Origin of the sequence: Rhizobium sp. BK098, assembly GCF_014193155.1 — a bacterium.
In the GTDB taxonomy this organism is placed as follows: domain Bacteria; phylum Pseudomonadota; class Alphaproteobacteria; order Rhizobiales; family Rhizobiaceae; genus Rhizobium.
The window spans coordinates 738,854-795,335 of record NZ_JACHYY010000001.1; the positions used below are offsets into that span (position 1 = coordinate 738,854).

General features: G+C 59.4%; 54 protein-coding genes (2 of these 54 cut by a window edge). 27 read left to right on the forward strand and 27 right to left on the reverse strand.

Translation table 11 applies throughout. The annotated features are described in order from the left end of the window. The 4 genes from FHT73_RS03580 to FHT73_RS03595 form a co-directional block, all read right to left on the reverse strand. Positions 1-538, reverse strand: partial view of an EamA family transporter gene (locus FHT73_RS03580; protein WP_112334655.1) — the 5' portion only. It extends 365 nt beyond the left edge of the window; the window shows 538 of its 903 coding nt (coding positions 1-538); its start codon is at positions 536-538; the stop codon falls past the left edge of the window. A 98-nt stretch (positions 539-636) separates the two neighbouring features. Then, positions 637-1,338: a TIGR02281 family clan AA aspartic protease gene (locus FHT73_RS03585; RefSeq protein WP_112606248.1), complete on the reverse strand. Its 702-nt coding sequence runs from the start codon at positions 1,336-1,338 to the stop codon at positions 637-639. Further along, positions 1,335-1,556, reverse strand: a complete 222-nt coding sequence (locus FHT73_RS03590) for a DUF1289 domain-containing protein (protein ID WP_069613105.1) — start codon at positions 1,554-1,556, stop codon at positions 1,335-1,337. The genes FHT73_RS03585 and FHT73_RS03590 overlap by 4 nt, the downstream gene beginning before the upstream one ends. Before the next feature lie 19 nt (positions 1,557-1,575). Further along, positions 1,576-2,352 carry an adenosylcobinamide-GDP ribazoletransferase gene (locus FHT73_RS03595; protein ID WP_183709858.1) on the reverse strand — a complete coding sequence of 259 codons (777 nt, stop codon included), beginning with the start codon at positions 2,350-2,352 and terminating at the stop codon, positions 1,576-1,578. Between the two features lie 127 nt (positions 2,353-2,479). Between FHT73_RS03595 and cobT the strand changes: the two genes are divergently transcribed. Both cobT and FHT73_RS03605 read left to right on the forward strand, forming a co-directional pair. Further along, the gene (cobT, locus tag FHT73_RS03600) at positions 2,480-3,496 is read left to right on the forward strand and encodes a nicotinate-nucleotide--dimethylbenzimidazole phosphoribosyltransferase (protein WP_112606254.1); all 1,017 of its coding nucleotides are present in this window, start codon (positions 2,480-2,482) and stop codon (positions 3,494-3,496) included. A gap of 185 nt (positions 3,497-3,681) precedes the next feature. After that, the gene (locus tag FHT73_RS03605) at positions 3,682-4,074 is read left to right on the forward strand and encodes a diacylglycerol kinase (RefSeq protein WP_092716218.1); all 393 of its coding nucleotides are present in this window, start codon (positions 3,682-3,684) and stop codon (positions 4,072-4,074) included. Positions 4,075-4,197: 123 nt separating this feature from the next. On the opposite strand, the gene FHT73_RS03610 is transcribed toward FHT73_RS03605, so the two are convergent. After that, on the reverse strand, positions 4,198-5,727 hold the full coding sequence (locus FHT73_RS03610; RefSeq protein WP_183709860.1) for a HAMP domain-containing sensor histidine kinase: 1,530 nt from the start codon (positions 5,725-5,727) through the stop codon (positions 4,198-4,200). 126 nt (positions 5,728-5,853) lie between these two features. Between FHT73_RS03610 and FHT73_RS03615 the strand changes: the two genes are divergently transcribed. The 3 genes from FHT73_RS03615 (at position 5,854) to FHT73_RS03625 (ending at position 7,610) form a co-directional block, all read left to right on the forward strand. Continuing rightward, entirely contained in the window at positions 5,854-6,426 is a 573-nt protein-coding gene (locus FHT73_RS03615) for a thermonuclease family protein (RefSeq protein ID WP_210290243.1), read from the forward strand. Beyond that, entirely contained in the window at positions 6,423-7,055 is a 633-nt protein-coding gene (locus FHT73_RS03620) for a uracil-DNA glycosylase family protein (protein ID WP_183709864.1), read from the forward strand. The genes FHT73_RS03615 and FHT73_RS03620 overlap by 4 nt, the downstream gene beginning before the upstream one ends. Before the next feature lie 66 nt (positions 7,056-7,121). Further along, complete coding sequence (locus FHT73_RS03625) at positions 7,122-7,610, forward strand: Lrp/AsnC family transcriptional regulator (RefSeq protein WP_069613098.1); 489 nt, start codon at positions 7,122-7,124, stop codon at positions 7,608-7,610. A gap of 62 nt (positions 7,611-7,672) precedes the next feature. Here the strand turns inward: FHT73_RS03625 and FHT73_RS03630 are convergent, their stop codons facing one another. Then, positions 7,673-8,671: an NAD(P)-dependent oxidoreductase gene (locus FHT73_RS03630; RefSeq protein ID WP_281409857.1), complete on the reverse strand. Its 999-nt coding sequence runs from the start codon at positions 8,669-8,671 to the stop codon at positions 7,673-7,675. Between the two features lie 141 nt (positions 8,672-8,812). Here FHT73_RS03630 and FHT73_RS03635 point away from each other — a divergent pair, with 141 nt between their 5' ends. The 4 genes from FHT73_RS03635 (at position 8,813) to FHT73_RS03650 (ending at position 12,821) form a co-directional block, all read left to right on the forward strand. Continuing rightward, positions 8,813-9,781 (forward strand): aliphatic sulfonate ABC transporter substrate-binding protein, encoded by a 969-nt coding sequence (locus FHT73_RS03635; RefSeq protein WP_183709874.1) that lies wholly within the window; start codon positions 8,813-8,815, stop codon positions 9,779-9,781. Between the two features lie 193 nt (positions 9,782-9,974). After that, complete coding sequence (gene ssuD, locus FHT73_RS03640) at positions 9,975-11,150, forward strand: FMNH2-dependent alkanesulfonate monooxygenase (RefSeq protein WP_183709875.1); 1,176 nt, start codon at positions 9,975-9,977, stop codon at positions 11,148-11,150. Positions 11,151-11,173: 23 nt separating this feature from the next. Further along, the gene (ssuC, locus tag FHT73_RS03645; RefSeq protein WP_183709877.1) at positions 11,174-12,010 is read left to right on the forward strand and encodes an aliphatic sulfonate ABC transporter permease SsuC; all 837 of its coding nucleotides are present in this window, start codon (positions 11,174-11,176) and stop codon (positions 12,008-12,010) included. Between the two features lie 10 nt (positions 12,011-12,020). After that, positions 12,021-12,821, forward strand: a complete 801-nt coding sequence (locus tag FHT73_RS03650) for an ATP-binding cassette domain-containing protein (RefSeq protein ID WP_183709879.1) — start codon at positions 12,021-12,023, stop codon at positions 12,819-12,821. On the opposite strand, the gene FHT73_RS03655 is transcribed toward FHT73_RS03650, so the two are convergent. The 8 genes from FHT73_RS03655 to FHT73_RS03690 form a co-directional block, all read right to left on the reverse strand. Further along, a complete protein-coding gene (locus FHT73_RS03655) occupies positions 12,818-13,294 on the reverse strand; it encodes an SRPBCC family protein (RefSeq protein ID WP_183709881.1) in 477 nt (158 codons plus the stop codon). The two genes, FHT73_RS03650 and FHT73_RS03655, sit on opposite strands and share 4 nt — an antisense overlap. Then, the gene (locus FHT73_RS03660; protein WP_183709883.1) at positions 13,291-13,635 is read right to left on the reverse strand and encodes a metalloregulator ArsR/SmtB family transcription factor; all 345 of its coding nucleotides are present in this window, start codon (positions 13,633-13,635) and stop codon (positions 13,291-13,293) included. Before FHT73_RS03660 ends, FHT73_RS03655 begins: the two co-directional genes overlap by 4 nt. Beyond that, positions 13,628-14,320, reverse strand: a complete 693-nt coding sequence (locus FHT73_RS03665; protein ID WP_112606283.1) for a glutathione S-transferase family protein — start codon at positions 14,318-14,320, stop codon at positions 13,628-13,630. The genes FHT73_RS03660 and FHT73_RS03665 overlap by 8 nt, the downstream gene beginning before the upstream one ends. A gap of 129 nt (positions 14,321-14,449) precedes the next feature. Next, the gene (locus FHT73_RS03670; RefSeq protein ID WP_183709885.1) at positions 14,450-15,274 is read right to left on the reverse strand and encodes a methyltransferase domain-containing protein; all 825 of its coding nucleotides are present in this window, start codon (positions 15,272-15,274) and stop codon (positions 14,450-14,452) included. Between the two features lie 111 nt (positions 15,275-15,385). Then, the gene (locus tag FHT73_RS03675; protein WP_183709887.1) at positions 15,386-15,652 is read right to left on the reverse strand and encodes an aspartate-semialdehyde dehydrogenase; all 267 of its coding nucleotides are present in this window, start codon (positions 15,650-15,652) and stop codon (positions 15,386-15,388) included. A gap of 185 nt (positions 15,653-15,837) precedes the next feature. Further along, on the reverse strand, positions 15,838-16,668 hold the full coding sequence (locus tag FHT73_RS03680) for an ABC transporter permease (RefSeq protein WP_112334674.1): 831 nt from the start codon (positions 16,666-16,668) through the stop codon (positions 15,838-15,840). Then, positions 16,665-17,468, reverse strand: coding sequence for an ABC transporter permease (locus tag FHT73_RS03685; protein ID WP_095435085.1), 804 nt, complete (start codon positions 17,466-17,468; stop codon positions 16,665-16,667). Before FHT73_RS03685 ends, FHT73_RS03680 begins: the two co-directional genes overlap by 4 nt. Positions 17,469-17,586: 118 nt before the next feature. Then, complete coding sequence (locus tag FHT73_RS03690; RefSeq protein ID WP_015340138.1) at positions 17,587-18,369, reverse strand: lysine/arginine/ornithine ABC transporter substrate-binding protein; 783 nt, start codon at positions 18,367-18,369, stop codon at positions 17,587-17,589. A gap of 368 nt (positions 18,370-18,737) precedes the next feature. On the opposite strand from FHT73_RS03690, the gene FHT73_RS03695 reads away from it, so the two are divergent. Beyond that, on the forward strand, positions 18,738-21,254 hold the full coding sequence (locus FHT73_RS03695) for an OmpA family protein (RefSeq protein WP_183709889.1): 2,517 nt from the start codon (positions 18,738-18,740) through the stop codon (positions 21,252-21,254). Between the two features lie 53 nt (positions 21,255-21,307). Here FHT73_RS03695 and mobB read toward each other — a convergent pair whose 3' ends face one another. From mobB to FHT73_RS03710, 3 genes are read right to left on the reverse strand one after another with little or no spacing between them, the layout of a single operon-like run. After that, a complete protein-coding gene (mobB, locus tag FHT73_RS03700; RefSeq protein ID WP_183709891.1) occupies positions 21,308-21,838 on the reverse strand; it encodes a molybdopterin-guanine dinucleotide biosynthesis protein B in 531 nt (176 codons plus the stop codon). Beyond that, positions 21,835-22,485, reverse strand: coding sequence for a molybdenum cofactor guanylyltransferase MobA (gene mobA, locus FHT73_RS03705; RefSeq protein WP_183709893.1), 651 nt, complete (start codon positions 22,483-22,485; stop codon positions 21,835-21,837). The genes mobB and mobA overlap by 4 nt, the downstream gene beginning before the upstream one ends. A 10-nt stretch (positions 22,486-22,495) precedes the next feature. Then, on the reverse strand, positions 22,496-23,407 hold the full coding sequence (locus FHT73_RS03710; protein ID WP_183709895.1) for a DMT family transporter: 912 nt from the start codon (positions 23,405-23,407) through the stop codon (positions 22,496-22,498). A gap of 356 nt (positions 23,408-23,763) precedes the next feature. Here FHT73_RS03710 and FHT73_RS03715 point away from each other — a divergent pair, with 356 nt between their 5' ends. Next, positions 23,764-26,313: a methyl-accepting chemotaxis protein gene (locus tag FHT73_RS03715; protein WP_183709896.1), complete on the forward strand. Its 2,550-nt coding sequence runs from the start codon at positions 23,764-23,766 to the stop codon at positions 26,311-26,313. A 104-nt stretch (positions 26,314-26,417) separates the two neighbouring features. Here the strand turns inward: FHT73_RS03715 and FHT73_RS03720 are convergent, their stop codons facing one another. Next, positions 26,418-27,170 carry an MBL fold metallo-hydrolase gene (locus FHT73_RS03720; RefSeq protein WP_183709898.1) on the reverse strand — a complete coding sequence of 251 codons (753 nt, stop codon included), beginning with the start codon at positions 27,168-27,170 and terminating at the stop codon, positions 26,418-26,420. Between the two features lie 21 nt (positions 27,171-27,191). Beyond that, positions 27,192-28,241 (reverse strand): GTP 3',8-cyclase MoaA, encoded by a 1,050-nt coding sequence (gene moaA, locus FHT73_RS03725; RefSeq protein ID WP_183709900.1) that lies wholly within the window; start codon positions 28,239-28,241, stop codon positions 27,192-27,194. Between the two features lie 133 nt (positions 28,242-28,374). Here moaA and FHT73_RS03730 point away from each other — a divergent pair, with 133 nt between their 5' ends. After that, positions 28,375-28,749 (forward strand): DUF971 domain-containing protein, encoded by a 375-nt coding sequence (locus FHT73_RS03730; protein ID WP_112334830.1) that lies wholly within the window; start codon positions 28,375-28,377, stop codon positions 28,747-28,749. A 31-nt stretch (positions 28,750-28,780) separates the two neighbouring features. Next, a complete protein-coding gene (locus FHT73_RS03735; RefSeq protein WP_183709902.1) occupies positions 28,781-29,980 on the forward strand; it encodes a low temperature requirement protein A in 1,200 nt (399 codons plus the stop codon). On the opposite strand, the gene FHT73_RS03740 is transcribed toward FHT73_RS03735, so the two are convergent. After that, entirely contained in the window at positions 29,974-30,459 is a 486-nt protein-coding gene (locus tag FHT73_RS03740; RefSeq protein WP_112334683.1) for a MarR family transcriptional regulator, read from the reverse strand. The two genes, FHT73_RS03735 and FHT73_RS03740, sit on opposite strands and share 7 nt — an antisense overlap. 45 nt (positions 30,460-30,504) lie before the next feature. On the opposite strand from FHT73_RS03740, the gene FHT73_RS03745 reads away from it, so the two are divergent. Both FHT73_RS03745 and FHT73_RS03750 read left to right on the forward strand, forming a co-directional pair. After that, a complete protein-coding gene (locus tag FHT73_RS03745; RefSeq protein ID WP_183709904.1) occupies positions 30,505-31,470 on the forward strand; it encodes an alpha/beta fold hydrolase in 966 nt (321 codons plus the stop codon). A gap of 56 nt (positions 31,471-31,526) precedes the next feature. Next, positions 31,527-32,135, forward strand: coding sequence for a pyridoxamine 5'-phosphate oxidase family protein (locus FHT73_RS03750; RefSeq protein WP_112606310.1), 609 nt, complete (start codon positions 31,527-31,529; stop codon positions 32,133-32,135). Positions 32,136-32,189: 54 nt separating this feature from the next. Here FHT73_RS03750 and FHT73_RS03755 read toward each other — a convergent pair whose 3' ends face one another. From FHT73_RS03755 to fumC, 3 genes are all read right to left on the reverse strand, one after another. Continuing rightward, complete coding sequence (locus FHT73_RS03755) at positions 32,190-33,257, reverse strand: GGDEF domain-containing protein (RefSeq protein ID WP_183709906.1); 1,068 nt, start codon at positions 33,255-33,257, stop codon at positions 32,190-32,192. A 198-nt stretch (positions 33,258-33,455) separates the two neighbouring features. After that, on the reverse strand, positions 33,456-35,063 hold the full coding sequence (locus FHT73_RS03760) for a fumarate hydratase (protein ID WP_112334687.1): 1,608 nt from the start codon (positions 35,061-35,063) through the stop codon (positions 33,456-33,458). 279 nt (positions 35,064-35,342) lie between these two features. Beyond that, entirely contained in the window at positions 35,343-36,734 is a 1,392-nt protein-coding gene (fumC, locus tag FHT73_RS03765) for a class II fumarate hydratase (RefSeq protein WP_183709908.1), read from the reverse strand. Between the two features lie 402 nt (positions 36,735-37,136). On the opposite strand from fumC, the gene FHT73_RS03770 reads away from it, so the two are divergent. Then, on the forward strand, positions 37,137-39,035 hold the full coding sequence (locus tag FHT73_RS03770; RefSeq protein ID WP_112398365.1) for a L,D-transpeptidase family protein: 1,899 nt from the start codon (positions 37,137-37,139) through the stop codon (positions 39,033-39,035). Positions 39,036-39,107: 72 nt separating this feature from the next. Here FHT73_RS03770 and FHT73_RS03775 read toward each other — a convergent pair whose 3' ends face one another. Beyond that, positions 39,108-39,782, reverse strand: coding sequence for an HAD family hydrolase (locus FHT73_RS03775; protein ID WP_112334690.1), 675 nt, complete (start codon positions 39,780-39,782; stop codon positions 39,108-39,110). Positions 39,783-39,977: 195 nt separating this feature from the next. Between FHT73_RS03775 and rpiA the strand changes: the two genes are divergently transcribed. The 5 genes from rpiA (at position 39,978) to FHT73_RS03800 (ending at position 44,925) form a co-directional block, all read left to right on the forward strand. Then, complete coding sequence (rpiA, locus tag FHT73_RS03780) at positions 39,978-40,679, forward strand: ribose-5-phosphate isomerase RpiA (protein ID WP_183709910.1); 702 nt, start codon at positions 39,978-39,980, stop codon at positions 40,677-40,679. Positions 40,680-40,692: 13 nt separating this feature from the next. Next, on the forward strand, positions 40,693-41,247 hold the full coding sequence (locus tag FHT73_RS03785) for a DUF2059 domain-containing protein (protein ID WP_112334692.1): 555 nt from the start codon (positions 40,693-40,695) through the stop codon (positions 41,245-41,247). Between the two features lie 181 nt (positions 41,248-41,428). Next, positions 41,429-42,814 carry a glutathione-disulfide reductase gene (gor, locus tag FHT73_RS03790; RefSeq protein ID WP_183709912.1) on the forward strand — a complete coding sequence of 462 codons (1,386 nt, stop codon included), beginning with the start codon at positions 41,429-41,431 and terminating at the stop codon, positions 42,812-42,814. Between the two features lie 154 nt (positions 42,815-42,968). Next, on the forward strand, positions 42,969-44,342 hold the full coding sequence (locus FHT73_RS03795; RefSeq protein WP_112334694.1) for a 3-deoxy-7-phosphoheptulonate synthase class II: 1,374 nt from the start codon (positions 42,969-42,971) through the stop codon (positions 44,340-44,342). A 157-nt stretch (positions 44,343-44,499) separates the two neighbouring features. Next, a complete protein-coding gene (locus FHT73_RS03800) occupies positions 44,500-44,925 on the forward strand; it encodes a GFA family protein (protein WP_112334831.1) in 426 nt (141 codons plus the stop codon). A gap of 3 nt (positions 44,926-44,928) precedes the next feature. On the opposite strand, the gene FHT73_RS03805 is transcribed toward FHT73_RS03800, so the two are convergent. Further along, positions 44,929-45,465: a DUF1003 domain-containing protein gene (locus FHT73_RS03805; RefSeq protein ID WP_112606322.1), complete on the reverse strand. Its 537-nt coding sequence runs from the start codon at positions 45,463-45,465 to the stop codon at positions 44,929-44,931. Positions 45,466-45,884: 419 nt separating this feature from the next. On the opposite strand from FHT73_RS03805, the gene FHT73_RS03810 reads away from it, so the two are divergent. From FHT73_RS03810 to FHT73_RS03820, 3 genes are all read left to right on the forward strand, one after another. After that, a complete protein-coding gene (locus FHT73_RS03810; protein ID WP_112334832.1) occupies positions 45,885-47,564 on the forward strand; it encodes an NAD+ synthase in 1,680 nt (559 codons plus the stop codon). A gap of 31 nt (positions 47,565-47,595) precedes the next feature. Continuing rightward, positions 47,596-48,420, forward strand: coding sequence for a PD40 domain-containing protein (locus FHT73_RS03815; protein WP_183709914.1), 825 nt, complete (start codon positions 47,596-47,598; stop codon positions 48,418-48,420). A 164-nt stretch (positions 48,421-48,584) separates the two neighbouring features. After that, positions 48,585-50,330: an ankyrin repeat domain-containing protein gene (locus tag FHT73_RS03820; RefSeq protein ID WP_183709921.1), complete on the forward strand. Its 1,746-nt coding sequence runs from the start codon at positions 48,585-48,587 to the stop codon at positions 50,328-50,330. Positions 50,331-50,382: 52 nt separating this feature from the next. Here the strand turns inward: FHT73_RS03820 and FHT73_RS03825 are convergent, their stop codons facing one another. Both FHT73_RS03825 and FHT73_RS03830 read right to left on the reverse strand, forming a co-directional pair. Beyond that, entirely contained in the window at positions 50,383-51,132 is a 750-nt protein-coding gene (locus tag FHT73_RS03825; RefSeq protein WP_112606328.1) for a hypothetical protein, read from the reverse strand. A gap of 195 nt (positions 51,133-51,327) precedes the next feature. After that, on the reverse strand, positions 51,328-53,640 hold the full coding sequence (locus tag FHT73_RS03830) for an NADP-dependent malic enzyme (protein WP_112606330.1): 2,313 nt from the start codon (positions 53,638-53,640) through the stop codon (positions 51,328-51,330). A gap of 274 nt (positions 53,641-53,914) precedes the next feature. On the opposite strand from FHT73_RS03830, the gene FHT73_RS03835 reads away from it, so the two are divergent. From FHT73_RS03835 to FHT73_RS03845, 3 genes are all read left to right on the forward strand, one after another. Then, on the forward strand, positions 53,915-54,721 hold the full coding sequence (locus tag FHT73_RS03835; protein ID WP_112334700.1) for a UDP-2,3-diacylglucosamine diphosphatase: 807 nt from the start codon (positions 53,915-53,917) through the stop codon (positions 54,719-54,721). A gap of 155 nt (positions 54,722-54,876) precedes the next feature. Next, the gene (locus FHT73_RS03840) at positions 54,877-56,094 is read left to right on the forward strand and encodes an MFS transporter (protein ID WP_183709923.1); all 1,218 of its coding nucleotides are present in this window, start codon (positions 54,877-54,879) and stop codon (positions 56,092-56,094) included. 150 nt (positions 56,095-56,244) lie between these two features. Beyond that, positions 56,245-56,482, forward strand: the 5' end (the start) of a protein-coding gene (locus tag FHT73_RS03845; protein ID WP_112334702.1) for an ABC transporter permease. Its footprint extends 923 nt past the window's final position; only the first 238 of its 1,161 coding nucleotides appear in the window; it begins with the start codon at positions 56,245-56,247; its stop codon lies beyond the right edge, outside the window.

Consider the following 56,482-nt stretch of genomic DNA (forward strand, 5'->3'; position numbering starts at 1 on the left):
TGAAATTGCGGCCGAACAAGGCGGCACAGGCATAGCAGATCGATGCCGCGACAACGGAAAGCTGCGGCAGCAATTGGCGGCCCATGCCATGTAGCGCATCGAGGCCGATGATCAGGCAGATGCCCGCCATGCCGGCAATCACGCCAAATAGCTTGCGTCCCGTCAGCGACTCGGAGCGCAGCAGGAAAGCGGCGATCAGAAAAGCGAAAATCGGCGTCGTGGAATTCAATATGGTCGCCAGACCGGCATCGACGGTTTGTTCCGCCCAGGCGATCAACGTGAAGGGAATGGCGCTGTTGAGGCAGGACTGAATGAGGAAACGCTTCCATGTGGCAGCGTCTCTCGGCAAGCTCAGCCCGCGCCAGCGGATGATGGCGAGAAGGACAAGACCGGCGATCAGGGTTCGCGCGGCAATCAGCGTGATCGGCGGAATGGTTGCCACGCCGACGCGGATGAAGGTGTAGGAGGCGCCCCAGCAGATCGCGAGCGCAAGGAGAAGCAGCAGTTCAGTCGTCAGGTTCGGTCTTGCCGGCGTCATCGTTTTTCACTCTTATAAGGTTTGGACATGCAATCTTTTAGAGTGAAGAGGCCGGCGAATGCTTCGCTCCCAACCGAACTATCACACGCGGTGGTTCGTTAGTCTCGCAGCCGAAGCTCGTCCGTCTGCATCTGCATGGACCCCAGGGTTTCGAGAAAGCTCATGCCGAGCAGGCTCTGATCGAGCCTGCCTGCTTCTGCCACGCTCGCTTGGACATCCCTGCGCTTGATCGGGCCGATTGCCACCGAGCCGAGTTCTACGGGGGCCGCTCTGGCGCGGCCATTGGCGGTCAGTACCGTCTGCGAATAGGTGAGGTTTTCCGGAATGATACCAACGCGCTCGGCGTCTTCCTGCGACAGGGCGATGGTGCTGGCGCCGGTGTCGATCAGCATGTCGATCGGTTGGCCGTTGATCATGACCTTCGCTTCGAAATGCCCGTTCGAACGTTTGTGAAGAATGACCTCCTGACCGCCTTCGCTCGTCGTGACGACGACGGCATGGCCGGGCATCAGGCCGGCAAAGAGGCGGTTGCCGACCTGTTCGGCATCGCGGCGATAGATGTAGGTAGTCGCGAGCGCCATGATGATGACGAACCAGATGAGAAGATTACGGATCGATTGGCTGACCGTATGTCGGCTAGCCCAGACGGCGGCGCTCATCATCAGGGCGATCGGCACGAGATAGACGAAACGCGCGAAGTCGTCATTGCGCATGCCGAAGGTGGAGCCGGTATTATTGTTGAAGACGAGTAGTGCGAGGCCGATGCCGAGAATGGCGAGAACGATGTTCAGGCGGTTCATACGGCGCTGCGCTCCCGTGCCATCCTTTGGCGGCGGGTCTCCCGGCGTGGCTTACGCTCGACCTTGGTCAGGCGCTCCGGAAGCATTTCCATGATCTGACGGCGTTCGTCATCGCTATAGCTCATCCATGCGCCGATTTCAGCAGATGTGCGGCCGCAGCCGAAGCAATAGCCGGTGTTCTGATCGATGGAGCAGACGAGGATGCATGGTGTCAGCATGGGATCATATATCGATGCTTCAAACGCACATGGCAAGAGTACAGAGCGACGCGATCTCGCAAATCTGCTGGGTCGCGCCGATCGTATCGCCCGTATGGCCAGTCAATTTCTGACGGATATATCGCGTGGCCAGAAATGCCGCGACGCTTGTCGCAAGAAGGCAGCCAACCAGCGCCGGAACGCCCATGGCAGGACCGACGAGCAGTACTGCAAGGCCAAGTGTCGCAAGCAGCGCCAGTTGCATGGCGTCGCCATCCGGCTTGCCCGCCGATGCCGCGATCCCATCCGGTTTGGCTGACGGCAGGGCGTACCAATGCCAGACCATCGCACCGCGGCTCAAGGTGGCCGCGGCGAGGATTGCGACCGCGGCCACCTCAGGCGAGAGATGCCGGGCGATGGCGGCAAGTGCTGCCGCCCGCAATCCGAAGGACAGTATCAACGCTGCCGCCCCGTACGTCCCGATACGGCTATCCTTCATGATTTCGAGTGCGCGCTCGCGGTCCTTACCGCCACTTAATCCGTCTGCCGTGTCGCTGAGCGCGTCTTCATGGAGGGCGCCGGTCAGGAGCGTGTGCACGGCAAGCGCCAGCAATGCGGCCATCAACGGATCGGCGTTGAGGGCAAGCAGCACGCTGAAGGTCAGTGCAGAGGGCAGGGCGATCAGCAGGCCGGCGACAGGAAAAGCGCGTGAAACACGCGAGAGCTTGCCGTCATCGCCTTCGAAGAAGGACGACGGCACGGGAATGCGGCTCAAGAAAGCGACGGAGCGCGCGATGTCACGCAGATATTCCCGCATTTCTTCCTCTCCCCGCCATACGCGCGACAGCATCGGGCGCTTTTGGAGTTGTTCACGCCGATTCCCAGGACTAATAGAGTCGCACGCAAAGAACCCGATTTGAGACTAAAAGACAAGGAACGCATTCATGAGCGTCAGCGGCCTCCCATTCGACGATTTCCGCGCATTGCTGCGCGACCTTCCAGGCCCGGATGCCCGGGCGCTCGTGGCCGCGCGCGAACGTGATGCGCAGCTCACCAAGCCGCCGGGCGCGCTTGGAAGACTAGAGGAAATCGCTTTCTGGCTGGCGGCCTGGACCGGTCGTCCGCCGGCCGTGACCCGGCCTCTGGTGGCGATCTTTGCCGGAAATCATGGTGTCACTAAGCAGGGGATCACCCCGTTTCCGCCTTCGGTGACGCAGCAAATGGTGGAAAATTTCGCGGCCGGCGGCGCAGCCATCAACCAGATCTGCGTTGCCTATGACCTCGGCCTCAAGGTCTTCGATCTCGCGCTCGAGTTCCCGACCGGGGATATCACCGAAGAACCGGCATTGAGCGAACGCGACTGCGCGGCCACCATGGCCTTCGGCATGGAAGCGATTGCCGGCGGCACGGATCTGCTCTGCATTGGCGAGATGGGCATCGGCAATACCACGATCGCCGCGGCCATTCATTACGCGCTCTATGGCGGCAAGGCTGAAGACTGGGTCGGTCCCGGTACGGGCTCGGAAGGTGAGATGCTGAAGCGCAAGATCGGCGCCGTCGAGAAGGCGGTCGCGCTTCATCGCGATCATCTCGACGATCCGCTGGAAATCCTGCGCCGCCTTGGCGGCCGCGAGATCGCCGCCATGGCCGGCGCCATCCTCGCCGCACGCATGGAGCGTATCCCTGTTATCATCGACGGCTATGTCGCGACGGCCGCCGCCTCTATTCTCAAGGCTGCCAATCCCTCTGCCCTCGATCATTGCCTGATCGGGCATGTTTCGGCCGAGCCGGGTCATCTCCGTTCGATCGAAAAGCTCGGCAAGACGCCGCTTCTGGCGCTCGGCATGCGGCTTGGCGAAGGTACGGGGGCGGCATTGGCCGCCGGTATCGTCAAGGCTGCGGCAGCCTGCCATTCGGGCATGGCGACGTTCGAAAGCGCCGGGGTTACGAACAAGCACTGAAAAACGGAGCGGCGAAACGTTGAAATAAATGTTTCGCCGCTCAATTTCCTGTAGATGATCGGTTTTCCGTCATAAAACTGCAATGAATTTCGAGGCGGCGAGAGCTGTCGCCTTGCTTCGCCCACGGTGAGGCGGTATTCGCAAGGCATCCAGATTGCAACCGGGACAATACGGGCGGAGCGCGAATGGCGGAGTTTTCAAAATCAGCGGTCAATAAGGAGACCGGGATCCGGCACTTTTTCGCCGCTGCCGGCTATTCCTGGGGCGGATTTCAGCGGCTGTTGCAGGAATCTGCCTTTCGACAGGAGCTGCTTTTTGCCGGAGTGGGACTGATCCTGTTGATCGCTGTCGGCGCGACCATCGGTGAGATTGTCATCGCGATGGTCTTGTTCCTTGCCGTCTTCGCAGTCGAAGCCATGAATACGGCGGTGGAAGAGGTGATCGACCGGATCTCGCCGGAGATATCCAACGTCGGCAAACATGCCAAGGATCTCGGCTCGTTTGCCGTTCTGTGCATGCTGGTCGCGTCCGGCATCTACCTGCTTTACGTCATCGGCAGCCATCTGCTGTTTCGCTAGAGCAATTCCAGGGAAAGTGCGTAGCGGTTTTCCGTCCGGAATTGCGGGACAACAAAGAGATAGAGCGGCTCAGAGATTCCATGAAAAGCTGAAGCGCTCTAACGATCAGCGTCCATGCTTCGTTTACGCGAAGCTCTTCTTGCGCCGCTCGGCGAGTGGCGCGTCCTCGACCGCCGGCAGGCTTTGCAGCACGCGCTTGGGCGGTAGGATAGCGATGACTTCCGTGCCTTCCCGCAGCTTGGATTTCAGCATGAACTGACCGTCATGCTTGGCGAGAATGGCCTGTACGATCGGCAGCCCGAGGCCGGTGCCCTGTTCGGCGCTCTTGATGGCGATAGAGCCCTGGCCGAAGGCCGACAGCACAATCGGGATCTCCTCTTCGGGGATGCCCGGACCGTTGTCCTTGATCGCGACATATTCGCCGCCACCGGCGGTCCAGCCGACCTTGACGCTGATCTCGCCGCCCTGCGGCGTGAATTTCACCGCATTCGACAGGAGGTTGAGGATTACCTGGCGCATCGATTTCTCATCAGCCCAGACGGAAGGCAGCTGCGCTTCGAATTGCGATGAGATCGAAATGTTCTTGGCGCGGGCACGCAACTGCACCATGCCGATGCAATCCTCGGCAATATCGAGGAGAGAAATCGCTTCTTCGTTCAGCTCGTATTTGCCGGCCTCGATACGAGAAAGATCGAGGATTTCGTTGATCAGGTTGAGCAGGTGCTGGCCGGATCGATGGATATCACTTGTGTATTCGCGATAGGTCGGATTGTTGAGCGGCCCCATGACCTCCGCCGACATGACTTCGGAAAAGCCAAGGATCGCATTCAGCGGCGTTCTAAGCTCGTGCGACATGGAAGCAAGAAAGCGCGATTTGGCGAGGTTTGCTTCTTCGGCACGCCTACGGGCCTCGTCAGACATCGATTTCGCGACTTCCAGTTCCGCGATCAGATCGTCCTTCTCCGATTGGAAAGAGAGAATCTTCAGGTTCGACTGATACATGCGGTTGGTGATGAAGCTGAAGAATATCACGGCAACCGAAATGGCTGCGGTGAGGGCGATATCGGAAGGCCTTCGCGTCAGGATGGCTGCCACGGTCAGCGCTACGGTCGCCGGTGCGAAGGAAAACGGAACAGCTCGTGGCAGCATGAAGCTGGACATGGCCGTAATGCAGATTGCCGCTAGCAGGGTCGTGCCCTTGTAAAAGGCGAAACTGTCGCCGCCGCAGGTCGCGCAATTTTGCATCGCAAAAAGCGCCCAACAGAAGCCGACGAGCAATTGCCCCAGCAAAAGCAGCTGCCGCCACTTTCTGGCGCTTTCGGCTGACATTTCCTGCTTCTTGGCGCGCCGTCCGATCAGCATGTTGATGGCATGCGCCGTGAGGATCGGAATGGTCCAGAAGAGAATGCCGGCATCACGCGTCAGGTAGACGCCGAGAACAGCGACCACGATGACGAAGATCGGCACGACGGCGGCACTCTGCCGCAAGGTGTCGATATGCATCATCATCAGTTCGCGGTCGAAGTTGCGGCTATGGCCGCTTTGCAGGCGCTCGCGCGTTTGCCGCACGGCCTTCGACACAGCCCGGTTACGGTGACTGCGCGATCGGTCGACAATGTTTTTATCTGTCGATGTGCTGACGCCGTTGCTCATGGTTACATTGAAACTTAGCCTGCCTGAGGCTACATCCTAGCGTTTAAATCTTAAGAAGATGCTGCGCCGAAATGATTTGTTTGCCATCTTCGCCAAGGATTTGTTCTTAAAGGAGGCAACAACGTGATGCGGTCGGGCCGCCTGTTTCGTGACGGCGTGGTCACTTTCGCGCTGCTTGCCATTCTTGCATTATTCGCGTTGAAGATGAACAATCGACCGGAAATCGTTCAAAACGGCAGCTTTTATGTCATTGATGGCGACACGCTTTCCGCCAGTGGCGAGCGCTTGAGACTGAAAGGGATCGATGCGCCCGAATATCGGCAGCGCTGCCAACGCAATGGCGCGGATTGGGCCTGCGGCGAAGAAGCACGCAAGGCGCTTGCCACAATGATTAAGACCGGAGCGCCCGAATGTCGGGGGCGGGAGAGGGATCGCTATGGTCGCCTGTTGGTGACATGTGTCGCCGGCGATGCCGATATCAACGCCGCGATGGTGCGCAGTGGCATGGCGGTTTCTTATGGCGGCTATGCAAGCGAGGAGCGGAGCGCACGGCAGGCGAAGGCTGGGCTTTGGGCCAGTGATTTCGAGAGGCCGAGCGACTATCGGCGCGAGGAGCTTATGGCCCATGACAACGACAATGATCCGATTGCCGGATGGCTCGGCTATTTGCGCCAGCTTGCCGGTTGGAGCGCCCCATGAAGCACGAGGGCGAATTGCAAATCCTGCGTTCGGCGATTGCGGCCTGCCGTCTCTGTCGGGACGCACCGGCAAAGGGCGAGGCAGATCGCCTGCCGCATGAGCCGCGTCCGGTTGCGACACTATCATCGACTGCACGGATACTCATCGCAGGGCAGGCGCCAGGATTGCGCGTTCACGAGAGCGGCCTGCCGTTCAACGATGCCTCTGGTGACCGTTTGCGTCAGTGGCTCGCTGTGGATCGCGAGAGTTTCTACAATACGGATCATTTCGCCATAATGGGCATGGGCTTCTGCTTTCCGGGCTATGACAAGGCGGGAAGCGATCTGCCGCCGCGCAAGGAGTGCGCACCACTATGGCGGCAGCGGGCGATGGATGCGATGCCGCAGATCGAATTGATCCTGACGATCGGTCAATATGCACAGGCTTGGCATCTTGGAGCGGAGCGCATGGGTTCGATGACCGAGACGGTCGCTGAGTGGCGGCGTTATCTTCTAACCAACCGGTCGCCGTCCGTCCTGCCATTACCGCATCCGAGCTGGCGCAACAGCGGCTGGCTGAAACGTAACCCGTGGTTCGAGGCCGAGTTGCTTCCCGTATTACAACAACGTGTGAAAAGCCTGCTTCCTTGAGAAAAAGTTTCTTTTCTATCGCTTAAAATGAGCTATAGAGAGAATATAATTCGAAGGGATGCTTTAATGGACCGTCTTGACCGCAAAATCCTGCGTCTGCTGCAGGAGGATTCCACTCTGGCCGTAGCCGATCTTGCCAAGAAGGTCGGTCTCTCGACGACGCCCTGCTGGCGCCGTATTCAGAAGATGGAAGAGGATGGCGTCATTCGCCGCCGCGTGGCCTTGCTCGATCCGGAAAAGGTCAATACGAAGGTCACGGTTTTCGTGTCCATCCGCACCAATAGTCACTCCATCGAATGGCTGAAGCGTTTTTCAGAAGTGATCGCCGATTTCCCGGAAGTGGTCGAATTCTATCGCATGAGCGGTGATGTGGACTATCTGCTGCGTGTCGTCGTCCCGGATATCGCCGCCTATGATGCCTTCTACAAGCGCATGATCGCCAAGATCGAAATCCGGGATGTCTCTTCGGCTTTTGCGATGGAGCAGATCAAGTATTCGACGGAGCTGCCGCTCGATTACATGCTGTTGGAAAATGCCAAGTCCAACGAGGACTGACATAGACTGAGCGCCGCTCTGATGAGGCGCTCAGCAGAAGCTGTTGATTTCCCGGCAGCCTTTTACTTCTTGTCCAGGCGCGCGAGCAGCGAGGAGGTATCCCAGCGATTGCCTCCCATCGCCTGGACGTCGCCGTAGAACTGGTCGACGAGGGCCGTGAGCGGCAGCTTGGCCTTATTGCGGCGGGCCTCCTCGAGCACGATGCCGAGATCCTTGCGCATCCAGTCGACCGCAAAGCCGAAATCATACTTGCCTGAATTCATGGTCTTGTGGCGGTTTTCCATTTGCCAGGAACCGGCGGCGCCCTTGGAAATGACCTCCACGACCTTTTCGATATCGAGGCCGGCCTGCTTGCCGAAGTGAATGCCTTCGGCCAGGCCCTGGACGATGCCGGCGATGCAGATCTGGTTGATCATCTTGGTCAGCTGTCCCGCGCCGACAGACCCCATCAGCCCGACCATGCGGGCATAGGCGTCGATGACGGGACGAGCCTTCTCGAAGGCGGCTTCGTCACCGCCGCACATGACGGTCAGCACCCCGTTTTCCGCGCCTGCCTGTCCGCCGGAAACAGGTGCGTCGATGAAGTCGACGCCTTTTTCCTTGGCGGCTGCGTAGAGTTCGTGGGCGACTTCGGCACTTGCGGTGGTGTTGTCGATAAGAATCGAACCGGCCTTCATGCTTGAGAGGACGCCGTTCTCGCCCGCCGTCACCGAGCGCAGGTCGTCGTCATTGCCGACGCAGGTGAAGACGAAATCGGCGCCTGCAGCCGCTTCGGCCGGGGTAGGGGCGAACTTGCCATCATACTGTTTGGCCCATGCTTCAGCTTTGGTAACGGTGCGGTTATAGACGGTGACATCATGCCCGCCCTTGACCTTCAAATGCCCGGCCATGGGGTAACCCATGACGCCCATGCCGATGAATGAGACCTTTGCCATTTCATAACTCCATGACCGAATTTGTTCCGCAGGCTTAGCCGAAAGGGCACGGAGACGAAAGACCGATTTGTCGGGCAACTTGTCACCATGGCACGCGACGTGAAATCTTATTTCAAATTTCTGCATTTATTGGAATGAAATTTCGTCATCGTCGTGAATCTTCATAATATTCTTTGTCGATATAATCTATGGATTTGCGATCTTTAAGCCATCGACAACGAGCCGGTGGCCGCGGAAGCGCCGAGGCCTCATGAAAAGGGATCTTCGATGATTTCGCGCAGACAGACATTCGGCCTTCTCGGTGCGGCGGCGGTTGCCTTCGCTTTGCCTTCCGTTCGACAGTCACGTGCGGCTGCGGCGACGACGCTTCGGATCGGCTGGCAGAAGAACAGCGTATTGGCATTGGCAAAGCGTCAAGGGGCATTGGAAAAGCGGCTTTCCGATCGCGGCATATCCGTCGAATGGTCGGAATTCACATCCGGCCCGCCGCTGCTGGAAGCCCTTGGCGCGGGTGCTCTCGATTTCGGTGCGACGGGCGATGTGCCGCCGCTGTTTGCGCAGGCTGCCAACGGCAATCTGCTGTACGTCGGCATTTACACCGGCAGCCCCGAAAGCTCCGCCATTCTCGTGCGCAAGGATTCGCCGATCCAAACGCTTGCCGATCTCAAGGGAAAGAAGGTTGCCTTCAAGCGCGGCTCCAGCGCCCACAACGTCGCCGTCAAGGCGCTTCGCAAAGGCGGGCTAACGATCAGCGATATCCAGCCGCTCGATCTCACGCCGCCGGATGCAGCCGCTGCGTTCAAGACCGGTGCGATCGATGCCTGGTCGATCTGGGATCCCTATCTCGCCATTGCAGAGGCCGATCCGGATACCCGCATCCTTGCGACTGCGCGGGGCATCGTCGATTCCTTCAGCTATTTCCTGGCCAACGGCGATTTCACCAAGGATAATCCGCAGGTGATTATCGACGTCATCGACGAACTGGCCAAGGTGGGGGCGGCGGCGCAATCGGATTTGGACGGCACCGTTAAGGCCATGTCCGAAATCACCGGCGTGCCGGCCGAGGTGACGCGGGTGGTGCTGACGCGCCCTGGTGCAAATCTTGGTGGCGTCTCGACCATTACAGATGCGGCGATCACCTATCAGCAGGGGCTGGCTGACGAGTTCTATAATCTTGGCATCGTTCCGAAGAAGCTCAACGTCACGGACATCGTCTGGCGACCAAAGGCGAGCTGAGGCTGACAAGACCCACGGATATCGTCTGCGCCCCTAACACTACGGGCGCGGACTTTATGGGCAAAATATTTCGTCAAACGCCGACAATTAAAAAATCCATATTGTCGATGTAATCGATAGTCTATGCCATTATCCGGATCGAACATCGGGAGGTGGCTCCCGACCACGCGCATCCAGAAAGCAGGAAAGCTTCATGACCGCGACCGCAAAACCCATCGATTTTCTCTGGTTCATCCCGACCTCCGGTGACGGCACCTATCTGGGTACGGCCGATCTCAACCGCGGCCCGGAGATCGGCTATCTCCAGCAGATCGCGCAGGCAGTCGATCGGCTGGGTTATACGGGCGTGCTTTTGCCGACCGGCGTTTCCTGTGAAGAGTCCTTCGTGACGGCTGCAGCGCTCTCGGCGCATACGCAGAAGCTGAAGTTTCTGGTCGCTATCCGCCCGGGTACGGCCTCGCCCGCCTATTACGCCCGTCTCGCCTCGACGCTTGATCGCGTTTCGAACGGCCGCGTGTTGCTCAACATCGTCGTTGGCGGCAGCCCGGCAGAGCTCGCCGGTGACGGCATTCATCTGGAACACGATGAGCGCTACGCCCATGCCGATGAATTCTTCCATGTCTGGGAGGAGCTGTTGGAGACGGGATCGTCCACCTTCGAAGGCAAATATATCAAGGCGACGAATGCGCGGCTCGGATTGCCGCCGGTGCAGGCACCGCGCCCGCCGCTCTACTTCGGCGGATCGTCCGATGCCGGCATCGAGTTCTCTGTTGGCCGTGTTGACAAGTATCTGACCTGGGGCGAGCCGCCGGCGCAGGTCGGCGAGAAAATTGCAAAGGTGCGGGCAGCCGCTGCCAAGCGTGGACGCGAGGTCAGCTTCGGCATTCGCCTTCACTTCATCGTTCGCGAGACGGACGAAGAGGCATGGGCTGCGGCCGACAAGCTGATTTCGAAGCTCGACGACGAGACAATCCGCGAAGCGCAGGAGCAATTCGTCAACCAGTCCGACTCCGTCGGCCAGAAGCGCATGGCGGCGCTGCATGGCGGTCGCCGCGACAAGCTCGAAGTGTCGCCGAATCTCTGGGCTGGCGTCGGCCTAGTCCGTGCTGGCGCTGGTACGGCACTTGTGGGATCGCCGAAGACGGTCGCTGCAAGGCTGCGGGAATATCAGGAGCTCGGAATCGAAACCGTAATCGGCTCGGGCTATCCGCATCTGGAGGAAGCTTATCGTGTCGCAGAGCTTCTGTTCCCTGAACTGGGATTGAAGCGTGACGAGCAGCGTGCCGGGTTCCGTAACGAATTCGGCGCCAAGCAGATTTTTGCGGGCGGCAGTCATGGCGGCAATCTCAAGGTCGTTTCCGGCTCGTAACGCCAGATCAAAGGGAGATCCCCATGTCGGCATTCGACACGTCCTTCGTCCGCGTGGCCTCAGAACGGCGCGCACGCCAGGCCAGGGTCGCGCGGCAAGGTATTTCGTTCCAGAGGTTTCTGCCGTTCCTGCTGCCGGTTGTCGTTATCGCGGCATGGCAGCTGGGCTCGTCGCTTGGATGGATCTCCACCCGTATCATGCCGTCGCCGGCGGCCGTCGTGGTCGCCTTCTGGCAGACCACGATTTCGGGCCAACTCCCAAACAATATCTTGGTCAGCGCCGGCCGCGCCTTTGCCGGCCTGTTGGTTGGCGGCTCGATCGGCTTTCTGCTTGGCATCGCTAACGGCGTGTCGCGGCTGTCGGAACAGCTGACGGATACGACGCTGCAGATGCTGCGAACCATTCCGCATCTCGCCATGGTACCGCTCGTCATTCTCTGGTTCGGGATCGGCGAGGAATCCAAGCTGTTCCTGACGGCGCTCGGCGTGCTTTTCCCGATCTATCTCAACACCTATCACGGCGTGCGCAATGTCGATCGCGGGCTGATCGAGATGGGACGGGTCTACGGCATGAGCAACTGGACGCTGTTCCGGAAGGTCATCTTCCCCGGCGCACTTCCGTCCATTCTCGTCGGCTTGCGGTTTGCTCTCGGCATCATGTGGCTGACGCTCATCGTTGCCGAATCGATCGCGGCATCGTCGGGCATTGGCTACATGGCCAACAATGCCCGCGAGTTCGGCATGACTGATGTCGTGGTGCTGACGCTCGTCATCTACGCCATTCTCGGCAAGCTTGCCGATGTCGTCGCACGGGCGATCGAGCGCAGGGCTTTGCGCTGGAATCCGGCCTATCGGAATTGAGGAGCTTTCCATGAGCGTCAACACACTCGATCGCCCACGGGCAGAGGCCGCAGATATCACGCCGCAAGTTGCGGGTGCTGCGGCTATCCACATCAAGGGTCTTGAGAAGAGTTTCGGCAACAACCGCGTCCTGCGCGGCATCGATCTCGATATTCCCGCTGGTCAGTTCGTCGCCGTCATCGGCAAGAGCGGCTGCGGCAAGAGCACTCTGCTGCGCATCCTGATGGGGCTGGAAGAGCCGAGCGCAGGCCATCTTCGCTTTGAAGCGGTCGATGGTGGTTACACACAGCCCAATACACGCATCGTCTTTCAGGAGCCGCGGCTGCTGCCCTGGCTTTCCGTCGCCGACAATGTTGCGGTGGGCCTGGGCGAGGGCGTGCCGCAAAACGTATCGAAGAAGGAAACGGCTTCGGTTCTCTCCGAGGTACAGCTTGCCGAGAAGGTAGACGAATGGCCATCCAGCCTTTCCGGTGGACAGAGGCAGCGCGTGGCGCTGGCCCGTGCGCTCGTCAGCAAACCCGGTATCCTCGCGCTTGATGAGCCGCTCGGTGCGTTGGATGCTTTGACCCGCATCAGCATGCAGGAGCTGCTGAACCGCGTTTGGCGCGAGCTCGGCTTTACCGCCGTGCTCGTGACGCACGATGTCAGTGAAGCCGTGCACCTGGCCGATCGGGTTGTTGTGCTGGACGAGGGCCGGATCGTGCTCGATCTCGACATTCCCTATCCGCATCCCCGCCGTCACGGCAATCCGGCGCTCGCAGAGCTCGAAGGGCAGCTGCTGGGGGCAATCCTCGGTGATGCGCGGGCTTAATTCGGCCTGCTATCGTCTCCCTCGACATAGAGCTTGAGATTATCGAAGCCGATTTCCGTGCCCATGAGGCGCGAACCGTTGTCGCTGTAGCCGTCGAGGAACGCGACCTGTTCGACGAAGGTCATTTTCGTGCCGCCGGGCTCGGGGGCGAAGCTGACCGTTGCGAGCGATACGGAGATTCTGACGTCGTCGAGCATCATGTCGAAGGCGTAGATGAAACGCTCATTCTGAACTATGTCGATATATCGCGCCTGATAGGCATGAATGACGCCCTCGGTTGAGGCGACGCGACTGCTTTCGCTGCCGCCGGCACGGAAATCGAGCTGGAACTCCAGCGACTTCCAATCGCCATGGCAAGCGAACCATTGCTGCTTCTGTTCCGGTATTGTCCAGGCATTGAAGACTTTCGGCAGGGGTGCTTTGAAATGACGCTCTATGGTGATCGTCGTATGATCTGTCGATCTTATGCTCATTCGTCTGTCGTCTCCGTCGATGTGTCTGCCAGAAATATGTCGAGCCGGTCGAAGGCCTGGTTCCAGGATGCTTTGCGCTCGGCAATCCAGCGTTCGACGGCTGCCAGCGCTTCCTTGCGCAGATGATAGGTGCGCACTCGTCCGGCCTTTTCCGACAGCACCAGTCCGCTCGTTTCCAGCACCTGCAGATGTTTCATCACGGTCGGCAGCGCCATGTCGAGCGGCTGCGCCAGCTCCGTGACGGAAGCCGGTCCACGCCCGAGCCTGTCAATCATGCCGCGGCGGCTTTGATCGGACAGGGCCTGGAACATGCGGTCGAGCGCCTGCGATTCTTCAAGCATTCGGCTTTTCCGGCCGGAACTGCGCCGGCAGCTTGTCACTATAAGGGTACATATGGAAATAAGGCATTGCTTCCTGCAGGACGCGGGCGAAGGAAGGGCGCTCGACGAGGCGTCTATAATATGCCTTCAGCCGATCATGCTCTTCGCCAAAGGGGACAAGGGTTTCAGCATAGAAGAGAGCCGGCGCGGCGGCGCAATCGGCCATGGTCAGGCTGTCGCCGGTGATCCAGATCTTTCCGTCCAGCTGCTTTTCGATCATGCCATAAGCCGTGCGCAGCAAGGTCTCGGCATCGGCGACGCTTTGCGGGCGCTTGTCCCTTTCTGCCCGGCGCGCGTCCGCGACGATCGCTTGCATCGGCTCCTGCACATAGAGATCGAAAAAGCGATCCCAGAGCCGGACGCACAGGGCATCCGAAAGTTCGGTCGGCAACAGTTGCGTTGCGCCGGGATAATGCCGGTCGAGATATTCGATGATGATGCTGGTCTCGGGAACGGTGCTGTCGAGGGCTTCGTCGCGAAGCACCGGAAATTTTGCGAGCGGCCAGAGGCGCACCAGCGCGGCGCGCGATTCCGCATTGCCGAGATCGATGATGCGGCTTTCGAACGGCGTCCCGTTTTCATAGAGCGCCATCAACACCTTGTGACAAAAGGAGGCGAGGGGATGCTGGTAGAGAATAAGGGACATGCGGCGACCTTTCTAAGATCAAGATTCGAGCTGATACTTATCTGAATGGCTAAGTATCAGCTCGCCGGTCGCCGCGCAAGGAAATAGTTATCCAAATGGATAACTATTTCCGATGGGATGTATTTTGCCTCAATCGGCGAGACGACGGGCAATGACCAGATGACCCGGGGTCGGCTGGCCATCTTCCATACGGACGTTGATGTCGGTGATTTCGACGAGTTCGAAGCCGGTCGCAGTCAGCCTTTCGCGCACATAGGCTTCGGAATGGGCAAAGCGCTGGTGAGGGCCGACTATATAGGGACGTCCTGCCATGGTCGCCTCAGGCAGGGTCTCCGAAGAGAAGATGAAGAGGCCGCCCGGTGTCATGTTTTCGGCGGCGCCGAAGAAGAGGGGTTCCAGCGCACCGAGATAGGGCAGGACATCAGTCGCGGTGATCAGATCGAAGGCTTCCTCGTCATTGTCGTCGAGAAAATCCTCGACCTCGGCAACGAAGAGCGTTTCGTAAATATCCTTTTCATGGGCGACTTCGACCATGTTTTCGGAAATGTCGATGCCAGTGATATCCTCGGCGATATCGCGCAGCGTGCCGCCGGTGAGGCCAGTACCGCAGCCGAGGTCGAGCATACGCTTGAAGGGACCGAGGCCGAGAGCCTGCAGGCGCTGGCGCACGAGAACCGGGACGTGGTAGCCGAGCTGCTCCACCAGCACATCCTCGAAAACCTCGGCATGCTGGTCGAACAGGGTTTCGACATAGGCGTCCGGCGCCTTGGCCGGCGTCTCGCCGCGTCCCATCGAGGCGATGCGCACGGCTGCTCCACCATGGTCTTCCGGATCGAGAGCCAGCACCTTCTCATAGGCCTGAACCGCAGCGTCGATATCGCCCGCCTTCTCCAGTGCCAATGCCTGGTTATAGGCTTCCGCAAGCGCGTCTTCGTCGATCTTCTTCTTTGCCATGAGTGACAGCCCTTCCATTCGTCACGCAGGCATTAAGGCGCTTGATCGGCTTTTGCAATGCTTGCCGTGTCGCCCAGCGGGCGCACTGGTGATGCCGAAGACCCGATGCGGCTAATGCAGGATGAATTCGCCCTTCACGGCTCGCCATTCGGTCGCTGAAATCAGCTTGCGATGGACATAGCGCACGGAATGCAGCGGGCCATCCAGCGTTTCCTGCCAGAATTTCAGGAAGCCGCGCATTTCCGGGAAGTTCGGGGCGAGATCATAATCCTGCCAGATATAGGTCTGCAGGAATTGCGGATGATCGGGCAGGCGGTAGAAGATCTGCGCCGTCGTCAACCCATAACCCAGCAACTGCTTTTGCATGTCGTTATGCATGAGCTTTCTCTTTCCGTTCCCATTCTTGTTCGTGACTCATGGTCACTCAAATATGGAAACAACAGATGGTAAACTCAAGCTTTACAAAAATGTCATGATGGAAATTTATTCACAGAAATCAATGTATTAGCAGCGACTGCATGGGAGTGCTGCCAAGGCTGCGCCCAGGCGCAGCCTTGGCAGGATCAGCGCTTGAGGTGCCGTGTCAGCCCGCCTTCCATCCGCGCCCAGCCGTTTCGCATGAGTTCGACAATCACGAGATAGAAGATCGCAGCCCAGAGATAGATCTGGTAGTCGTAGGTCCGCGAGAAGGCGTAGCGTGTTTCGCCCATCAGGTCGAAGACCGTAATAATGGAGACGGTTGCCGAACTCTTGATCAGCAGGATGATCTCGTTGCCATAGGGGCGCAGCGCCACGATGAGCGCTTGTGGAATGATGATCTTGCGGAAGGCGATCCAGGTATGGATACCAAGGGCGCTGGCCGCTTCCCGCTGGCCCTTCGGTACGCTCTGAATGGCGCCCCGGACGATTTCCGTCTGATAAGCCGCCGTGTTCAGCGTCATGGCGAAAACGCCGCAATAGAAGGGGTCCTTGAAGAACCACCAGAGGCCGATATCCTCGAAGAACCAGCGAAAGCTCGGGAAACCGTAATAGACCATGAAAATCTGCGCCAGCAGCGGCGTGCCGCGGAACAGATAGACATAGCAATAGGTCAGCGTGCTCAGGATCTTGTTGCTCGACATACGGGCAAAGGCCAGCGGTATCGAGAGAATCGCGCCGAGGATAAAGGATGTTGCGACCAGCTTGACCGTGATCCAGAGACCGTGAAGCAGCCGCGGCCCATAGGTTTCGAGCTTGTCGACATCCCACCCGCTTATAATCATTGCCAGCAGCGAAATACCGAGAATGGCCCAGAGGGTCAGAAAAAAATAACCGGCGATGCGCGCCTTGGACAGCTTCGTGACCGTCTTCGGCGGTGCCGGCTGCGCGGCGATCAGAACTTCGGCATGGCTCATCGATGGACCTCCGCGCGTTTAGCCCATCGATCGAGATAGAAGAGGCCGACGGAAGAGATGACGGCCAGTGTCAGATAAAACAGGCAGGCGATGGAATAGAAGGTGAAGGGCGCCTTGGTGGCGCGAACGGCAATCCCCGTCTGCCTGATGATATCGGCAAGGCCGATGATGGACACGTAAGACGTATCCTTCAGCAGGTTCATCCAGAGGTTCCCGAGATTTGGCAGGGAAATACGCACCAGTTGCGGCACGATGATAAGCCGCATGGTTCGCGCTCGATGAAATCCAAGTGCATCGCCTGCCTCATATTGACCTTTGGGAATGGCTTTGAAGGCAGAGAGGAGGACTTCCGAGCAATAGGCGGAAAAGACGATTGCCAGCGCCACCATGCCGGCCGCGAAGGCGTTGATCTCAACGGGGCCGTCATAACCGAATTTGGCGAGCACGGACTGCAAGAGGATCTGCATGCCATAGTAGATGATGAAGAGCGTCAGCAGCTCCGGCAGGCCACGGAAAATCGTCGTGAAGACGCCAGCGGCGAGCCTCAGCGATTTCTCTTCCGATTGCTGCGCCAGCGCGACGAAGAACCCGATGACGATGCCGAGCGGCAGCGTCAGGACGGAGACGGTGATGGTGATCTTCAAGCCACCGGCTAGCTCGTCGCCCCATCCCGTGTCGCCACAGGCGAGCATCGTATTTTGGCCGAACAGAGTGAACAGTCCGGCCGGACCACACAATGGGTCAAAAATCGTACTCAACCAGGTCCACAAGGAACCAAGGGCGGAAAACAATCCGCTCATGCCATATTTCCCCTAGCGGCTTTTGCCGCGTTTCTGCTTATATTCATCTCGTTGTCAAACAAAAACGGCGGAAGGGCAAGCTTCCGCCGTCGTCTTTTCCCAGGGAATCGACGGGCGATCAATCGCCGTAGACGTCGAAATCGAAATACTTGTCCTGGATCTTCTTGTAGGTGCCGTCAGCGCGGATCGCAGCGATCGCGGCGTTCAGCTTGTCCTTGAGGGCCGCATCGCCCTTGCGGATGGCGATGCCTGCACCGACGCCGTTGATGACCGGGTCGCTTTTCAGCGTGCCGAGCATCTTGCAGCAATTGCCTGCATCGGACTTCACCCATTCGGACAGCACGACGACGTCGTCGATGGCTGCATCGATACGGCCGTTGCTGAGGTCGAGCTTGTATTCGTCAGCCGACGGATAGAGCTTGAGCTCGGCATCCTTCAGGTGGGCGGACGCATAGTTGGCATGCGTCGTGGAGGACTGTGCGCCGATCGTCTTGCCCTTCAGGGCTTCGTCGGTCGCTTCCTTGAGAGTGGAGTCCTTCGGAATGGCGATTGCCGGCGGCGTGTTGTAAATCTTGTTGGTGAAGTCGACGATCTTCTCGCGCTCGGGCGTGATCGACATGGACGAGATGATCGCGTCGAACTTCTTGGCCTGCAGGGCGGGAATGATGCCGTCGAAATCCTGGTTCACGAAGGTGCACTTGACCTTCATGTGATCGCAAAGCGCATTGGTTATATCGATATCGAAGCCGGTGAACTTGCCGCCGGCGTCAAGCGATTCGAAAGGCGGGTAGGTCGCGTCCGTGCCGAAGACGATCGTGTCGCCATCGGCAAGCGCCGCGCCGGCGACGAGCGACATTGCGGCGAAGGACGCGGCGGCAATAAGACGAGTGGAGATGCGCATATTGACCCTCTCTGTTGGTGGCCGGCAGCCCATTATTGTTTTTGGCAGACGGCTCGAGTGGAGCGGGCTGGTGGCCCGCCTCGCGGCGATATTCGTACTTTTTTTTGGGAAAATGCAACTGGAATTACAAAGGCAATCTGCCTTTGCGCAATGCCGCCGTAATGCACGCGCTACACAGGCAAATCTGAATGTAAGCCATCCATTGCGTTCAGGCAGGGTTAATTACGGCAACCTAATAGTGCGGGAACATATAGCGGCTTGCCGCGATTCAGCCTCATGAGAACCGAAAATTGGCCGGGTTCCTGAGGCAATCGCCTTGCCGCTCAGATTCGCAATTCGGCGGACAAAGATCATAAGAGGAGACCCCTATGGGAAAGCGATCCAGACTATTTGCCAGCGCCGCGTTTCCGCTGCTTTCGCTATCGCTCGCCTTCGAGCCGGTAGCAGCCGCGGCCCTTCGTGAACAGCCAATCGTACCGCTGAACAACGGCATCGCCGGCGCAGCCGCGACCGCCGCAGATACAAGTTTCGAGGTGGCGCAGCAGGAGGCGCCGGCAGCTCAGCCCGATGAAGAGCAGCTCAAGCACAAGAAGCCTGCCGAAGGCGGGGAGGGCCAGAAGCATCAGGGTGGTGGCGAGCAGCAGCACCAGATGAAGCAGGCTGAGCCCGAGGGTGAGCCGCAGCAGAAGGCGCCGAAGCAGCAACAGCCGGAAGCGCAGCCGCCGAAGGCCGAGCATCAGCAGCCCGCGGAGCAGGGGCAGCCGAAGCCGCAGAAGCAGCAGCCGGCCGCAGAGGCGCCGCCTGAGCCTCCGAAGAAGCAACGTCAGCAACCCGCCGAAGAGCCTCAGGCACAGCCCGAAGCCAAACCGCAGCCTAAGGCTGTCGCTCCCCAGGCAGAGCCGGAAGCACCGCAGCCGAAGCCGAAGGTCAAGCAGCCCGAAGCCAAGCAGCCTGTGGAGCAAGAGCAACCGAAGCCGCAAAAGCAGCAGCCGGCCGAAGCGCCGCAGCCGAAGGTAGAGCAGCAGCCTGCTACGGAAGCGCAGCCGGAGGCCAAGCCGGAGCCGAAGGTCAAGCCTGGTTCGAAGGCGCAGCAGCCGGCTCCGGGCGAAAAGCAGGCTCCCGTCGCGGGCGAACAGCCGAATCAGGGGGCCCAGCCTGGAAAGCAGGCGCAGCCCGAACAGAACGCTCAACCCAAGCTGCAAGGTCAGACCGAGGCTCCGGCAAAGCAGCCCACCGAGCAGCAGCCGGCACCGGCCGGTGAACCTGCTCAGGGACATAAGGTACAGCCGGGAACGCAGCCTCAGACGCAGGCACAGCCCGGAACGCCTGCGACCCCTGGCGCTGAGCAGGGGCAGAAGCAGGGTGGGGACAAGACCCACGGCAAACAGCCGCAGAACCAGCAACAAGGCGAGCAGCCCGCCGCCAATCCGCAGCAGCCGGCCCAGCAGGGCACGCCGCAAGGACAGCCAGCACAGGCTGGCAACCCGGCAACGCCGCAGCCTGGGAAGCAGCAACCGGCCAATGGCGCCGCGACGCCGGCTCAAGCTGGTGCAGCGGCTCCCGCCGCCAACGGCAATGGCCAGCAGGCTGGCGAAATCCAGCTGCCTCCCGCCGAGCAGGTCTCGCCGCAGGAACTGGAGCGCCGTAAGAAGATCGCGGAGAATCCCGCCTCCGCCAATGGTCCCGTTATCCTGCCCGTCGAAAACGGAAGCGCGGTTCTGGACAGCCAGAAGGATGCGGTTCGTCGTGGTGAGCATCTAAACAATGGGCAGAATCCCGCTGCCCCAGGCGCCCAGGGTGGTCGCGGACAGGCGGGTCAGGCTTCGCAGAGCGGGCAGGCCCAGACCGCCCCGGCCCAGCAGCCGCCACCGGCTTACACCAAGCCGCCGACCTCCGATGCTGAGGCCCAGCGCGCGGCAGCCGGCGGCCAACCGCAACCTCCGGTCAAGATGGAAGCCGTAACCAGCGAGCAGGGTCGTCGCATCGACCGCCGGCCGGACTTCGCCGCGCCACAGGGAACGACGGTGCAGACCATCATCAATCAGGACAACCGGACCATCGTCAACGTCGACAACACCTATGTCGTTCGTCACGATGATAGCGAGCGCTTCATTCGAGGCGGTGAGCGGCCGGTCTACGAACAACTGCCGCGTGACCGCTACCGCGAGACGATCGATCAGCCCGACGGCGATCGCGTCATCACGATCCGCAACCGCTACGGCGACATCATCCAGCGCTCGCGCATCGATGCAAGCGGCCGCGAATATGTGCTGTTCTACTCGCCGGAACTGGAAAGTCGTCCTGACAATGACGACTACTACCGCGATCCGGGTGAAGATCTGCCGCCGATGCGCCTGCTCATTCCGTTGAGCCAGTACATCATCGATACGGCATCGAACCGCAATGCCGACTATTACGACTTTCTGCGGGAGCCGCCGGTCGAGCCGGTCGAGCGCATCTATTCGGTCAATGAAGTCCGTTATTCGGCTCGTATCCGCGACAAGATCCGCCGTATCGACCTCGATACTATCACCTTCGCGACCGGCAGCGCCGAGATTCCGATGTCGCAGGCGAGCACCCTTCGCGGTGTCGCCGATGGCATGTTGAAGATCATCAAGCGCGATCCGACAGAAACCTTCCTGATCGAGGGCCATACGGATGCGGTGGGTTCGGCCCAAAGCAATCTGATCCTGTCGGACCAACGCGCGGAATCGGTCGCCAACGTGCTGACGGATGTCTACGGCATTCCTGCCGAAAACCTGGTCACCCAGGGCTACGGCGAGCAGTATCTCAAGGTGAATACGCTCGGCCCGTCGCAGGAAAACCGCCGCGTCACCATTCGCCGCATCACGCCGCTGGTGCGTCCGGTGGCATCGAACCGCTAAGGGATCAGCTTATAGCTTGATAGTAAGGGCCGCCGGGAAACCGGCGGCCCTTCTCATTTCGACGGGCCCTCGAGGCCGACCTTTGCAGCGATGAAATCGGCAATTGCGACCGTATCGTCGAGGTTGAAAACGGCAAGAGAACCGGCGTCTTCAACAGGGTGGTCGGCGGCGATGGCGACGATGTGACGGTCCTGCGGGGCGAGCGGTTCGCGCTTAACCGCTTCCAGTCGGCGCGCCTCGATTTTCGGGATGGGTTCGCGCTTGTAACCCTCGATCAAGACGAGGTCGCAGGGAGCGAGACGCGTCAGTATTTCTTCGAAGCTCGGTTCGGGCGCGCCGCGCAATTCGTGCATGATGGCATAGCGCGTGCCGGAGACGATGGTGACTTCATGCGCGCCGGCCTCGCGATGACGAAAGCTGTCGGCGCCCACCTTGTCTATATCGAAATCATGATGCGCATGCTTGATGGTCGAGATGCGATAGCCGCGCTGGGTGAACTCCGTGACCAGCCTCACCGCAAGCCCTGTCTTGCCGGAATTCTTCCAGCCGGCGATGCCGAAGATTTTGGGCCGAGATTTCGTCATGGCATGTCTTCCAAAGCTGCCAGCCATGTCTCCGCTTCGGCGAGATCGGCTGGCGTATTGATGTTGAAGAAGGGATCGAGAGGCCCGATTGCCGTTTCGACCGCGGCGAATTCCACCCGCTGCACTTTATGTCGAGCGAGGAAATCCCTGACGCGCCGTTTGTCGTCGGAGGAGATCCATAGTTCCAGATCGGCGGTGGCGGAGACGGGCCAGAGACCGAAAACAGGATGATCCTGACCGAGTGATGCGGCAATGGCAATCTCATCGGGGCCGTGAATGACATGGGCAAGGCGCGCGACAAGATCGGAAGGAAAGAACGGGGTGTCGATGGGGATGGTGGCGATGTGCGAGGCCTCAGGGTGATGTAACTGCGCGTCCTGCAAAGCAGCGAGCACACCTGCAAGCGGCCCTAATTTACCGGGAATTCTATCCGGAATGAGCCGCATCCCCATGGCGTTAGGCCAATCGGCATCGGCATTCAGTGCGATCGGTTTGAGCTGCCGTTGCCCGATCTTCGACGCGATACGAGCGATCAGGCTTTCGCCGGCGAGCATTGCAAAGGCCTTGTTGGCGCCCATGCGGCTGGAACGGCCGCCGGCAAGCAGAACGACGGGAATATCTTCGGGAGTGGCGATGAAGTCGGACATGATTGCGACCTCAGGCGGGAACGCGGGGTTCTGATTCCTGCGCGACAGGCTCGGCCGCCCGCCGTCTGCTTTCGCGATAGAAAGTATAGATACCGGAGGCGATGACAATGGCTGCGCCGAAGACAGACCATCCGTCCGGCACTTCGCCGAAGGCGATCAATCCGAGCAGAGCCGACCAGATGAGACTGAGATAACGGAACGGCGCGACGAAAGAGATTTCGCCCGAGCGCATGGCCAATATGACGCCCTGGTAGCCGATCAGCACCAGAACGGAGGCCAGCAGGATCTGCAGGAGCGACGTCGTGCTGGCCGGCTGCCAGCCGCCGAAGGGGATGATGCACAATGCTCCGAATATGGATATGGAAATTGCGGTGCAGAGCGTGACCATCAACGACGGCACGTCCTTGTCTATGCAGCGTGTCGCCAGATCGCGGGCGGCGGTTGCAAACATGCAGGCGATAGCAAGGAGGGCGGCCGTCGTGAACCCGTCACGGCCGGGCCTGATGATGATCAGCACGCCGACGAAGCCGACGGCAATCGCCGTCCATCGCCTCCATCCCACTGGCTCCTTCAAGAAGATCATCGCGCCAAGCGTCACGGCAAGCGGAACAGCCTGCTGGATAGCGGAGGCATTGGCGATGGGCATCATTCCGAGGGCGGTGATGTAGGTCGCTGCCGCCAGAGCTTCGCAGGCGATGCGCAGCGCAATCATCGGCTGCAGGATGACGCGCCAATTGCGCAGGGCGCCCATTCGACGGGCAAGCAGATACACAAAAAAACTCGTGAACAAGCCGCGGATGAAGATGATCTCGCCTGCATTCATCGTGGCGATGACGGTCTTGGACAGCGCATCGCTGCAGGAGAAGCCGGCCATGGAGGCCGCCATGAAGAGCGCGCCCTGCGTATTCTTGGTCAGTCGCATGAGAAAGATGAGTCCCCCAATATACCCATCTGGATTAGCGCCGTTTTCAGCAAATTGGAATCGGCTGTGTTTCGGTCGAAGTTGAATTCGTTTGAGCGGCAGTCAAATTCGATTGTGCATTGCGAGATATTTGTCATTCATTGACGTTATTTTTCGCGCTGCGGTCGCGGAATGAGACAGCGGTTGCAGTTTTTTTGCCATTGCAGAGGCTTTTAGGCAGGCGATTAATGCTTATTCAATCTTATTTCCAGAGGCTCACAGCGGTTTTGCATGAGGCAGAAGCACCTACCGCAGCGCAGCAGGAATGACGATCCCGCCTTCGCTGGAGATTTTTAATAATCCAGTTGAGGCGCCGTATGTTTTTCATTGATCGTCTTTTGCAAGGCCGCAGGATTGTCACCAAAGTCCTTATTTTCGTGGTGCCTCTGGTGGTTCTGATCGCCGGCGTCGGCCTGGTGGGCTATCACACGGCCAATATTCTGAACGGTCATATGACCGTGACGCGCGCCACGATCGAGAATATCAGCGATTTCGAGAACCTTCAGGCTGCCCTGCAGGAATTCACGGGTTCACCTTCCGATGACACGCGCCAGACATTGGCCGCCAAGATCGACGCGCAGGAACAGGGTGTCCGTCGCTTAAGTGGGCTGCTCAGTGACGATCAGCGCGCCAAGATCATTCCGGTCACCGAGCTTGCCGCCAAGATGCGCACGCAGGAAGCGACGCTCTGGTCCATCAGGCAGAAGCAGGATAGCGATGTCGAAGCTATCCGGAAGGCGGTGCAGAATATCGAGGCGACCGCCAAAGCCGCCGGCAAGCAGATAGACATCATCCGCAAGGATTTCAGCGACAAGGAAACTTTCGCCAAGGAACTGCTCTACGATGCTGCGGCCTATAAGGGCCTCTCGGAGAAGATGAGCAATCTGCGCATCCAAGTGCAAATGGCGGCCGATTCCACCGAGGAGATTTCGGACGCGCGTACCTATGCGGACGCTATCCTGAAGCAGGTGACGATTTCGAAGGCACTGGTTTCCAAGCGCGGCGCCAGCCTCGTCGCCAATGCCTCCGATGCGGCCGACAAGCTCGATGCGGTATTGAAGAGCTCCGGCACGCCGGACCAGAAGGTCGAGGCGATGGGGCCGATCTTGCAGAGCTTTGTGAAGATCGAAGGCGACATGACCCTGCAGTCGGCCAAGAACAGCGATACCGCTGCCGATCGCTTCGTCAGCCTGGACAAGATCATCGACGGCCAGAAGGAGCTTCTGGATCACGTCGATCAGGCGCTTAGTCTCGTCGACCGCCTGATATTGCATGCCTCGCGCATGGAAAACGTTCGCGATGCAGCCTCACGCGAACCGGTTCTTGCGGATCTCAAGGATCTGCAGAGCATTGCTGCAAGGATTTCGGAGCTCGGCCCGACTAACGCCACCATGCGTGATTTTGCGGCTCACATGAAGCCGCTGATCGAGGGCTTGACCAATGGATCGGCCGATCTGCTGCAGACGGCAGCCGACTGGAAGACGACGCGTGTTCAGTCCAACACCTTGCTCGCCGATGCGATGACCTCGCTGCGTGGCTTCGTTGCCCAGGCACAGGAACTTGGCAAGGAAGATAGCGAGCGTTCGGCCAACGTCTCGGTCATCGCCATGATCGTCGGCACGCTGCTTGCCATCATCGGCGGCCTTATGCTCGTGGAAACCCTGCGCGGTCCGCTGAAGCGCGTTGCCGACGTGATGACGCGCCTTGCAAGCGGCGACCTGGAAGTCGCGATCGACGGCCGCAATCGCGGCGATGAGATCGGCGACATGGTACGCTCCGTCAGCGTCTTCCGCGATGCCGCGCTTGAAAATGTCCGGCTGGAGCGGGAAGCCGAAAGCGCCCGTGCGCTCTCTGCGGAAGAGGCTGCCCGTCGCGCTGCCGAGCGCGCCCGCATCGAAGCCGAGCAGAAGCAGGCACTCAATGCGCTGGCCGACGTTCTCGCCAAGCTTGCCGACGGCAATCTTGAAGAAGGCATGCGCGAGGATCTTTCGGCTGACTTCGTGGAAATGGCCTTCACTTACAATCACGCGGTCGAGGCGCTGCGTGAGACCCTGACGGACGTTCGCTACACGGCCGAGGAGATCAAGGGCGGCACTGGCAATCTTGCCATGTCGGCCGACGACCTCGCTCGGCGCACCGAGCAGCAGGCTGCCGCCCTCGAGGAAAGTTCGCGGGCGCTGCATCGCCTCAGCGACGTTGTGCGCTCGACCGCCGATCGTGCACGGCAAACGGCGACCTCCGTCAACGAGACGCAGGCCTATGCGACCCAATCGGGCGAAGTCGTCGCCAAGGCTGTGGGCGCCATGAGCGAGATCAACCGTTCGTCGGAGAAGATCGCCACTATCATCGGGGTCATCGACGAGATCGCCTTCCAGACTAACCTCCTGGCTCTGAATGCCGGTGTCGAGGCAGCCCGTGCCGGTGAGGCCGGTCGCGGCTTTGCTGTTGTCGCTCAGGAGGTGCGTGAACTTGCGCAACGGTGTGCCAATGCGGCGAAGGAGATCAAGGGCTTGATTTCCGCAAGCTCCACCCAGGTGCGGAACGGCGTTCATCTGGTCGAGCAGACCGGCGCGGCCCTGACCGAGATCATCAACCACGTCACCGGCGTTCAGAGGCTCGTTGCCGATATTTCCTCTGCTACGACAGAGCAGTCGACCGGTATCGAGGAAGTCACCCGCGCGGTTTCCGAAGTCGAGCTGATCACGCAGCGGAACGCGGCGATGGTCGAGGAGAACAATGCGGAGATCCACGGCCTGCGCCAGCGCGTGGATATGCTTTCGGAAAAGATCGATCGCTTCCGCACTGGCGATGGCGAGGCGGAGCATGCGAGCTATGGCAGTGCGGATGCACGTTACCGCGCTGCGTAAGGCTGCATCGATAGAAAGACCATCATGAATCGAAAAGCGCCGGACCAATGTCCGGCGCTTTTCGATTGAAGCTTGCTATCGCGATTGAATGAATTGCGAATGAATTACCGACCGAGATGGAGCGTCTCGCCATCGGCGGGAATGAGCAGCCGCGAGGGATCGAGACCGCCTGCCTCTGCGGTTTGGCGAAGATCCTGGCGCGTGACGGTCGCGTGATCGAGTGCTTCCATATGAGCTGCGACAATAGTCGCTTGCGGGGCGAGGCGGCTGACTTCGAGCGTCTGTTTGTCGTCCATGACGATCAGGTCGCCATCCCAACGGGCGCCGCAGGAATGGGTGACGATGATCTCGGGGGAGAATTCGCGGATCGTTTCGGCGACCGGAGGGTAGAGCACGGTATCTCCAGCCCAATAGACGGTGGGTTCGCCATCGGCCTCCAGCGTGAGGCCGATGACCGGCCCCATTTTTTCCACGACCGGCCCAACGCCGTGGCTGCCCTGCCGCGGCGTGATTGTCAGCCCTTGCCAAACGGTCGATTGCGTGAGCGGCGTGACGTTTGTGAAGCCAGCGTCGCGGATACGTCCTTCATCACCGGGTTGGCAAAGGATCGGCAGTGTTTTCGGCACGCGCTCCTTCGCCACGGCATCGAAATGATCGGTATGCAGATGCGATACGATCACCAGCTCGACGCCCTGGAGAATGTCGTCGATCGAACGCGGCAGTTCCGTCATCGGATTAAGAGAGCGGCCGGTGAAGGACGGGAGACTGTGGCGCGGTGCAAAGTAAGGGTCGATCAGCAGAATATGGCCGCCATAGGTGACCTTCAGCGTCGCATTGCGAATAAGCTCAAGCTGCATATTTGATGTTCTCGGTGGGATTTAGCCGCCGGTGACGCTCATGTGGCGACCGACTGCCGGACGGTTGTGCGTGCGGTCGATGATGAAATCATGACCCTTCGGCTTGCGGGTGATGGCTTCGTCTATCGCTGCATGGAGCAGGGCGTCATCCTCGCTTGCACGCAACGCCGTGCGCAGGTCGGCCGCGTCGTTTTGCCCGAGGCACATATACAGCGTGCCCGTGCAGGTGAGCCTTACGCGATTGCAGCACTCGCAGAAATTATGGGTCATAGGCGTGATGAAGCCGAGGCGACCGCCGGTTTCGGCGACTTGGACGTAACGGGCAGGGCCGCCCGTCTGGTAGGGAATATCCGTCAGCGTGAACTGACCCTCGAGATCGGTGCGCAACTGGGAGAGCGGGAGATACTGGTCGGTGCGGTCTTCGTCGATCTCGCCCATGGGCATGGTCTCGATGACGGTCAGGTCCATGCCGCGACCATGCGCGAACCGTAGCAGGTCGGGAATTTCGGTATCGTTGAAGCCTTTGAGCGCGACGGCATTGAGCTTGATCTTCAGACCGGCTTTCTGCGCTGCGTCGATGCCTTCCATCACCTTGGAGAAATCTCCCCAGCGGGTGATCGTGCGGAATTTATCGGGATCCAGTGTATCGAGCGACACGTTGATGCGCCGGACGCCGCTATCGTAAAGCTCCTCGGCATGGCGGGCAAGCTGCGAGCCGTTTGTCGTCAGGGTCAATTCGTCAAGCGCGCCATTTTTCACGCTCTCACCGAGCTTGCGGACCAGAAACATGATGTTCTTGCGCACCAGAGGTTCGCCGCCGGTGAGCCTGATTTTGCGCACGCCCTTGGCGATGAAGGCGGAACAGAGCCGGTCGAGTTCTTCGAGCGTCAAAAGATCCTTCTTGGGCAGGAAGGTCATGTGCTCGGCCATGCAATAGGTGCAGCGGAAATCGCAGCGGTCGGTGACGGAAACGCGCAAATAGGTGACCGAGCGCCCGAAAGGATCAATCATCGGGCTTCTATCCGCTGCCAGCGGCGAGGCGCCGCCTATCGTACCGACAATGCTATTCACTCAAATCTCCATCACACTGCTAATGTGTGCATAGGCGATTGTTGCGTCAAGGAAAATGCCTTTCAATTATGCTTGCGTGTGAACGTGTAGCGGCATAATTCTCGAAAATACATTGAAAGGCATGGGAAAATCGATGAGTGACGTTTGGCCGACCGAATTACGGGTCTCGAAGGATCGCCGTCACCTCATGGTGACGTTCGATAACGGCGCGAGCTTCGACTTGCCGGCAGAGATGCTGCGGGTGCTGTCTCCCTCCGCAGAGGTCCAGGGACACGGACCGGGACAGAAGGTTACCGTACCGGGCAAGCGCAATGTCGGCATCATGTCGATGACGCCGACCGGCAACTATGCCGTTCGCATTGGGTTCGACGACATGCACGACACGGGCATTTTCACATGGTCCTATCTGCGCGAGCTTGGAGAAAAGGGCCAGGAGCTTTTTGCGGCCTATGAGGCTGAGTTGAAGGAAAAGGGTCTCAGCCGCGACCCGGTTGGAAAGCCGCATTAGCAAACTCCAGTAACGGACAGGGGACGGAAGCATGATCCTTGGGGGTAGGGAAAACTGGCTTCGCGCCAAGGGTAGCAAGAACGAGAGCAAGGTTTCCTTCGTCGAGCTGTTTTTCGATCTGGTCTTCGTTTTCTCGATCTCGCAGCTCGCGCATGCATTGGCCGAGCATTTCACCCCACGGGGGGCGCTCGAGGCTATCATGCTGATCTTCGCGGTATGGTGGGTCTGGGTTTTCACCGCCTGGGTAACGAACTGGCTCGATCCCGACCGCATGCCGGTGCGCATCATGCTGTTCACGCTGATGTTTGCGGGACTTATCCTTTCCGCTGCCATCCCTGAGGCCTTCGGCGAGAAGGCGATTTTCTTTGCCGGCGCCTACGTCTTCATGCAGGTAGGCCGCTCGCTGTTCACAGTCTACGCCCTCAAGAATGCCAGCGCGGCCAACCATCGCAACTTCCTGCGCATCACCAGCTGGCTCGTCCTGTCCGGCATCTTCTGGATATCAGGCGCGCTGGTTGAGGGCGAGGCTCGTATTGTGCTTTGGCTGATCGCGCTCATCATCGAATATGCAGCTCCAGCGCTTGGCTTCCGGGTACCCGGGCTCGGCAAATCGACGACGGCGGATTGGAATGTGTCAGGCGCGCATCTGGCCGAACGTTGTGCGCTATTCATCATCATCTGTCTCGGCGAAGCAGTGCTGCAGGCCGGCAAGACCTTTGCTGAACAGCCGGTGACGCCCTTGATCGTCGCGGTGTTCGTCACCGCCTTCGTCGGCACGGTTGCTCTGTGGTGGATTTACTTTCAGTTTGGTCATGAAAGGGCGGCCCATCGCATCGAGCATGACGACACGCCCGGCAGCCTCGCTAGGCAGGCATTCACCTATGCGCATATTCCGATCTTGGCCGGAATTATCCTGAGCGTCGTCGGAGATGAATTTCTCTTTGCTCATCCGCATGATGCTGCGGATATGCATGCCGCGGCCGCCATTCTGGGCGGACCGGCGGTCTTCCTCCTTGGAAATCTCTGGTTCAAAGGGGTAACCACCGGCCGGCCGCCGCTATCGCATATGGCGGGGCTTGTCGGGCTGGCGCTATTGCTGCTTACCTTGCCGATGGTCGTGGTCTATCAGCTCGGCATTCTGGCGACGGCCGTGCTCGTCGTCGTTGCGATCTGGGAATTCGCCTCGTTGAACCGGGTCGTTCCTTCGGCGCGCTCAGCTGGCGATCACTGATCGCCAGCGAGCTCCAGCGGTTCACGCTCTTCCTGCATCAGGAGGCTGACGACGCGCTCCATATGCACGGTGATCGCTTCGCACTCTTCGATTGGCGCATCGGAGAGCATCCGGTCGATGAGCGTGGTCTGGATGGTCATGGCTTCTTCCGTGACGCGCCGGCCCTCTGCGGTTAGATAGAGGCGTAGCACGCGCTTGTCCTGCTTGTCCCCGCGGCGTTCGATCAGTCCCCGCTTTTCCATCTGGGGCAACAGCATGCTCATATTGGAGCGGCCGACCAATAGCTTGCGGGCGAGTTCCTGCTGCGAGATGCCTTCAAAGCGAAACAGGTTGACGAGAATGTCGAGGTGCGGTGGCTTGATGTCGAGATGCGTCAATGCCCGTCCAAGTGATTGTTGCATCAGCTGGCAGGCGCGCGCCACGGCGATCCAGCTTCGAAAACGCGGATGGTCCCAGGGAAGGGATTGATTTTTGTTCATCGTTGTACTTTATTGTTCATAGTTGAACATTATTGGATTCCCACTATGCCATCCTTTGCGCTCAAGGTCACCCGGTCGGGTCTCGCCGGTCTCGAAAGGCTGTCTCCGCGGCTCGCCGGCAAGGCGGCTTTCCGGCTTTTCTGTCTGACGCCATCGCGTCGGCCGCGCGGCTCGAAGGCCAAGTCTGCGTATGTGGAGGGCGGGCAGCGTCTCCTTGCAGCGGAGCAGGTGATGCTGCCGTTTCCCGGTGGCCGCGCCATGGCTTACCGCTTCAATGGCGGAGCCAAGGGGCCGCGCAGACGCTATCTCGTGGTCCATGGCTGGGGTGCCAGCAGTGAATACATGTCCGAACTGGCTGCATTCCTTGCCGACGATGGAGCGGAGGTGATCTCGCTCGATCTTCCCGGGCATGGGCGCTCGGGCGGGCGATTCCTGAATGTGCGTTTGGCCGTCTCCGCCATTGCCGCGGCCTCGGCCCGTTTCGGAGCCTTCGATGCCGCGATCGGACACTCCTTTGGTGGGGCATCCCTGGCACTGGCATCCGCGGGCTTTTTGCCTGATATCGAGCCGCTTCGTCCGGGCAAGCTTGTGTTGATCGGTGCGCCGAGCGCCATGGGCTGGCTGTTCAAGGATTTCGGCCGCCTGATGCGGCTCGGACCTGCGACCCAGGCGGCCCTGGAAGACGAGGTTCGTCTGGTAACGGGCAGGACGCTCGCTTCCTATGACCAGAAGCGCGACCGGCTCGATCCGAGCCGGCCAGTTCTTGTCATCCATGCCGAGGATGACAAGGAAGTGAGCGCCGATCATGCGCGCGGCTATGCGGCCGAGGGTCCGCATGTCCGTCTCTTCTGGGCCAATGGCTTCGGTCATCGGCGAATCGTCAGTGCCGCACCCGTGCTTGAGGCTATCAAGGACTTCCTCGCTAAAGACCTCCAAGAGGAAAATCCGCTCGAAAATCATGACGGGACAGTGTTATCGTTCTACCGAACTCCGCTGCGTCGCTCGTCATAATAATGTCTGCGCCGCCCCGGATTCGAGTGGAATGCCACAGAGAAGCGTGAGGCCGCATGCACATCGTCACATCCGTCGAGGAACTGAAGCAGCTCTATGGCGACGCCGGCGAGGCGTCGATCACCAAGGTCACGAGCGTTCTGACACCGCTCTATCGCCGAATGATCGAAGCATCGCCCTTCATGGCGCTGGCAACGGTCGCGTCCGAGGGGCTTGATTGCTCGCCGCGTGGTGACTTGGGTGGAGTCGTTCGCGTGGAGGATGAGAAGACCCTGCATCTGCCGGATTGGCGCGGCAACAACCGCGTCGACTCTCTTGCGAATATCGTTCGCGATCCGCGCATAGCGCTGATGTTTCTCATCCCGGGATCGAATACGACGATGCGGCTCAATGGTCGGGCAGTCGTCTCGATCGACCCGGCCTTGCTCGACAGTTTCGAGATGGATGGCAAGCATCCGCGCTGCGTTGTCGTGATTACGATCGAGGAAGTCTATTTCCAGTGTGCCCGGGCGGTGATGCGGGCCGAGCTGTGGAATGCGGAACGGTTCGTCGATCCGGCAAGCCTGCCATCGCCGGGTATGATGCTGAAGGCGGCGAAGGCCGATTTCGATCAGGAGACTTATGATCGCGAGGCGCCCGTACGGGCGGCCAAAACGCTCTGGTAAGCAAGCCGCCGGCATGCCTGGGAAAGCAGCGCCGGCGGTTGGTTGGCTTCGCTTCTAATTCTTGTAGATGAGCCAACTTTTGGTGAAATCCTTCTGCATGCCATCCTGATAGACGCTGCTGCAATTGCGGCCGGCATTCTTGGCGCAGTAAAGCGCCAGATCGGCCTTGTTATACAGCTCCCCGGAATCGGCTGCTTCCGAAGCCATACAGATGCCGAGGGAGAGGGTGATCGGACCATAGTCTACCCCGGTGCGCGAATTCTTGAACGGCGTCGCTTCGAGGGTGCGACGTATCCGTTCGCATACCGTCGTAACTTCCTCGATGCTGGTGGCTTCCAGAATGAGAGCGAATTCCTCGCCTCCGACGCGGGCGACGAAGACGGCGCGACGTACATTGGCGCGGATGATGGAGGCGACGGTGGCGAGAATCTTGTCGCCGACCGGGTGGCCGAACGTGTCGTTGACCCGCTTGAAGTGATCGATATCGGCAAGAACCAGAGCGGTCGTCGGCCGGGTAAGCTGGTTGTCGAAGATGGAGATCAGCCGGTCCTCGAAGGCGCGGCGGTTGGAAAGCCGGGTTAGCGAATCGGTGTTGGCGATGCGCTTGTATTCGTCCAGCTCCTTGCGGACCAGATCCATTTCCTGGCTGCGCTCCACGACATGCTCGACGGTCTTTTCACCGTGAGCCATCGTATCGCCGGTTGCTGTGGCGAGCATGTCAATGGCGCTGCGTAGCAGTTCGGCGCTGTTGTGGCTTCTGGAGCTTATGCTTTCACTAGTTTCGCCGAGCAGGCGGTTATAGCTTTCGAGTGTTGTCTGTTCCTGACGCAGGGCGCGTAGGACGGCATCGAGTTCGGAGGCGAGGCGGGTATGCGCTTCATCGAAGACGCGAGCCGCATGATGCGGAAAATACTTGGCGCCGATCGCGTCCAGCTCCTCCTGGGCGGCGTTTTTGCCCAGAGCCGCCAGTTCACGCGTGAGAGTGGGATTGGAGCCGATATAAGCTTCGTAGAAAAGTTCGTAATTGCGCGGAATAGGTGCGACCCCCATGGATCGCATGGCGTAGGTAATTTGCCCTGCCACGTCGGGAATTTGCGCCTTTGGCGCAATCGCCGTACTCATCGGTGAGCTCCGTAATAATGTATTTGTTAAAACTCTTCTTTATCTATGCAAAGATTCTTTGAGAAAATATTAAGAGTATGGTTATGAAAAATCCCCTGTCACTATGGTTTTATTCAAAAAATAATACAATTGAAGAGGGTTTTACAGAAAGGGGCGCCGATGCGCCCCTTTTGATATGCTCAATTCAAAACAGCTATTCTATCCAAGGTTAAGTTCCTGAAAGAAATCATTGCCCTTGTCGTCAATGACGATAAAGGCGGGAAAATCTTCGACCTCGATCTTCCAGACCGCTTCCATGCCAAGTTCCGGATATTCGAGTACCTCCACCTTCTTGATGCAATCCTGGGCAAGGCGGGCAGCCGGCCCGCCGATCGAACCGAGGTAGAAGCCGCCATATGTCTTGCATGCTTCCCGTACGGTACGCGAGCGGTTGCCCTTGGCGAGCATCACCATGGAACCGCCGAAGGATTGGAACTGGTCGACGTAACTATCCATGCGGCCTGCGGTCGTCGGGCCGAACGAACCGGAGGCATAGCCGGCTGGCGTCTTTGCCGGCCCGGCATAATAGACCGGATGGTTCTTCAGGTATTCCGGCATGCCTTCGCCCTTTTCCAGGCGCTCGCGGATCTTGGCGTGGGCAAGGTCGCGCGCGACGATGATGGTGCCGGTAAGCGACAGGCGCGTCTTGACGGGATGTGCGGACAGTTCTGCCAGGATATCCGCCATCGGCCGGTTGAGATCGATGCGGACCATGGATTCCGAGAGCTTGGCTTCGTCGATCTCCGGCATGTACTTGGACGGGTCGGTCTCCAGCTGTTCGATGAAGATGCCGTCGCGCGTGATCTTGCCCTTCGCCTGGCGGTCGGCGGAACAGGAGACGCCGAGGCCGATCGGCAGCGATGCGCCATGACGGGGCAGGCGGATGACGCGGACGTCATGGCAGAAATACTTGCCGCCGAACTGTGCGCCGACGCCGAGGCTCTGCGTGAGCTTATGGATTTCCTTCTCCATTTCGATATCCCGGAAGGCATGCCCGCTTTCGGAACCTTCCGTGGGAAGACAGTCGAGATACCGCGTCGAGGCGAGCTTGACCGTCTTCAGGTTCATCTCGGCCGAGGTGCCGCCGATGACGATCGCGAGATGGTAGGGCGGACAGGCCGCCGTGCCGAGCGTCAAGATCTTTTCCTTCAGGAAGTCCAGCATGCGGTCGTGGGTCAGCAGCGACGGCGTGCCCTGATAGAGGAACGTCTTGTTGGCCGAGCCGCCGCCCTTCGCGACGAAGAGGAACTCGTAGGCGTCGGTGCCTTCCTCGTAGATATCGATCTGTGCGGGCAAGTTGTTCCTAGTGTTCTTTTCCTCGAACATCTTGATCGGTGCGAGTTGCGAATAGCGCAGGTTCTTCTTCTCGTAGGCGTCGAGCACGCCCTTGGCGAGCGCTGCACTGTCGCCGCCTTCGGTCCAGACGCGGCGGCCTTTCTTGCCCATGATGATGGCGGTGCCGGTATCCTGGCACATCGGAAGCACGCCGCCGGCGGCAATATTGGCATTCTTCAGCAGATCATAGGCGACGAAGCGGTCGTTGTCGGTGGCTTCAGGGTCTTCAAGGATCGAGGCAAGCTGCTTCAGGTGACCGGGGCGCAGCAGGTGATTGATATCGGCGAAAGCCGTTTCGGCAAGGAGACGGATGCCCTCTGGATCGACGGTCAGGATTTCCTGGCCCTTGAATGTGTCGACGGAAACATAGTCGCCCGAAATCTTGCGGTAGGGGGTCGTGTCGTCGCCGAGGGGAAATAGATCATCAGCCATGTGGGAAACCTTTCAAGCCGGATGGCGGGGAAGATGTTTGGAGACGATCTAAATCCGGCTTGAGGCAAAAGCAATTGTTTGGCTGATAAGTTGAAACTTCAAAGTGGGGTTCGTTGATTGGGCATACTCAGGTCAGGTGGGTCTTCCGATGGCGAAACCTTGTGCCCGGCCCCTCACCCTAGCCCTCTCCCCGCAATGCGGGGAGAGGGTTGGGGTGAGGGGCCATGCACACGGCTGCAACATCGGAGAACATGCCCGGACGATCACCGTCCAGTGATGTCACTTCGGGCCGATCATCGTTTCCGGGCGGACGATGGTGTCATATTCTTCCGAAGACACCAATCCGCTTGCCAGCGCTTCTTCCTTCAGGGTCGTGCCGTTCTTATGGGCCGTCTTGGCGATCTTGGCGGCGTTGTCGTAGCCGATCTTCGGGGCGAGCGCCGTCACCAGCATCAACGAACGTTCGAGACCGGCCTTGATGTTGTCCTCGCGCGCCTCGATGCCGACGACGCAATTATCCGTGAAGGAGACTGCGGCGTCGCCGAGCAACTGCACAGACTGCAGGAAATTATAAGCCATCATCGGATTATAGACATTGAGCTCGAAGTGCCCCTGGCTGCCGGCAAAGGTCAGCGCGGCGTTGTTGCCGAAGATGTGGATGCAGACTTGCGTCAGCGCTTCGCACTGTGTCGGATTGACCTTGCCCGGCATGATCGACGAGCCCGGCTCGTTCTCCGGCAGTGAGAGTTCTCCGAGGCCCGAGCGCGGACCGGAGCCAAGCAGGCGGATGTCGTTGGCGATCTTGAACAGCGCAGCTGCGGCGGCATTGATGGCGCCGTGGCTGAAGACCATCGAGTCATGGGCCGCCAGCGCTTCGAACTTGTTCGGTGCAGTAACGAAGGGCAGTCCGGTGCTCTTGGCGATCTCGTCGGCGACCTTCTCGGCAAAGCCGATCGGTGCATTGAGCCCGGTTCCGACCGCAGTGCCGCCCTGGGCGAGTTCGCAGAGCCCCGGCAATGTCAGCTCGATGCGCTTGATCGAGGAGGCGACCTGCGCGGCATAGCCGGAGAATTCCTGGCCGAGCGTCAGCGGCGTTGCATCCTGCGTATGAGTGCGCCCGATCTTGATGATATGGGCAAAGTCGGCGACCTTCTTTTCCAGAGCAGCATGCAAATGCCGCAGGGCCGGCAGCAGGTGATGGACGATCTGCTCGGCGCAGGCGATGTGCATGGCTGTCGGATAGGTGTCGTTCGACGACTGGCTCATGTTGACGTGATCGTTCGGATGCACCGGCTTTTTCGAGCCCATCACGCCGCCGAGCATTTCGATCGCGCGATTGGAGATCACCTCGTTGGCATTCATGTTCGATTGCGTACCCGAGCCGGTCTGCCAGACCACAAGCGGAAAATGCTCATTGAGTTTTCCGTCGATGACTTCCTGCGCCGCCGCAACGATCGCTTTGCCGAGGGTCGGATCCAACTGGCCGAGCTCCATGTTGGCGCGTGCGGCCGCCTGCTTGACGATGCCGAGGGCGCGAACGACCGATAGCGGCTGCTTCTCCCAGCCGATCTTGAAATTGCCGAGCGAGCGTTGCGCCTGCGCGCCCCAGTAACGGTCGCTGGCGACTTCGATCGGGCCAAATGTGTCGGTTTCGGTGCGGGTGGAGGTCATCTTCCTGGTCCTGCTTTCCATTGAGACGGATAGCAGCTCATATAGGTCCGAAAGGGCCCTATGAAAATATCAAAGCGCCATTTGGTGACTGTTATAGTCATGTTTTGCTTGGTGCGGCGTGCTCTTTTTAACACGCTGCGCATATATTAACGGACACGCATTTTCGGGCGCTTAAAAAGTCTTCAAAAATTCAATAAAGCATTAACCAATAATTTCATATTTTTGTGTGGACTGAGCCGCGAAAGACGCCACCGCTTCGTCACATGAAGTTGAGGCATTGAACGAAAGGCGGGCCTCGCCGTTTTCATAGTGTGAGTATACGATGTCGAAGACATCGCGGCCGAGTTGAAAACAGCACCGTCAAGCTCGAAGTCATCGCACGATACAGGGACTGATTACAGAATGAAACTTGCTTCCAAAGCCACCGCATCCGTCCTGGCTCTCTCCTGTTGCCTTTCTTCGATAGGCGCAACCTCTGCGAGTGCCATGACCCTCATGGATTTCATCCGCGGCGGCCAGGGCCGTCAGCAGAGCACGCAGGTTTCGGCTCCCGTTCCTGTCAATCCGGTGCAGACGCTGGATCCTGATCAGCCTCCGCGAGTAAAGCAGCCGCTGCCGACCGTCGATGCGCCGAAATATTATACCTATAAGGCCGACCAGATGCGCCTGGTGTCGACGGCGCATTTCGCCGACCCGGTCGTAACGGGTGCCGTTGCAGATGCTTCTCCCTCGCCGGTCGCGATCGACACCGGGATTTCGCAGCGCCGCTATCTGGCAGATGCGCGCGTCATGGCGACCAATGACATCGCCAAGGCGATCGAAGCCTATTATGCCGATCAGAGCAAGCCGCTTCTCTGGGTTGCAGATCATGCCGTCAGCGACAAGGCGAAGGCTGCCATGGCGGCTCTTGCCGATGCGGGTTCCGTCGGCCTCGATCCCGCCGATTATGCGGTAACTTTGCCCAGTGCCGATGCGGAAAACGCCGATCCGGTCATGCGCGATCGCGCGCTCATGCAATTCGAGCTCGCGCTATCGAGCAAGATATTGATGTTCGTTCAGGATACGGTTCGGGGTCGCCTCGACCCGAACAAGATTTCCGGCTATCACGACTTCAAGCGCAAGGACGTCAATCTGACGGCGATGCTCGACGTATTGCGCGCCAGCCCGGATGTTCCAGCTTATCTGAACAGCCGAAACCCATCCAATCAGCAATTCCTGGCCTTGAAGGCGGAGCTCGCGAAACTTCGTGCGGAATCCGGATCAGACGGCAGCCATATCTCCATTTCGCTGAGCGGAATTCTGAAGCCGGGCGGCAGCTCCCCGGAAATGGCCAACATCGTCAAGGCGATCCAGCACCGCGGATCGGATGCGCTGAAGGCCGCCCATGCCGATCTTTTCGATGCCTATCTGGGCACGCCGGATTATACGCCCGAACTCGTGTCGCTGGTTGAAGACTTCCAACGCGAGAAGGGTCTGACGGCCGACGGCGTGATCGGCTCGTCCTCCGTTCGCGCCATGGTCGGCGAGAACAATGACGTGAAGATCCAGAAGCTGGTCATCGCCATGGAGCAGCTGCGCTGGCTGCCGCCTGAGCTTGGCCCGCGCTATGTCTTCATCAACCAGCCGGCTTTTATGGTTTATTACTACAATAATAACCAGGAGCAGCTGTCGATGCGCGTCGTCGTTGGCAGCAAGCAGCACCAGACCTTCTTCTTCGAAAATCAGGTGCAGACGGTCGAATTCAATCCGTTCTGGGGCGTTCCGCAGTCGATCATCATCAATGAGATGCTGCCGAAGCTGCGTTCCGATCCGAACTATCTCGATCGGATGGGCTATCAGGTCGAAGTCGGCGGCCGCGCCGTCGCATCGTCCAGCGTCGACTGGTACGGCTCGACGAAGAGCATCTCGGTTCGCCAGCCGCCGAGCAGCGACAACGCACTCGGTGAACTGAAGATCCTCTTCCCGAACTCGCATGCGATCTACATGCACGACACGCCGCAGAAGAGCTTCTTCAAGAAGGATATGCGCGCACTCAGCCACGGCTGCGTCCGCCTTGCCGATCCGCGCGCGATGGCCGCCGCCGTGCTGAACACCACGGTTGATGACGTCGCCAAGCAGATCGCCACTGGCCAGAACAAGGCTGTGGCCGTGCCGCAGAAATTCCCGATCTACATCGCCTATTTCACGGCTTGGCCGAACAAGGATGGCGTTATCCAGTACTTCAACGACGTCTACGATCGTGACGCCGCCACGCAGAAGGCGCTCGATGCGACCTCGAAGGCACGCACTGCTCAGATCTAAAGTCTGTTCAGCGGCGAAAACGAATAAGGGCGGCCCATCGGTCGCCCTTTTTCGTTTAAAGGCTGATGCCCCTCAGGCGGCCAGCAATCCCTCGACCAGCTCGGGCGTCAGTTCGTCGTAGTGGTAGATGATGCGGTTCGGTCCGAGCGTTTCGATGCCGACATCGGAGTAACCGAAAGGGACGGCGATCGAGGGAACGCCGGCGTTGCGGGCGACGAGGATGTCGTTGATGCTGTCGCCGATCATGATCGTACGGGCGATGTCGCCGCCGGCGCGTTCGACCGTGCCGATCAGGTGCTCGGCATTCGGCTTGCGGACGGTGAAGGTGTCACCGCCGGTAATGGCCTCGAAGTAATGGGTCAACTTCAGCCGGTCGAGCAAGGTGCGCGCCAGCGATTCCATCTTGTTGGTGCAGACGGCGAGCTTATAGCCTTGGCTCTTCAGCGTATCGAGAGCTGCAAGCAGCCCCGGGTAAGGCTGCGTCACGCCTGGCATGGTTTCGGAATAATGAGTGATAAAGCGCTGCAGAAGGGCGGGCAATTCTTCCGATGTCAGCATATAGCCGTGCAGTTTGCATGCTCGCTCGATCATGACCTGCGCGCCGTTGCCGACGAGATGTGTCACGTCGTCGTAGCTGACCGGGGGAAGTTCGAGCGCCGCGATCGTATGGTTTAGGCTGACGATCAGGTCCGCATGCGTGTCCAGCAGCGTGCCATCGAGATCGAATACGACAAGGGGGGATTTCACTAGGAATCGGCCTTTGCAGAGAAAAGAGTGCGTCTTTTGGAGTTAAAAGATCGCGTAGGCAATTGCAACTGAAGTGCCGGAATGCCTTGGCGGGAAGGGGCCGGGGATTTCTATATCATGCCGTTATTTTGGCTTTCGTTTGGCTGGAGAGCCGTGTAAACAGCAGACCAACGTAACAATGGGAGCAGGTGGCGCATGGACGCCCGCCAGATGAAGATTGAGGCTGCGAGAGCCGCGCTCGCTCATGTCGAGAGCGGCATGCGGCTCGGGATCGGCACCGGCACCACGGCGGAGGAATTCGTTCGCCTGCTCGCCGAAAAGGTTGCTGCCGGCCTCTCGATCCAAGGCGTTCCGACGTCCGAAAGGACGGCCAAGCTTTGCAATGAGCTCGGCGTCCCGTTGAAATCCCTGGACGAGCTTCCCGAACTTGACCTTACCATCGATGGAGCCGATGAGCTGGATGGCGCGTTGACGCTGATCAAGGGGGGCGGCGGCGCGCTGTTGCGCGAGAAGATCGTTGCGGCATCGTCAGCCCGCATGATCGTCATTGCGGATCAAAGCAAGGTCGTCGATACGCTCGGCGCATATCCATTGCCTATCGAGGTCAATCCGTTCGGGCTCGTTTCCACCCGCATCCTCATCGAGAAGGCGGCGTCACGCATCGGTCTTTCCGGCGCACTGAACATGCGCCGCTCCGGTGACAGCCTCTTTGTCACCGACGGGGGGCATTACATCGTCGATGCATCTTTCGGCCGCATTCCTGATGCAGAGGCGCTGTCGAACGAGCTCTATTCGATTCCCGGCGTTGTCGAACACGGGCTCTTTATCCATATGGCGACATTAGCGATCATTGCCGGCCCTGCCGGTGCGCGCACGTTGCAGGCCAACAATACATAGGAGCACTCATCTCATGATCAAATTTGCGGGTCTTGGCCGTCTTGCCGCTGCAACCGTTCTTCTTTCCGGCATTGCCTTCGGTTCGGTCAACGCTCAGGAGGTTTCCGAGGATCAGATCAAGGCTGCCCGCGCCGCGATCAATGCTCTCGGCATTACCAACCAGTTCGACAATATTCTGCCTAATCTCGCCGAGCAGCTGAAGAGCACGATGATCCAGGCAAACCCGAATTTCGGCGATGCGATCAATTCGACCGTCGATGCCACCGCGCTCGCGCTCGCACCACGTCGTGCCGATCTTGAGCGTGAAGCTGCCATCACCTATGCCAAGGCTTTCTCGGCTGACGAACTCAAGGCGATCGCCGATTTCTACGGTTCGCCGGCAGGCAAGAAGCTTCTCAAGGATGGTCCGCTCGCCACCCGCGAACTCTACAAGGCTGCCGATATCTGGAGCCAGGGCATTTCGCGCGATCTCGCAAAGCAGAGCAACAATGCCCTGCAGAAGGTCGTCAAGCAGCCGGTCGTTACGCCGGATGCCGGTGCGGCCGCTCAGCCGGCGCCGAAGCAGTAAGCGACGCGTCGTTGCTGCATTCGTTCCGAAAGAGATGTTTCGTCTTTTTGGTGCGTACGGCAGGCAGTTGAAATTCGAGGCCCGGATCGATTCCGGGCTTTTCTTTTTATGTCCCGGCTCCCTATATGAGGGCGACCCCCATTGGCGCTTCGCGCGCGTCTGACGTCTACAGGAGCGATCCATGCCTTCGTTTGATTTCGACCTTTTCGTGATTGGCGGCGGCTCCGGCGGCGTGCGTAGCGCACGCGTGGCCGCATCGCTCGGCAAGAAGGTCGGCATCGCCGAGGAGTATCGCTATGGCGGCACCTGCGTCATTCGCGGTTGCGTGCCGAAGAAGCTGTTTGTCTATGCCTCGCAGTATAGCGAGCACTTCGAGGATGCGGCCGGTTTCGGCTGGACGGTCGGCGAGAGCAGCTTCGACTGGAAAAAGCTGATCGAGGCAAAGGACAAGGAAATCGCCCGGCTGGAGGGCCTCTATCGCAAAGGGCTCGACAACGCCAAGGCCGAGATCTTCGATACTCGCGCCGAGCTGGTGGATGCCCATACGATCAAGCTGCTGAAGACCGGGCAGACCGTGACCGCCGAGACGATCGTCATTGCGACCGGCGGCAGGCCGAACCTGCATACGGCGCTGCCCGGCCATGAGCTCTGCATCTCCTCGAACGAGGCCTTCCACCTGAAGGAACTGCCGAAATCGATCCTGATCGCCGGCGGCGGATATATTGCCGTCGAGTTCGCCAATATCCTCCACGGGCTCGGAGTCGAGACGACGCTGATCTATCGTGGTGCCGAGATCCTGTCACGCTTCGATCACGACCTGCGCAAAGGCCTGCATGAGGCCATGGAGGAGAAAGGCATCCGTATTCTCTGCCATGACATCATCGAGCACGTCGAGAAGGCAGAGGGCAGGCTCAGCGTTCGGACGAAGAACGACAAGGCGCTGACGGTCGATACCGTCATGCTGGCGCTTGGCCGTACGCCGAATACAGAAAATCTCGGGCTTCAGGCCGCCGGTGTCGCGATCAACGAGCAGGGCGCTGTTATCGTCGACAAATATTCGCGGACTTCCGTTCCGAATATCTTCGCTCTCGGCGACGTCACCGACCGGGTACAGCTGACGCCCGTCGCTATCCACGAGGCCATGTGCTTCATCGAGACCGTCTACAAGGACAATCCGACCCGGCCGGACCACGAACTCATCCCGACGGCCGTCTTCTCGCAGCCGGAGATCGGTACCGTCGGCCTGACCGAGGAGGATGCTGCCAAGCGCTATCCTGAACTGGAGGTCTATCGCGCCCAGTTCCGGCCGATGAAGGCGACGCTTTCGGGCCGAGCCGAGAAGATGATCATGAAGCTGATCGTCAATGCCGCGGACCGCAAGGTCATCGGCGCGCATATTCTCGGCCACGATGCCGGCGAAATGGCGCAGTTGCTCGGCATCACGCTGAAGGCCGGCTGCACCAAAGACGACTTCGACCGCACCATGGCCGTCCATCCGACGGCTGCGGAAGAATTGGTGACGATGTATTCGCCAAGCTACCGCATCCGCAATGGCGAGCGCGTGTAACGCCCCCGTTTTCACGCAAATATCGGCTGCACCATAAAAGATTCGCACAGTAGTTTGCCCGCCTTTGCAAGCGGGCGGCAAAGGTTTATAAGCGCGCGTTATTTACGATGATGGGCCGCCCGAGAAAGATCGGGCGCACAAGCAGGTGAGTGAGATGGCACAGAATTGGACACCGAGCAGTTGGCGGCAGAAACCGATCCAGCAGGTGCCGGATTTTCCGGACAAGGCAGCGCTGGCAGAGACCGAAGCTCAGCTTGCAAGCTATCCTCCGCTCGTTTTTGCCGGTGAAGCCCGTCGTCTGAAGGCGCATCTTGCCAATGTTGCCGAAGGCAATGGCTTCCTGCTTCAGGGCGGCGATTGTGCCGAAAGCTTCGCCGAGCATGGCGCCGATACGATCCGCGACTTCTTCCGCGCCTTCCTGCAGATGGCTGTCGTTCTGACCTTCGGTGCGCAGCTGCCGGTCGTCAAGGTTGGCCGTATTGCCGGTCAGTTCGCCAAGCCGCGCTCGTCGAACATCGAAACGCAGAACGGTATCTCGCTGCCGAGCTATCGCGGCGACATCATCAACGGCATCGATTTCACCGAAGACGCACGCATCCCCAATCCGGAACGTCAGCTGATGGCTTACCGCCAGTCCGCTGCGACGCTCAATCTGCTGCGCGCCTTTGCCATGGGCGGCTACGCCAACCTTGAAAACGTGCAGAAGTGGATGCTCGGCTTCGTCAAGGATAGCCCGCAGGGCGAACGCTACCGCAAGCTTGCCGACCGCATCGGCGAGACGATGGATTTCATGCGTGCGATCGGCATTACCGCCGAGAGCAATGCGAGCCTGCGCGAAACGGATTTCTTCACCAGCCACGAAGCGCTGTTGCTTGGCTATGAAGAAGCCTTCACCCGCGTCGATTCCACGACCGGCGACTGGTACGCGACCTCGGGCCACATGCTCTGGATCGGCGACCGCACGCGCCAGGCCGATCATGCCCATGTCGAGTATTTCCGCGGCATCAAGAACCCGATCGGGCTGAAGTGCGGGCCTTCGCTGCAGGCGGACGATCTGCTTAATCTGATCGATATTCTGAACCCGCAGAACGAAGCCGGCCGCCTGACGCTGATCTGCCGTTTTGGGCATGACAAGGTTGCCGACAACCTGCCGCGCCTCATCCGCGCCGTCGAGAAGGAAGGCCGCAAGGTCGTCTGGTCCTGCGACCCGATGCATGGCAACACGATCACGCTCAACAACTACAAGACGCGTCCGTTCGAGCGCATCCTGTCGGAAGTCGAGAGCTTCTTCCAGATCCACCGTGCCGAAGGCACGCATCCGGGCGGCATCCACATCGAGATGACCGGCAAGGATGTGACCGAATGCACGGGTGGTGCCCGCGCCGTCGGTGCCGAGGATCTTCAGGATCGCTATCACACCCATTGCGACCCGCGCCTCAATGCCGACCAGGCGCTGGAACTTGCCTTCCTGCTCGCCGAGCGGATGAAGGGCGGCCGTGACGAGAAGCGCATGCGTGCGCACGGCTGAGTGAAGCCTTATTCATGACCTATCGAACGGGCCGGCGAAAACCGGCCCGTTTGCTTTTGGGCTGGACCGATCAGCGCGGCTGAAAGACGCTTCATTTCTTTGAAATTGACCCGAGTGCCGTTCTCGGGAAGGCTGCCCTGAAATAAAGGGAGCAATGATGAGCGACGAACACACGGGAGCCTGCCTTTGCGGCAGCGTAGGTTTCAGGACACGCGGCAAATTACGCGAGGTTGTTGCCTGCCATTGTTCGCAGTGCCGCAAGCAGACCGGTCTCTATTACGCCGCAACCAACGTCGCGCGCGAAAATCTCGTTATCGAGGGGGAAGAGGCCATTACCTGGTATCGTGCCAGCACATTCGCTCGGCGCGGTTTTTGCAAGACTTGCGGCTCGGCCCTGTTTTGGGTGGCCGACAGCGCCGATGAAATATCGATCATGGCCGGTCTGTTCGACCAGCCGAGCGGTCTCAAGATAGCCTATCACATCTATTGTGCCGACAAGGGCGACTATTACGAGATCAGCGACGGACTGCCGCAATATCGGCAGGGGCGACCGGGATTGCTGACGGCCGGCCCCTTCGATTGACCCTCAGATACTGCCTCTTTCGGTAACGAGCTTGCTGAGCTTGGCGAGCTCCTCCCGCACCACTGCGAGCTCGGTCAACACCTGCATATCAATCTTCTGGTGCAGCGATAGCACTTCCAGCTCGGATTTGAGATTGACCTCGTAATCCTTGGCTGCCTCGAAGCGGTCCCTTTCTGCCTGCCGGTTCTGAGACATCATGATGATCGGCGCCTGGATCGCGGCGAGCATGGAGAGAACGAGGTTCAAAAAGATGAAAGGATAGGGGTCGAAGGCGTTCGTGCTGAGAAGGATCGTGTTGACGATGCACCAGAAGACCAGAAACAGCAGGAAGGCAGTGATGAAGGACCATGAACCGCCAACGCGGGCAATGCCATCAGCCAGACGCTCTCCTCTGGACGATTCCGCCGAGATAGCTGCATTGACATCGGTGGAGATGACTTTCCGCTCGTGCGCCTTTTTGAGGACGCGCTTTTCGATATCGCCGAGTTGATCGGCTGTCTTGTCAAAATGCAGATGAACGAAGTTGGGAAGATTATGCATTGGGAGGGCTCCGAGGTCCAAGTGGCGTTGAATGCAACTATTCGACCAACGGGCAAAAATGCAACGAGGGAAGGGTACCAAACATCACGAGGCGGTTTGCCGCTGTGCTGCCAGAGCGCATGCTAGCCGCTCCGAGGTTTGGAGTATCCGACCTGCCGCACCCAGGCATTCGCGCCGTCCATGATAATGTCGAAGATCGGGTCCTTTATGTCGTAATAAAGCATCGGCATTCATGGCATCGATGAAGGGAGTGTCTGCCATCGCGGCTTCAATGATCAATGCGATCAAAGTCTTCTTTGCAAGGCTAGCTTGGTATTTTTCCGGGCAAAAATACCGCCTATGCGGGTGGCGTGATCTTTGATGCGTGTGCGGGAAGGAAGGCGGTTGCGGAAGGAAGATGGCATCGCTAAATGTATGGCATGACAGAGCAAAGCCAGATTACCAACACCATTCGCATCGCCGTCGCGCAGCTCAATCCGACGGTCGGCGATGTCTCCGGCAATCTCGCCAAGGCGCGTGACGCCCGCGCCGAAGCCGCGCGCGAAGGCGCGCAGCTCGTATTGCTGACGGAATTGTTCATTTCCGGCTATCCGCCGGAAGATCTCGTGCTGAAGCCGGCCTTCATCCGCGCCTGCTGGAAAGCGGTCGAGGCTCTGGCCGCGGATACGGCCGATGGCGGCCCCGGCGTCATCATCGGCTTTCCCCGACAGGACGAAACTGGGCGCTATAATTCGATTGCCGTGCTCGATGGCGGGAAGGTGATCGCCGTCCGTGACAAGGTAGACCTGCCGAACTACGGCGAGTTCGACGAGAAGCGAGTGTTCGATCAGGGCGCCATGCCCGGTCCGGTCAATTTTCGCGGCGTTAGGTTGGGTATTCCGATCTGCGAGGACATCTGGGGTGAACTCGGCGTTTGCGAAACGCTGGCTGAGAGTGGCGCTGAAATCCTGCTGTCGCCGAATGGTTCGCCCTATTATCGCGGCAAGGTGGATATCCGCCATCAGGTCGTGCTGAAGCAGGTTCTCGAAACCGGCCTACCGATGATCTATGCCGCTCAGCTCGGCGGCCAGGACGAACTGGTTTTCGACGGCGCCAGCTTCGGCTTCAACGCAGACAAGACGCTGGCCTTCCAGATGAGTCAGTTCGAGACCGCGCTTGCCGTGACGACCTGGAAGAAGAACGGCGATGGCTGGCACTGTGCCGAAGGCCCGATGGCCCATATTCCGGAAGGCGAGGAGGCGGATTATCGCGCCTGCCTGCTGGGCTTCCGCGACTATGTCAACAAGAACGGCTTCAAGTCGGTCGTGCTTGGCCTCTCCGGCGGCATCGACTCGGCGATCTGTGCGGCGATTGCCGTCGATGCGCTCGGCGAAGAACGCGTGCGCACCGTCATGCTGCCATATCGCTACACCTCGCAGGATTCATTGAAGGATGCGGCCGATTGCGCCAAGGCGCTCGGCTGCCGCTATGATATCGTACCGATCGAAGATCCAGTGACGGGCTTCACTTCGGCCTTGTCGGATCTCTTCGAAGGTACGGAAAGCGGCATCACCGAGGAAAACCTGCAGAGCCGCGCGCGCGGCACCATTCTGATGGCGATCTCCAACAAGTTCGGCTCGATGGTGGTGACGACGGGTAACAAGTCGGAGATGTCTGTCGGTTACGCCACGCTTTATGGCGATATGAACGGCGGCTTCAACCCGATCAAGGATCTCTACAAGATGCAGGTCTATGCGCTGTCGCGCTGGCGCAACCTGCATGTGCCCCCCGGTGCGCTCGGCCCCTCGGGTGAGGTCATTCCCCATAACATCATCGACAAGGCGCCTTCGGCGGAATTGAGGCCTAACCAGACGGACCAGGATTCGCTGCCGCCCTATCCGGTGCTTGACGATATCCTCGAATGCCTGGTGGAGAAGGAGATGTCGGTGGAGGAGATCGTGGCCCGGGGCCATGATGTCGCGACCGTACATCGCATCGAACACCTGCTTTATCTAGCAGAATACAAGCGCCGCCAGTCGGCACCGGGTGTGAAGATCACCAAGAAGAATTTCGGTCGCGACCGTCGCTATCCGATCACCAACCGATTCCGCGATCGCTGATCGCGGTATCCAGCGGCAAGGGAGAGGAAGAATGCGCAGCTCGGTCGAGATCTATAATATCCGTACGGGTGCAAACCGGATCGTCTGGCAAACGGACCAGCTGATCGAAGCGCCGAACTATTCGCCTGACGGCCGATATCTGCTGCTGAATGGCGACGGCCTACTTTACCGGCTGCCGCTGGATGGCAGCGGCATCGCCCAGGTCGATACCGGCTTTGCGACCCAGTGCAACAACGATCACGGCATTTCCCCGGATGGTTCGCTGATCGCGATTTCCGACAAGACGCAGCATGGTAAATCCTGCATCTATGTTCTACCCGCAGAGGGCGGCACACCAAAGCAGGTGACGACCAATCTGCCGTCCTATTGGCACGGTTGGTCGCCGGACGGGAAGCGCTTCTCCTATTGCGGCATCCGCAACGACGTTTTCGATATCTATACGATCTCGATCGATGGTGGCGAAGAGACCCGACTGACGCATGGCGAGGGCCGTAATGACGGACCTGACTATTCGGCCGACGGGCAATGGATCTATTTCAATTCGAGCCGCACCGGCCTCATGCAGATCTGGCGCATCCGTCTCGACGGCACCGGCTTGCAGCAACTGACCGACGACAATTACGGCAATTGGTTCGCGCATCCGTCGCCAAAAAACGACAAGGTCGTCCTGATCTCCTACGATCCCGACGTCTTCGATCATCCGCGCGATCTCAATGTGCGGATGCGGCGGATGGACATGGATGGCGGCAATCTCACGACGCTGTTCGAGCTCTTCGGCGGGCAGGGATCAATCAATGTGCCGAACTGGTCACCGGATGGGGACGAGTTCGCCTACGTCCGCTATGAGCCGGCCTGAGCTCTGGACAGACCGCAACTGCCGCGATAGATCTGGATGCGTTCTCAGGGCGCATCCGATCCGCGGGAAGGGCTAGGCCCACCTGATGCATATGAAGTGAGACTGCCACACCTCTTTTCAGTCTGTGGGCGCGGATACCGGACGTAAATGGAAGGAGGTCTATCGTGACCACGCGCTCTTTGGCTGTCGACGCCACTCTCGATTCCCTGAAAAAACAGGCCAAGTCTTTCCTCAAGGCCCTTCAAGCCGGCGATGCTTCGGCGCGCAGCCGCGTTGCGCCCTATTTTACCGACGTCGCAGATGTGGGATTGCAGGACATTCAGCTTGTTCTTGCCCGCGAATTCGGCTTTTCCAGCTGGACGAAGCTCAAGGCGCATCTGGAAAGCGACGATCGTAAGCATGTTCCACGGGACCAGCTCGCCAACCGTTTCCTGTCACTGGCGACGGTTTCTTACTTTGCCAATATTCCCGCCAATCCCGCGCGCTTCGATGAGGCGCTGCGACTGCTGGAGGCTCATCCGGAGATTGCCGATGAAAGCATTCACGTCGCTGCTGCGCTTGGCGATGCCGACCGTGTAAGTCGCTGGCTCGATCGTCAGCCACAGCTTCTCGATCGCAGGGGCGGCCCGCATGATCTCACTCCGCTGATGTGCGCGGCCTATGCTCGCGTGCCGGGTCGTTCCAGTCTGCCGGCAGCCCGCGAGTTGGTCAGGCGTGGGGCCGACGTCAACGCCTTCTTCCTCGATGCCGGTCAATATCGCTTCACCGTTTTGACCGGCGTCTTCGGCGAAGGCGAGGCCGGGAAGGAGCGCCAGCCTCAGCATCCGGAATGCGAGGCATTCGCGCGGCTGTTGCTCGATGCCGGAGCCGAAGCCAATGACAGCCAGGCGCTCTACAACCGCATGTTCGAACCCGACAATACATGCCTGAAATTGCTGATCGAATATGGCTTGTCCGCCGGGGATAAGAACAATTGGCTCGTGCGCGAGGATGGCAAGTTCGTCGAGAACTCGCAGACCGTTTTCGACTATCAGCTTGCCTGGGCGCTGGAACATCGCATGGGTGAGCGCGTGCGCCTACTGGTAGAACATGGCGCTGATGTCCAAATGCCCGTTAGCGGCAGGACTCCCTATGAATGGGCTCGCCTAAGTGGCGATAGCAAACTGGCGGCATACCTTGTTCAGAAGGGTGCCGTCGCGGTTCGCCTGAAGCCGGAGGATTGGGCCTATATTCAGATTAAAACAAGTGCCGTCGACGTCGAGCAGATCATAAAGATTTTCAAGCAGATGCAGGGCGGAAGCAATCTTAATATCGTAGCTGCGATGCAGCGGGCTCATCCGGCCATGCTCCACGACGCTGCCGGGGAAAACGACTTGGAGGCCGTGCGCCGCATGCTGGCTTTGGGCTTCGACGTCAACGCCATGACGACCCGCACACCGCTGCATGAGGCGGCACTGCATGGCCATATGGAGATGGCGAAACTGCTGATCGCGCATGGAGCCGATACCACCGTTCGCGATCCGAATTTTCATGCGCCGCCAATCGGTTGGGCCGAATATAACGGCAAGGATGAGATGGTCGAGTTTCTGAAAGCCCATCCGCTCGATATTTTCGCGGCGGCCGCTTTCGGCACAATCGATCAGCTGGCTGCCATTCTCGATAAGCATCCCGAGCAGGTGAATATCCGCTTCGGGGACTTCCGCTCGCATGGGCAGCCCACCGATCGCGATTGGATGACGCCGCTCGGCTTCGCCATTGCCAATCGACGCGGCGAGGCGGTGCGCTTCCTGCTGACGAAGGGGGCGGATCGCTCGGTCAGGGACGCCTCCGGACGATCTTACCGCGATCTTGCACAGGAGGCGGGTGATGAGTCCGTCATCTCCCTGTTGCGCCAGTCCGCATCGGCATAAAACCTTGGAAGCAGGGCGGGTCAGGCGAAAATGAGAAACGGCTGGCCGCGCATTATTGCGTCGGCTGCGGCCCGGCTTCTTTGGGATGCTTGAGATCGATGCTGCCCTGGTCGGTCGCGAGGAATTGGGGGCCGACCTGGCGCACCTTATGGGCTGAGGGATCGTATGGCCGATCCGGCGGAAATTGCTGCGGCTGCGCCTGTGTTATCTTGGGCGCCGGCGCGGGCGCCTGCTTTTGTTCGAGGCTCGAATTCTTCTGAAGCCTTGGCGTTTCGATGACGGTAATGGAGCTTTCAGGCTTGGCCAGGGACTGCTCCTGCGGCGCATAGGCGTCCATCTTCGTGTGGGTGTCGATCACGATATCCGGGGTGGCCGAAGCCGGCAGGCTGCAGCCGTTGCGCTGCATCGTATCCAGCAACTGCCGGCGCTGCATGGCTACGGCATCGACGCGGCCGACGCTTTCCTCACGCTGATCCATCAGCAGGGAGAGATCCTGCCGCATCTGATCGATCGATTGCCTGATGTCGTCGCAGACGCCCTGATTGTCCTGGCCGCCAAATACGCCATCGTCGCCTTCGGCGCAGCCCTGGTTGCGCAGGTCGCTCATCGTCCGGCGGATCATCAGGTTCTGCTGCACGATGGCGCGCGAGAGCTGGCGCGTTTCCTGGCTGGCGCCGATCACCTCATTGATGTCGACATAGCGGCCGCGCAGCTCGTCGCAGAGATCGGCCTGTGCAAGGGCCGGCGTGGCCGTCAGCAGGGAAAAGAGGGCAATGGAAGCTTGTTTTATGCCGCGGTTCACGGTGCTGCTCTCGAAAGCGGTTTTAACTCGCTGAAGATTACACGCTGCAGCTTAACAACGTATCCATGAAAAAGCACGGATTTCGAGAGGATTTTCGTGAAATTGCAGCTCGCAGCCGCCAATAGCCAGGAGATAGGCGGCACCGCGATTGCATGAAACGCGGTACCGTTCTGACGGCGGCTGCGAGGCGCAGTATCAGGCGATCTGTGAGGCCTCGACGACGGCGAGCGCCGCCATGTTGACCACGCCGCGGGAAGTGACCGACGGCGAGAGAATATGGGCCGGAAGCGCCGTCCCGAGCAGGATGGGACCGACATGCAGACCATCGGTCATCGTCTTGACCACGCCGAGCGTGATATTGGCCGCATCGAGATTGGGGAAGACCAGCAGATTGGCTTCGCCGGAAAGCGCGCTGTCCGGCATAACGTGGCGGCGCAGGCTCTCGGAAATGGCGCTGTCGCCATGCATTTCGCCGTCAACTTCCAGATCCGGCGCCGCCTTGCGAATGAGAGCCAGCGCTTCGCGCATCTTGGTGGCGCTTTCCGACTCCCGTGAGCCGAAGTTGGAATGCGAGACGAGGGCGGCGCGCGGCTCGATGCCGAAACGCTTGATTTCCTCGGCAGCCAGCCACGTGGATTCCGCGATTTCCTCGGCGGACGGGTTAAACGTCACATAGGTATCGGTGTAGAAGGTCGCGCCGCGCTGCGAAATGAGCAGGCTCAATGCCGAAAAATCACGAACGTCCGGCCGCTTGCCGATGACCTGGCGGACGATGCGCAAATGACGCTCATAACGGCCTTCGAGACCGCAGATGAGCGCATCGGCTTCGCCGCGCTTTAGAGCAAGTGCGCCGATGACGGTGGTGTTGGTGCGAACGATGGTGCGCGCTGCTTCCGGGATAACGCCCGCGCGGCCGACCAGCGAGAAATAAAGCTCGACATATTCGCGGAAGCGGGGATCGTCTTCCGGATTGATGACGGCAAAATCGGTATTCGGACGGATCTTCAGGCCGTAGCGCTTCAGGCGCGTCTCGATGACGGAGGGACGGCCAATCAGGATCGGGACGGCCGTGCCTTCTTCAAGAAGAACCTGGGCGGCGCGCAGCACGCGTTCGTCCTCGCCTTCGGAAAAGACGACGCGCTTGCGCTCGGCAATCTTCGCGGCGGCAAAGATAGGCTTCATGACGAAGCCCGAACGGAAGACGAAGCGGTTGAGCTCGTCCATATAGGCGTCGAAATCGGTGATCGGACGCAGGGCGACGCCGCTGTCTGCGGCTGCCTTTGCCACGGCGGGCGCGATGCGCAGGATCAGGCGCGGGTCGAAGGGCGAGGGGATCAGGTAATTCGGCCCGAAGACCGGAGTTTCACCGGTATAGGCTCGCGCCGCAACATCGGAAGGCTCCTCGCGGGCAAGTGCTGCGATGGCGCGCACGGCGGCCATCTTCATCTCTTCGTTGATCGTCTTGGCGCCGCAATCGAGCGCACCGCGGAAGATATAGGGGAAGCAGAGGACGTTGTTGACTTGGTTCGGGAAGTCCGAGCGGCCGGTGCAGATCATCGCGTCGGGGCGGGCGGCGCGGGCGAGATCCGGCATGATTTCCGGCGTCGGATTGGCGAGCGCCATGATCAGAGGCTTTTCGGCCATCTGCGCCAGCAGTTCGGGCTTCAGCACGCCGGCGGCGGATAGGCCGAGGAAGACGTCGGCGCCCGGAATGGATTCGGCCAGCACGCGCTTGTCGCTGTCCTGAGCGTAGACGGATTTCCACTCGTCCATCAGGACGTTGCGGTCCTTGTAGACCAGGCCTTCGATATCATGGACCCAGATGTTCTCGCGCCTGGCGCCGAGAATGACGAGCAGGTTGAGGCAGGCAAGCGCGGCTGCGCCCGCGCCGGAGGCGACGATCTTGACGTCTTCGATCTTCTTGCCGGCCAGTTCCAGTCCGTTGAGGATGGCGGCGGCGACGATGATGGCGGTGCCGTGCTGATCGTCGTGGAAGACCGGAATTTCCATTTTCTCGCGCAGGCGGCGCTCGACGTCGAAGCATTCCGGCGCCTTGATGTCTTCGAGATTGATACCGCCGAAGGTCGGTTCGAGCGCCGAGACGGTGTTGACCATCTCATCGACCGTCGGGGCTGCGATTTCAATGTCGAAGACATCGATGCCGGCGAATTTCTTGAAGAGAACGGCCTTGCCTTCCATGACTGGCTTGGAAGCGAGCGGGCCGATATTGCCGAGGCCGAGCACTGCGGAACCGTTGGAAATCACCGCTACGAGATTGGCGCGGGACGTGTAATAAGCGGCCGTTTCCGGGTTGTCGCGAATGGCAAGACAGGGCGCGGCGACGCCGGGCGAATAGGCAAGCGCCAGATCGCGCTGGTTGCCGAGCGGTTTGGTGGCCTGGATTTCAAGCTTGCCGGGGCGGGGATAGCGATGGAAATAGAGCGCCTGTTCGTCGAAATCGCCACTCGCCATGTTTTCGGCTTTTTTCGAAGTGTCGTGCGTATCCATCTCGCTGTCTCCATTCCTGCCTGCGCTTTGAGTCTTCTGCATACATCAATCGCTTCGCCTTCACAGTATGCAATTGAGGTCACAAAGCGTTTTTGTCGTGACAAAACTGAATTGCCTTTTTGCAAGAATTGAGCGGCGCGCGTCCCTTGGATCGAACGCTGCGCTCGTGGCTGAGCCGTCAAGCACAGGGATTGTCATCTTCCTGAAACACGAGTCTGGTTTTGGAATAGCCAACGTAGGATAGGGCACGGACATATAGTTCGTGAATGAAAACATGGACCCCCGGCATTTCCGAACGCTATTCATTTCTGACGTGCACCTCGGCTCGAAGGCCGCCAAGGCGGACTACCTGCTCGACTTTCTCCGTCATCACGAAGCCGATACCATCTTTCTGGTCGGTGACATCGTGGATGGCTGGAGACTGAAGCGAAACTGGTATTGGCCTCAGCACTGCAACGACGTAGTCCAGAAGCTCCTGCGCAAGGCGCGCAAGGGCACGCGCATCGTCTATATACCCGGCAATCACGACGAATTCCTGCGTGACTTCCCCGGCATGCATTTCGGCGGCATCGAGGTGGCGCAGCGCGCCATGCATGAAACGGCCGACGGCAAGAAATATCTCGTGCTGCATGGCGATGAATTCGATGTCGTCGTCCGCAATGCCCGCCTGCTCGCCTATCTCGGCGATTGGGCCTATGACATGGCAATCCTGATCAACATCGGCCTTGCAGCGGTACGCCGCCGCCTGAACATGCCATACTGGTCCTTCTCGGCCTGGGCGAAACTGCAGGTAAAGCACGCCGTCAATTTCATCGGCGAATTTCAGCGTGTCGTCGCCGAAGAGGCCAAGCGCAACGATGCCGATGGCGTCATCTGCGGCCATATCCACCATGCGGTGATCGAGGATCTCGATGGGATCCGTTACATCAACACGGGCGACTGGGTGGAAAGCTGCACGGCGATTGCCGAACACGAAGACGGCACGTTCGAGCTGATTACCTGGCAGAATATTCTTGAGACGGAACCGGTTGGCTCACCTGTCGAGGAAATGCCGCGGGCACTCGGGGCACAGGCAGCATAATTCTGCGCCTGTTCACAGGCTTGCTAATAGCTTGTCATAATTATTGAACGCCTACAGCTTCGGTTTTTCCGATATAGTACGGCTTTGGCCACTTCTCGCCATAGTCGTATTCTCGATAGCGTGATAGGGACAAATAAGTTCCCTTCAGGTCTGTCATGATTCCCGCGATCAAGTCCTTCCAGGGCGAGGGTGCGCCTCCATATTTCCGCTTGCGCACTGCCTTGTCCTACTGCGCTCCGTTGTTCGTCAACGGAATCGCCCTGCCGTTTTTCCCCGTCTGGCTGGCGGGGCTGAATTTCAATGATCATGAGATCGGCCTGGTGCTCGCCATTCCTATGGTCGTTCGGGTGCTCGTGACTCCCATTATCGCGGTGCTCGCCGATCACATGACGGAGCGGGCGGATGTGCTGCTATCGTCGGGTGCACTGTCGCTGCTGACGGCTGTCGCGCTCTACTGGACGAGCGACTTCTGGCCGGTGCTTCTGGTCTACGGCATTCAGGGCGCCACCTACGCGCCTTACGTGCCTGTGGTTGAGTCGATCGCCATGTCGGGCGTGCGCCGCTGGGGCTTCGACTATGGCTCCATGCGGGTCTGGGGATCGATCACATTCATCCTGTCGACCCTTCTCGGCGGCCAGCTGATCGGCATTTGGGGCGGCACCACTGTCTTGCCCGTAATGGTGGCCGGATTCATTCTGACGACACTGATGGGGTTTTTCGCACCGCGAATCGGGCCGACGCGCCGGCGCAACCTGCCGATCAATCTGCAATCTCCGACCGGAAATCTGCGCTCGCCGCACTTGCTCATCACCATGATCGGCGTGTCGATCCAGCAATCGAGCCATGCGATGCTCTATACGTTTGCATCGATCTATTGGCATAGGCTTGGCTTTTCCGGCGCGCAAATTGCTGTCCTATGGAGCATCGGCGTTGCGGCTGAGGTGATGGTTTTCTTCCTGTCGAAGAAGCTTAGTCGGCGGTTCAGCGCCTGGACATTGATCTTTTTCGGCGCGACCATGTGTATTTTGCGCTGGATCCTGTTTCCGATCAATTTCGGCTTCTTCGGCTATTTCGTCGTGCAGTGCTTTCATTCCTGCACCTATGCCTGCGTCCACACAGGCATTCAGCGTCGCATAGTGGCCTCAGTGCACGAAACGCAGGAATCATCGGCCCAGGGGGCGTATTATTTTTACAACGGCATGTTCTTAGGGTTGATGACCCTTGCATCCGGCTATCTCTATGCCTGGCTTGACCTCGCCAGCTATTATGTCATGGCGGGCATTGCAGCTTTCGGGCTGGTCATGGTCATTTTCGCCTACGGGCTGCAGGCGAGGACGCCGGCAATCGGCGGCGGCGCTCACGGCGTATCCTGATGCGGTGCAACAAATTCATTTGGATATCAAAAAGCCGTGACATAAGTTGGCGTCGGCGCGAGATGGAAATTCCACGCGTAGTCGGTGTATTAAGCATTGACCAAGCGGGCTCACCGAGTCGGCGTATGTTGTGCCAGATTTGAAAGACGCATGAGTTTGAAAGCAGCCGAGCAAAGGTCCGATGCACCGAAGATCGATGATGCGCCCGAAGGCGCAGGCCATCGCTATCGGCTGCAAGGCAATTGGCGCAGCGCCAATGTGCATGGCGTGCTGCGACAGATCGAGCAGCTGTCCAAGCGAAGCTCCGGCGGCGACGTCGTGATCGATCTTTCCGGTCTCTCGGATGTGGATACGGCGGGTGCGCTGCTGATCCGCCGGCTGAAGGAAA

Bases quoted from the DNA above. Each gene is read 5' to 3' on its own strand.
- FHT73_RS03585 (WP_112606248.1), bottom strand. From the start codon at position 1,338: ATGAACCGCCTGAACATCGTTCTCGCCATTCTCGGCATCGGCCTCGCA.
- FHT73_RS03590 (WP_069613105.1), bottom strand. From the start codon at position 1,556: ATGCTGACACCATGCATCCTCGTCTGCTCCATCGATCAGAACACCGGC.
- FHT73_RS03595 (WP_183709858.1), bottom strand. From the start codon at position 2,352: ATGCGGGAATATCTGCGTGACATCGCGCGCTCCGTCGCTTTCTTGAGC.
- cobT (WP_112606254.1), top strand. From the start codon at position 2,480: ATGAGCGTCAGCGGCCTCCCATTCGACGATTTCCGCGCATTGCTGCGC.
- FHT73_RS03605 (WP_092716218.1), top strand. From the start codon at position 3,682: ATGGCGGAGTTTTCAAAATCAGCGGTCAATAAGGAGACCGGGATCCGG.
- FHT73_RS03610 (WP_183709860.1), bottom strand. From the start codon at position 5,727: ATGAGCAACGGCGTCAGCACATCGACAGATAAAAACATTGTCGACCGA.
- FHT73_RS03615 (WP_210290243.1), top strand. From the start codon at position 5,854: ATGCGGTCGGGCCGCCTGTTTCGTGACGGCGTGGTCACTTTCGCGCTG.
- FHT73_RS03620 (WP_183709864.1), top strand. From the start codon at position 6,423: ATGAAGCACGAGGGCGAATTGCAAATCCTGCGTTCGGCGATTGCGGCC.
- FHT73_RS03625 (WP_069613098.1), top strand. From the start codon at position 7,122: ATGGACCGTCTTGACCGCAAAATCCTGCGTCTGCTGCAGGAGGATTCC.
- FHT73_RS03630 (WP_281409857.1), bottom strand. From the start codon at position 8,671: ATGCAGAAATTTGAAATAAGATTTCACGTCGCGTGCCATGGTGACAAG.
- FHT73_RS03635 (WP_183709874.1), top strand. From the start codon at position 8,813: ATGATTTCGCGCAGACAGACATTCGGCCTTCTCGGTGCGGCGGCGGTT.
- ssuD (WP_183709875.1), top strand. From the start codon at position 9,975: ATGACCGCGACCGCAAAACCCATCGATTTTCTCTGGTTCATCCCGACC.
- ssuC (WP_183709877.1), top strand. From the start codon at position 11,174: ATGTCGGCATTCGACACGTCCTTCGTCCGCGTGGCCTCAGAACGGCGC.
- FHT73_RS03650 (WP_183709879.1), top strand. From the start codon at position 12,021: ATGAGCGTCAACACACTCGATCGCCCACGGGCAGAGGCCGCAGATATC.
- FHT73_RS03655 (WP_183709881.1), bottom strand. From the start codon at position 13,294: ATGAGCATAAGATCGACAGATCATACGACGATCACCATAGAGCGTCAT.
- FHT73_RS03660 (WP_183709883.1), bottom strand. From the start codon at position 13,635: ATGCTTGAAGAATCGCAGGCGCTCGACCGCATGTTCCAGGCCCTGTCC.
- FHT73_RS03665 (WP_112606283.1), bottom strand. From the start codon at position 14,320: ATGTCCCTTATTCTCTACCAGCATCCCCTCGCCTCCTTTTGTCACAAG.
- FHT73_RS03670 (WP_183709885.1), bottom strand. From the start codon at position 15,274: ATGGCAAAGAAGAAGATCGACGAAGACGCGCTTGCGGAAGCCTATAAC.
- FHT73_RS03675 (WP_183709887.1), bottom strand. From the start codon at position 15,652: ATGCATAACGACATGCAAAAGCAGTTGCTGGGTTATGGGTTGACGACG.
- FHT73_RS03680 (WP_112334674.1), bottom strand. From the start codon at position 16,668: ATGAGCCATGCCGAAGTTCTGATCGCCGCGCAGCCGGCACCGCCGAAG.
- FHT73_RS03685 (WP_095435085.1), bottom strand. From the start codon at position 17,468: ATGAGCGGATTGTTTTCCGCCCTTGGTTCCTTGTGGACCTGGTTGAGT.
- FHT73_RS03690 (WP_015340138.1), bottom strand. From the start codon at position 18,369: ATGCGCATCTCCACTCGTCTTATTGCCGCCGCGTCCTTCGCCGCAATG.
- FHT73_RS03695 (WP_183709889.1), top strand. From the start codon at position 18,738: ATGGGAAAGCGATCCAGACTATTTGCCAGCGCCGCGTTTCCGCTGCTT.
- mobB (WP_183709891.1), bottom strand. From the start codon at position 21,838: ATGACGAAATCTCGGCCCAAAATCTTCGGCATCGCCGGCTGGAAGAAT.
- mobA (WP_183709893.1), bottom strand. From the start codon at position 22,485: ATGTCCGACTTCATCGCCACTCCCGAAGATATTCCCGTCGTTCTGCTT.
- FHT73_RS03710 (WP_183709895.1), bottom strand. From the start codon at position 23,407: ATGCGACTGACCAAGAATACGCAGGGCGCGCTCTTCATGGCGGCCTCC.
- FHT73_RS03715 (WP_183709896.1), top strand. From the start codon at position 23,764: ATGTTTTTCATTGATCGTCTTTTGCAAGGCCGCAGGATTGTCACCAAA.
- FHT73_RS03720 (WP_183709898.1), bottom strand. From the start codon at position 27,170: ATGCAGCTTGAGCTTATTCGCAATGCGACGCTGAAGGTCACCTATGGC.
- FHT73_RS03730 (WP_112334830.1), top strand. From the start codon at position 28,375: ATGAGTGACGTTTGGCCGACCGAATTACGGGTCTCGAAGGATCGCCGT.
- FHT73_RS03735 (WP_183709902.1), top strand. From the start codon at position 28,781: ATGATCCTTGGGGGTAGGGAAAACTGGCTTCGCGCCAAGGGTAGCAAG.
- FHT73_RS03740 (WP_112334683.1), bottom strand. From the start codon at position 30,459: ATGAACAAAAATCAATCCCTTCCCTGGGACCATCCGCGTTTTCGAAGC.
- FHT73_RS03745 (WP_183709904.1), top strand. From the start codon at position 30,505: ATGCCATCCTTTGCGCTCAAGGTCACCCGGTCGGGTCTCGCCGGTCTC.
- FHT73_RS03750 (WP_112606310.1), top strand. From the start codon at position 31,527: ATGCACATCGTCACATCCGTCGAGGAACTGAAGCAGCTCTATGGCGAC.
- FHT73_RS03755 (WP_183709906.1), bottom strand. From the start codon at position 33,257: ATGAGTACGGCGATTGCGCCAAAGGCGCAAATTCCCGACGTGGCAGGG.
- FHT73_RS03760 (WP_112334687.1), bottom strand. From the start codon at position 35,063: ATGGCTGATGATCTATTTCCCCTCGGCGACGACACGACCCCCTACCGC.
- fumC (WP_183709908.1), bottom strand. From the start codon at position 36,734: ATGACCTCCACCCGCACCGAAACCGACACATTTGGCCCGATCGAAGTC.
- FHT73_RS03770 (WP_112398365.1), top strand. From the start codon at position 37,137: ATGAAACTTGCTTCCAAAGCCACCGCATCCGTCCTGGCTCTCTCCTGT.
- rpiA (WP_183709910.1), top strand. From the start codon at position 39,978: ATGGACGCCCGCCAGATGAAGATTGAGGCTGCGAGAGCCGCGCTCGCT.
- FHT73_RS03785 (WP_112334692.1), top strand. From the start codon at position 40,693: ATGATCAAATTTGCGGGTCTTGGCCGTCTTGCCGCTGCAACCGTTCTT.
- gor (WP_183709912.1), top strand. From the start codon at position 41,429: ATGCCTTCGTTTGATTTCGACCTTTTCGTGATTGGCGGCGGCTCCGGC.
- FHT73_RS03795 (WP_112334694.1), top strand. From the start codon at position 42,969: ATGGCACAGAATTGGACACCGAGCAGTTGGCGGCAGAAACCGATCCAG.
- FHT73_RS03800 (WP_112334831.1), top strand. From the start codon at position 44,500: ATGAGCGACGAACACACGGGAGCCTGCCTTTGCGGCAGCGTAGGTTTC.
- FHT73_RS03805 (WP_112606322.1), bottom strand. From the start codon at position 45,465: ATGCATAATCTTCCCAACTTCGTTCATCTGCATTTTGACAAGACAGCC.
- FHT73_RS03810 (WP_112334832.1), top strand. From the start codon at position 45,885: ATGACAGAGCAAAGCCAGATTACCAACACCATTCGCATCGCCGTCGCG.
- FHT73_RS03815 (WP_183709914.1), top strand. From the start codon at position 47,596: ATGCGCAGCTCGGTCGAGATCTATAATATCCGTACGGGTGCAAACCGG.
- FHT73_RS03830 (WP_112606330.1), bottom strand. From the start codon at position 53,640: ATGGATACGCACGACACTTCGAAAAAAGCCGAAAACATGGCGAGTGGC.
- FHT73_RS03835 (WP_112334700.1), top strand. From the start codon at position 53,915: ATGGACCCCCGGCATTTCCGAACGCTATTCATTTCTGACGTGCACCTC.
- FHT73_RS03840 (WP_183709923.1), top strand. From the start codon at position 54,877: ATGATTCCCGCGATCAAGTCCTTCCAGGGCGAGGGTGCGCCTCCATAT.